Here is a 57,671-nt window from a genome sequence, read left to right on the forward strand (position 1 = left end):
AAACATTTGCTTATTACGCATATCAATCCTAAATGATTTATACCTTCCCATATTAACTGAAAAAACAAGGAAATAAAAGCGATTCACTAGAATTATTCAAACTTCTGTACCTGCAAGAATGCCTCTCGAGCAAAAGAAGCCAAACAATATAATAATGTTTGTTTTGTTTTACTTAACAATTAGTTGAAGTTTTGATTACAAACATTCCATCCGCTTGTTAATAGAAGTAAAACTTTGCTATAATTCAACAGATAATTAAAATGATAGAATCTAATGAGGTGGACTTTTTGGCTCACAAGAAAAAAATAAATAAGCAACCGAAAAAGAGCGGCAAAAGTAAAGCAAAAGCTACTCTGGGAGGCTCTTTTGCGCTTAATGTTTCATTGCGGGTAGTCAAGTCGTTGCTACTTGGCTTAGTCGTTGTGCTCTTTTTAGGCGGCATGCTGGTCGTCGGAATCGGTGCTGGGTATTTTGCGCATCTTGTCGAAGGAACACCGACACCGACAAAATCAGAAATGAAACAAAAGGTTGGAGACATCGCTGAATCTTCCAAGCTACTCTACGCTGATGACCGTGAGTTAGCAACGATTCAAGCCGATCCAATTCGTGAAAAAATAAATTCTGATGAGATTTCTGAATGGGTAAAAAAAGCACTCGTTGCCACAGAAGATGAGAACTTTTATGAGCATCCAGGTGTTGTTCCGAAAGCAGTTGTTCGTGCCTTATTAGGAGAAATGGTTGGATTTGGTGCCGGATCTGGCGGTTCTACGCTTACACAGCAACTAATCAAGCAGCAGGTTTTGACCAATGAGACTTCCTTCAAACGTAAAGCCAATGAAATCATCTTGGCATTGGATTTGGAGAAATATTTAAGCAAAGATGAGATTTTAACGGCTTATTTGAACGTCTCCCCTTTTGGCCGTAATAACAAAGGTCAAAATATTGCCGGGGTTGAAGAAGCGGCAATTGGTATCTTTGGTGTTCACGCAAAAGATCTAAATCTACCGCAATCCGCTTTTATTGCTGGTCTGCCGCAAAGTCCAATTGTTTACAGCCCTTATACGAATACTGGCGATCTAAAGCAAGATTATTCTCTAGGTATGGCTCGAAAAGATGATGTGCTTTTCAATATGTATCGTGAACAAATGATTTCTAAAAAGGAATACGAAGAAGCCAAAAAATATGATCTTTCTAAAGACTTCCAAGCACGGCAAGACGTAGAGGTCCAACAACACGGTTTCTTATATTATACCGTTTATAATGAAGCCATCAGCATCGTTGCAAAGCAACAGGCTAAAGAAGATGGTGTCAACGATGCGGATTACAGTAAAGAGGAAACGCGAAATCGCTATGTCGAACAAGCCAAAGTTAAAATGCAAAATCAAGGATTAGTCGTCAAATCAACAATTGATAAAAATATTTATGACGCAATGCAGCTGGGCGTAGCTGAATATGGACAATATTTGGACGACGGCTCTGGTGCGACTGTTGAGCCTGGTACAGTCATGATGGATAACAAAACTGGCCGAATCTACGGTTTCGTCGGCAGCCGTGATTATAATACGAACCAAAACAACCATGCCTTTGATACTGCTCGACAAGCAGGCTCATCAATCAAACCGATGCTAGTATACGGGCCAGCTATCGACCAAGGGCTATTAGGCAGCGCGTCACGAATTGCTGATTTTCCGATGAAATACCAACATGGTGAACATGCGGGCAAGGAATTAGGAAACGCTGAAAACAAAGGTTCTAAAACTTTCCAAACAACACGACAGGCTCTTGTTGAATCCACAAACATCACCGCATATCATGTTTATCAAGATATGTTAGCAAATAAAGGGTCCGATCAATTTGCTTATGATAACTACTTGAAGAAAATGAATTATCCGACTTCCAATGCTTGGGGAGTTGAATCAGCACCATTAGGAACAACAGACGTCTCGACTCTGACAGAGGTCAACGGCTTCCAAACATTGGCTAACGGCGGGGTTTATCAGCAAGGCTATCTGATTGATTCAATCACTGACAGTACTGGCAAAGAGATCTATAAGCACAAGGACGAACCGGTTCAAGTATACTCAAAAGCAACGGCTTCCATCATGAATGACTTGATGCGCAGCGTAATTAACGAACAGCATACTACCCCATTCAAATCCATTTTGAGTGGAGTGAATTATCAATTGAGTACTGCTGATTGGGTCGGGAAAACAGGAACCACTGATAATTATGCCGATAACTGGCTGATCGTCTCCACCCCAACAATCACATTAGGAACGTGGACTGGACGAGATGATAACAAACCAATGAATGACGGCGCGGGAAATCGGACTGCGACCTACATGGCTTACCTTGCTGGTCGTATTTATCAGGTCAATCCAAACATCTTTGGTGAAGATGAAGAATTCGAGTTGTCTGATGACGTCAAACAGATTAAAGTTTCTGATTTTACTGGACTAAAACCTGGTAAAGTAAATCACAATGGGACCAATTATCAAGTACCAAGTGGTGAAACAACCTCTCTTTGGGCGAAGGATGGACCAGGGGATAATACCTATGAATTTGGTATCGGTGGTAACGACGATGATTACAAGACCTATTGGAATACTCGCAATAAAGTCAACGCAAAAGCCAAAGAAGATAAAGACGATGATTAAACCAAAATGGACAACGAATACTTTTAAGAAAGGCGGCTCTTTTCAGAGCGGCCTTTCTTTGTATGAACAGCTTCTACGTTTTGGCTTCTTGTGACATCTCAGGCTTTTTGGTATTCTACCAAAAGAAAAGTAATTTCGAACGGAGGAATTGTAAATGACATTTGAAGAAATCTTACCTGAATTAAAAAAGGGGGCAAAAATTATTCGCGAAGGCTGGGGCGGCTTTGAATTATATGTGACGCTCGTAGAAGGTGAAGTATTTGATGGTTCACCAGTAACACCCTATTTTTTGATCAAAACTGCTGATGAAGGTTTTTCAAGTTTTGCACCAACGGTTTGTGACATCTTAGCAAACGATTGGAAAATCGTTAAATGATGACGTTTGATTTTTCTAAAAAAACTGTTTTTGTTACAGGAGCGGCTTCAGGTATTGGTGCCGCTCAAGCTGACGCATTCTTGGAAAAAGGCGCTCGCGTTTTCGCTTTTGACCAACAGAAGCAATATCTAGATGAACTGCAAAGTAAATTCCCTGATCATTTTGCTTTTTCCATCGGAGATGTTCGCGAGAAAAAAGCTTTGCAAGCAGCTCAACAAAAATGTTTTGAACGTTTCGGTACGGTGGATATCTTGCTAAATACTGCTGGAGTGCTAGATAATTATCTGCCGTTAGATAAAACAGATGAAGGTTTATGGGAACAAATTCTAGATACCAATGTAAATAGCATGTTCCTACTGACAAAATTATTATTGCCGGAACTATTGGCAAATCGAGGAACAGTCGTTAATATGGCATCAATCGCCGGAATTGTTGCTGGAGGAGGCGGAATTGCTTATACAACCAGCAAACATGCCATCATCGGCTTCACTAAGCAGCTTGCATTAGACTATGCGGCCAAAGGACTCCATGTCAACGCTATCGCCCCTGGAGCGATCAACACCCCTATGAATCAAGCGGATTTCGCTGGTGATGGGCAAATGGCTGAATGGGTCGCTGAAGAAACTCCTGTTAAACGCTGGGCGGATCCAAAAGAAGTAGCCTATGCCACATTGTTTTTGGCAAGTGAAGAAGCCCGCTATATGCAGGGAAATGTTTTACCAATCGATGGCGGCTGGCTTTTAAAATAGCTTGCAATTTTTATGAAATCATCTATGATAAATGATAGCGAGAATTTCGCACTGCGGCACTTCAATCCTTTGGTCGCAGTTATTAACGAGACACTGTCTTGTAAAGGAGATTAAAAATGAATTTAGAAAAAAGCTCAACCCAACACTGGACCACCACCGATACGGCAAAAATGGCTGTAGTGACCGGACTTTATGTCGCTATCACTATTGTTTTATCCGTCATTAGTTTTGGTGCGATCCAACTGCGTATTGCAGAAATGTTCAACTACATGCCCCTTTTCAATAAACGCTATACTATTGCGGTGACATTAGGTGTTGCGATCGCCAACCTGGCCTCACCACTTGGTATCGTGGACGTACTATTAGGCAGTATTTCCACCTTGATCGTTTTGCTGATCTGTCGAGCTGCAACGAAAAAAATCGCCTCTCTTAAGAAAAAAATGATTATCACAGCATTGATTTTTGCTTTTTCAATGTTCACGGTTGCTGGACAATTGACCTTTTTTTATCAAGCACCGTTTTTCTTTAATTGGCTGATTATTGGCATAGGTGAGCTGCTCTCTATGTCATTAGGCGGCATATTGATTTATTTGATAAATAAACGAATAGATTTGACAAAATAAAACGCGTGAGCAAAACTGCTCACGCGTTTTTTAGCAATAAATAGCAATTGATTGATAAGGCTTCAATACGATTTCCTTATCCAGCTTTTCATTGTCATAATTATTGATCAAGATTTCTCCATTTTGAAATGCTTCTGGTAGTTCGATCGTCGTTTCTTGAGAAAAGAAATTATTAAGCACGAGCAGACTCTGCCCTTTAAAACGACGAATATAGCCATAAATTTGTGGATGTTCCGATAAAAAGGCTTCGTAGCTACCCTCAGCGATTACTGGATACTCCTTCCTCAGCTTGATCAATTTTTGATAATAGTTGAATAATGACCCTTCTTGCAATTCTTTTGCTACGTTGATTTGATTTACTGAATTTCCCAAGGCTAACCATGGGTCAACAGTTGAAAAACCACCATACATGCTACCGTCCCACTGCATCGGCGTACGTGAGTTGTCTCTTGATTTCGCCTTGACGATCTCGAACGCTTCTTGTTCAGTCTTTTCAGCAAGCAATAGTTCTTGATACGCATTTAGACTTTCCACATCAACATATTTTTCCATGGAATCATAATCCGGATCCACCATTCCAATCTCTTCACCCATATAAATATAAGGGGTCCCACGGTTTAAGTGAATTGCGCTAGCTAACATCTTAGCTCCAGTTACTCGATAGTTATCCACATCAACAAAACGATTCAACGCACGTGGTTGATCATGATTATTCCAAAAAAGTGCATTCCATCCACTTTCCTCACTCATTTGCGTTCCCCAAGTATGAAACAATTCTTTTAATCTCGCAAAATCAAATGGCATCTGTGTCCATTTTTTTCCATCCTGATAATCAACTTTTAGATGGTGAAAATTGAAGGTCATATTCAGTTCTTCTCGTTCGGGCTTTGTATATAAAATGCAATTTTCTACTGTGGTAAAACTCATTTCTCCGACCGTAATCATTTCGTCTGCTTTTCCAAAGGTTGCTTGATTCATCATGTGGATAAAATCATGATTAATCGGGCGATCAGTATAAGCCGGCTTTCCATCATTTTCTGCACAATTTTTTAAAACTTCATCCTTGCCGATCAAGTTGATCACGTCGAAACGAAATCCTTTTACACCTTTATCCATCCAAAAGCGTATGACTTCAAATAGTTCTTCCCGTACCTCTGGGTTGCGCCAATTTAGGTCAGCTTGGGTTCGATCAAATAAATGCAGATAATATTTACCGGTATCTCCAAATGGCGCCCACGCGTTTCCACCGAATTTCGATACCCAATCTGTCGGCTCGTCACGTAAAATAAAGTAATCTTGAAATTTTTTGTCACCCGCCAAGGCCTTTTGAAACCATTCATGTTCTGTGGAAACATGGTTGAAAACCATGTCCAGCATTATTTCAATATCATGCTCTTTTGCAGTTGCTATCAGCGTTTCAAAATCTGCCATCGTTCCAAACATTGGGTTGACCGCAGTATAATTTGCCACATCATACCCGTTATCATTTTGCGGACTTGGATAAATTGGGCTTAACCAAATCATATCAACACCTAATCGTTTCAAGTAAGGTATTTTTTGCTTGATCCCTGCCAAATCCCCAATACCATCTTGATTCGTATCTAAAAACGATTTGGGGTAAATTTGATAGATTACTTTCTCTTTAAAACTCATGTTATCCTCCAGCTTCTACAACTCTGTTGCTAATATAATTTTTTCTGCACTTGTCACAGGCGCTTCTTCAATCAACGGATCTACTTGAAAATCCGTTGAATTAGTTACAATGATCGGCGTTTGAACCTCATAGCCTGCTGCTTTGATCGCCTCGACATCAAACTCCATTAGAAGTTGACCCTTTTTGACGCTGTCGCCTTGCTGCACATGACTGGTAAAATATTGTCCATCTAACTGAACTGTATCAATTCCGATATGAATCAATACTTCTGTCCCCTCTGTGCTTACTAGACCGATAGCATGTTTGGTTGGAAACAGCAAACTGATTTGTCCATCAAATGGAGCAACTAATTTCCCTTCGCTGGGATCAATCACTACACCTTGTCCCATCAGCCCCTCAGCAAATACAGGGTCTTTAGCACTGCTTAAAGGATGCAGCATACCAGCGATTGGTGCGAATAATTCCACAACAGAGCCTGCTTTTTTCGTTGTCTCACTTCCTAAGCTTGGTACATTTCCTTCTTCGACACGATCAATTTTATTAAACAAACCGATTCTACGGAAAGTCAGAGTCAAAATAAATGGAACAGCAATTGCAATCAGCATAGCAATTCCAAAGATCACGTAGTCTTGCGGGCGAATTGCTAAAATCCCTGGCAAACCGCCGACACCAATTGATAGTGCTCGAACCTTGAACAAGGTTACAAATAATCCGGCAATTCCGCTGCCGATCATGGCAGCGATAAATGGATACGTATATTTCAAGTTAATCCCAAACATCGCCGGCTCTGTAACTCCTAACCAAGCAGAAATAACAGATGGAATCGATACTTGCTCTTCTTTCTTATTCCCACGATGGGCAAATACAATTGCTAAAACAGCCGCTCCTTGGGCAATATTTGATAAACAGATCATCGGCCATAAATTTGTTGAGCCAAAATCAGCAATCAATTGCGAATCAATCGCTAAAGTTGTATGGTGCAAACCGGTTATGACCAGAGGCGAATACAGCGCTCCAAAAATACCGCCAAACAACCAGCTGAAGCTAGAGGTCAAACCTGCATTTACTACAGCTGAAATCGCTGTCCCGATTTTCCAGCCAATTGGTCCTAGAATGATATGTGCTGCTAGAATCGTCGGAATCAAAGAGAAGAATGGGACGAAAATCATAGAAACAGCTTCTGGAATATGTTTGCGGAAAAATCGTTCTAAATAAACGAGCAAGAAGCCTGCCAACATTGCCGGAATAACCTGCGCTTGATAACCAATTTTATCAACAGTGAAAAAACCGAAGTCCCATGTCCAATTTTTTGCGATTTCTGCAGCAGAAGTACCGTTCACTGCATAAGCATTCAACAACTGCGGTGAAACTAAGGTGATCCCTAGAACGATTCCCAAGATCTCTGTAGCACCCATCTTACGGGCAATACTCCACGTGATCCCAACTGGTAAGAAGTGGAAAATCGCCTCACCTGGGAGCCATAAAAATCCGTTAACGCCGTTCCAAAATGGCGACGCGTCAGCAATCGTCTGACCATTCAGCCAGCCCATTTGTACGCCTTCTAAAATATTTCGAAATCCTAAAATCAAACCGCCGACAATAATTGCTGGTAACAATGGTGTAAAAATTTCTGCTAAAACAGTAATGGCACGTTGAACTGGATTTTGATTTTGCTTTGCCGCTGACTTCGCTGCTTCCTTAGAAACACCTTCGATTCCTGAAACAGCAACGAATTCATTGTAAAAAACAGCTACATCATTTCCGATAATTATTTGAAACTGACCTGCATTTGTAAACATCCCTTTAACGCTAGGAATATTCTCGATTTGCTCCTCGTCTGCTTTTTTGGGGTCATTCAAAACAAAGCGCATCCGTGTGGCGCAGTGGGTAACCGCGGAAATGTTTTTCTTACCGCCGATGGCCGTTAACAGATCCTTAGTATCCTTTTCATATTTTCCCATCTTTTTTCCCTCCGAATAATTTTAACTTGTATGGATAAGTTCAGCTGATAGGTTTACTATAATTGCTCTAGGCATTTTTGTAAATCGCTTACATCAGTGGCAAAACATTTTTGATTAGGAAATTCTCATTTAAATGAAGCACAAATGATTTTATTAACGATTTATCAGTCTTATAGTTACCAACAAGTCGGTAAAAAACCCAACAAGTTTTATCCTACATAAGAATTTACTCATTTTAATATTTAGCTTTATTCAGGAAGCGTTTTACTTTCAGATTCTTTCTTTGTATAATGAAATTACTTATACGGACAAGTTGATATTTCTTATTTAACTAAGAAGAAGGTGACAATATGAAAAATTATGAAGTGATCTACCAAGCGATCGAACGTGGAATTTTAAAAGGAATCTATGAGGCTGGTTCCTACTTGCCTAGCGAAAACAAATTAAGACAAACATATCATGTCTCTCGTGATACGATTCGTAAGGCCCTGTCTCTTCTAATGGCCAATGGCTACATCCAAAAAATCCAAGGTAAAGGCTCGCTTGTATTGAAGCGTGAACAGCTGCGTTTTCCTGTATCTGGCTTGACCAGCTATAAGGAGCTGCAAAATTCCTATGGCTATGAAAGCAGCACCGAGGTTGTTAGTCTTAAAAAGATCGTCATTAATGAAAAAATGGCTCGCATTACCGGTTTTGAGGTAGGTGTCATTTGCTGGGAACTCATTCGTACTCGTGCCATCGATCAGAAAAAAGTGATTCTCGATAAGGACATACTGCTAACAACAATTATCCCTGAGTTGGATACTGAGATTGCAAAGGATTCAATTTATCGCTATTTTGAAAATGAATTGGGCTTGAACATCGCTTTTGCAGAAAAAGAAATCACGATTGATGCATTAACCGAGGCAGATCGCGAATTATTAGATTTAAATCAGCACGACATCAACATCGTTTCTGTGAAAAGCCGAGTCTTCACTAGTGATGCTCGACAGTTTCAATATACTGAGAGTCGTCATCAAGTAGACAAGTTTCGCTTTTTTGATTTTGCACGACGCCATCCTTCCACTATGTAAGTAGAGGAAGCTTAAAGAATTTTATGAAAAAAGAGGCTGTACCAACTTGGGTACAGCCTCTTTGAGCTTATTGTTTTGTCGAACCTTTTTCATAAATACCATGTGGTAATTCGATTGTTTTTTGTTCGATATCTTCTTTGTTCATCATTTTTGTCAATAGACGCATTGCTACAGCACCAATATCATATAATGGTTGCGTTACACTGCTTAGACGTGGACGAGCCACATCTGTCAACAATGAATCATTGCTTGTGATGATTTCGAAATCCTCAGGCACCTTCACACCTTTATCGATTAACCCATCTAATAATCCAATAGCAAGTTCGTCATCAGTTACATATGCCGCTGTTGCACCGCTGTTAAGGATACGATCGGTCAAGGCTAAGCCTTCTTTAAAGTTATATTTAGCTTCAAAGATTAAGCCTTCGTTGTATTCTAAACCATTGTCAGCTAAAGCTTCTTTATAGCCGCCCATACGAGCTTGTCCGTTGATAGCATCGATCAACGCGCCGCTGATGAAAGCAATCTTCTTATTACCGTGTTTTGCCAATAAGTCGATTGATTCTTTCGTAGCTGCAGCATAATCAATATTTACACTGCCGACTTGTTCATCTGGATCAATAGACCCAGCTAAAACGATCGGTGTTTTCGAACGAGAGAATTCTGCACGAATTTCATCAGTAATGCGATGGCCCATGAAGATTACACCGTCAACTTGTTTTGCCAATAAGTTATTTAACACGTTTACTTCTTTTTGTGCTTCGCCATCTGAGTTAGCTAAAATAATATTATACTTGTACATCGTCGCAATGTCATCGATTCCACGTGCTAATGAAGCGAAAAACATGTTGCTGACATCAGGGATGATTACACCAACCGTTGTTGTTTTCTTACTTGCCAATCCTCGTGCGACAGCATTTGGACGATAATCCAGACGCTCGATAACTTCTAATACCTTTTTACGTGTTGTCGGCTTTACATTTGGGTTGCCGTTGACTACACGAGAAACGGTTGCCATTGAAACATTCGCTTCGCGGGCAACATCATAAATCGTAATTGTTTGCTTTTCCATGGATATGCTCCTTTTATATTGTTTTCAGAAAATATCATTTACATTTCTAAAAGATAATAGCACGTTGTTTCATTGATTGCAACCGTTTTACACATTTTTCCTTAAAAATCTGTAAGCGTTTTATTAGAATCATTTTTCAATAAAATTTATTAGTGTTACAATCAGTATAACGCCAAAAGAAAGAAGGATGCTTTAATGAACCAAGAAAAAGTTTTGGAACTACGAAAATGGATGCAAAAAAACGAGGTAGATTTGGCTTATGTTTCTGATGCGAGTCATATTGGCTACTTCTCCGGCTTTGACAGCAATCCGATGGAACGTGTATTGGCATTGTTCATTCCACTTGAAAAAGAGCCGTTTTTATTTGCACCTGGCCTCGAAGTTGAAGACGCAAAAGCCAGCAGCTTTGAATATGATGTTGTAGGCTATTTAGACAGTCAAGATCCATTTGCCATCATCGTGGATGAAATCAAAAAACGTTATGGTTTTCCTAAAAAAATTGCGTTAGAAAAAAATCAGCTAGTACTAGATCGTTATCTACGTTTGAGTGAAGCTTTTCCTTCCGCTGATTTTTCAGCTGACCTGACTCCGCTAGTCCAAGAATTGCAATTATATAAGACTGAAGATGAGTGTCAACGCTTGCTCGAAGCAGGTTCTACTGCTGATTTAGCTTTTGAAATCGGCTTTAGACACGTGAAACCAGGTATTTCTGAAGAAGAAATCGTCGCGGAGATCGAATACGAATTAAAGAAAAAAGGCATTAAACAAATGTCCTTCCCTACCGAAGTGCTCGCTGGACCAAACGCTGCCAGCCCACACGGTACACCGGGTAAAAATACTTGTAAAGAAAATGAACTCGTTTTGTTCGACCTTGGTACAATCGTTAATGGCTACTGTAGTGATGCAACTCGAACCGTTGCTTGCGGCAAGCCAACTGATCACCAAAAAGACATCTACAACATTGTACTAGAAGCCCATATGGCTGCTTTAAACGCTGTAAAACCAGGTGTCACTTGTGGTCAGCTAGACAAGCTTGCTCGTGACGTCATTGAAAGCCACGGCTACGGTGAGTATTTCAATCATCGTTTGGGTCATGGAATTGGAACTACGATCCATGAATTCCCGCAAATCGTTGGAGGAAATGACCTGGAGGTTAAAGAAGGCATGTGCTTCTCAATCGAACCAGGTATCTATCTGCCCAATGATGTTGGTGTTCGAATCGAAGATTGCCTATTCGTAACAAAAGACGGCTGCATTCCATTTACTAAGACATCAAAAGAATTAACGATCTTATAATAGAAAAAAACAGAAACACCGTTCAAAACGAACGGTGTTTCTTTTAATTGTCTCCTCTTTCTCTTTGATCACTAAAAAAATACCAACTTGTACTAAAGTATGCTAATAGAAGCAACACCAAAAATAAATAGAATACATTGTCCTTAAGAGAATGCAAATACCATAGTAAAAAAGCAAAAACAGTTGGCAGTAAGACAAAACGATTCCAGGGCTGTTTCCAATTACGACGAATTGTTACCCATACTACCCGTAATGGAAGAAATACAATCCCAAACAATAGCAAACCTAGACCCCATTGAAATTTTCTCATAAAACGTTCCTCCTCACCTTTTTTTGAAGAAGACTCCTCTACTAATTGAACAGCTAAAACTCTCTCTAAACTTTTTTTAGAAATGGCATCAGGCTCACTTTTACCCAACTCCCATTTTGAAATGGTTTGTCTAGTCACATAAATTTGATCTGCCAATTGCTGTTGAGTCATCTTCATCGCTTCTCTTTTTGAACGAATCGTTTTTCCTATTTCCAATTTCGTTACACCTCAATTATTAATTATTGTGACATCAGATTACAGCAATATTCTGCGTTGCACACGCAACACAAAAAAAATAGCCCTTAACGCTAAGGGCTACATTATTCCAACTTACTCTGGATTATTTTTTTCGACTTCTTCTTTTAATTCTTCTTTGATTTCAGAAAAATCAGTTTTTTTCTCATTTAACTCTTTTGTTTTATCCGCTAAAGCTTCTGCTCCTTCAGAGGTGGTTTCCTTCGCAGCTTCTTTTGTCTCTTTGACATCAATTACGATATCTTCTGTAGTATCTTCAGCTACATCTTTTGCTTCGCTTGCCGCTTTACGAAAACGATCAGATAAATCGGAGCTTTGACGTTTCAAATCTGCCAAAGTATCAGAGGTGATATCATCCATGTCATCCATAGCATCTCCGGCTTTACCCTTCACGTTTGAAGCCAAATCATTTGCTTGATCGCCCAAGTCAGAAGCCCGATCCTTCACAATCGACCCCATCTCACTTGTCTTCATAACAAAGTCATCCGTGTAGTCTGAAGCTAAATCTAACCACTCATCAGTTTTTTTCGCTAAGTCTTCCCGCATCTCTTTTCCTGACTTCGGTGCTAATAATAAAGCTACTACCGCAGCAGCTGTCCCTCCAATTAAGGCACCCGCTAAAAATTTTCCGCTTTTTGCCATTCTTATCCCTCCGTTTTCGTTGTTGTCTTACGATCCCTAAAGAATCTCATCGTGGTCGCGCCGACCTTTCCTGCAACACTTGCTTTTGCTGCATTCTTTCCTACGCCGCCAACTTTTCCTGCTAAATTACGACTAGTCGTATTTAAATCTGAAACACTCTGACTCAGATCAGCCACTGCCGTAAATAATGGATCAATCGTTTCCACTTTTCCGTTAATATCATTCAGCAAGTGATTACCTTTTACTAACAATCCTTCTACTTGCTGCATGAGTAAATCTACATCTTTGGTAAGAACATCGATCGTTGTATTGGCTTCAGTTACCGTCGTCTCAACTTTTTCAACTGTTTTTGACACTTGACTCAAGACACGCACTAAAAATATAACCAAAACAACAAATGCAAGTGCCGCAATAATTGCTGCAATGCCGCCTAAACTCATTCAATCGCTCCTCTCATTTTTCACTCATTATGCTAACTTAAATTATACCATTCCCAAGGAAATTAATGAAAGAGAAAGAATTATACTAATTACTAATAAAAAAAGATATCTCAATTAAATTATTGAGATACCTTCGTGAAGTTTTGAAGAATGCCATTGTAAATGATTTCTAAGTCACTAATCAAGTCTGCTTCGTTAAAACTATTTCCAGTGAAGCATTCTGCATGACCGCGAAAATAATTAGTCATAACACGTTCTACTTGATTAATTTCCTTACTCGTCAGCTCACACTCAGAAAAGATTCGATCAAATGCAGCTCTTAGAAAGACAGCAATATATTTTTCATAAGAATCTATGTACTCTTTTTGATAAAATACAGTGTAAAATGCATTTTTATTTTTCGCAAAAACAGCCCAAGTTTTTCCTAATTCGATAAAGGCACAAAGATTTGCTCGGCCCAATAATGAGTCTATTAATTGTTCGCGAAAATCCTCCATCGCACGTCTTACCACAGCATGCCGCAGATCTGTCACACTGCCTGTGTGTGTATACAAAGAAGGAGATTTGACATCAAGACGATCAGCGATTTTATTTAGTCTCAATCCATTGAGTCCAGATTCATAGACTAACTCCATCGCACATTTGATAACGATTTCTTTATTTAATCGAGAAGTTTTCATTAAGTCTCCTTTTCAATATTGTTATTTCCAAAAAATATTATATAACGAAATAACTAATTAATTCTATTCGTTATAGTGATAATTCGCATTAAAAAATCAAATGATTCATCTTTTTAAAATAACTAACAATATAAAAAGCGTAGAATCAAATCTACGCTTTAAAAATTATTTTTTTATTTTATTTTGTCCGCTTAATTCTTTACCTAAAGAGATGATATAATCGTGTAATTTATCTTTAATCTCTGGGTGTTTCAATCCATATTCGATACTCGTTGTCATAAACCCGAACTTATCACCAACATCGTAACGTTTTCCGCTAAATTCCTGTGCAAAAACGCGTTGTGTCTTATTCAAGGTATCAATAGCATCTGTTAATTGAATTTCGTTACCGGCACCTGGTTTTTGGTTAGCTAATACATCAAAAATCTCAGGTGTTAGCAAGTATCGTCCAATAATCGCTAAATTGCTCGGTGCTTCTTCTGGTTTTGGTTTTTCAACGAAATTCTTCACGTTGAACAAACCTTTAGAAACTTCTTCTCCCGGATTTATAATTCCATATTTTGACGTCTCATCTTCAGGAACACGCATTACTGCGATCGTTGATGCATGAGTTTGTTCGTAATCATTCATTAATTGCTTAGTTAACGGAACACGATCTTCCATTAAATCATCGCCTAACATTACAACAAATGGTTCATTGCCAACAAAAGCACGAGCCTGTAAGACAGCATGTCCTAGGCCTTTGGGATGTGACTGCCGAATAAAATGCAGATTCACATCTGTTGTTTCTTCTACTAATTTTAATAGATCTGTTTTGCCTTTTTCCTTCAGATTCATTTCTAATTCAATATTTGCATCAAAATGATCTTCAATCGGGCGTTTCGCTTTTCCAGTTACAATCAAAATATCTTCAATCCCGGATTTTAAAGCTTCCTCAACGATAAATTGAATCGTTGGTTTGTCAACGATTGGCAACATTTCTTTGGCCATCGCTTTTGTAGCTGGTAAAAATCTTGTTCCTAAACCAGCGGCTGGAATAACTGCTTTTTTTACTCGCATCTATCTTGTCCCACTCTTTCTATTTATTTTATAGTAAATTCATTTTCAAACGTACCTTCACGCGTCATCAACTCACGACAAGCCTGACGTACGTCTTTCCCATTATATAAAACCTCATAGATCGTTTCAGTGATCGGCATACTGACATTCAAGCCATCAGCCAATTCTTTCGCGGCTTTCGTCGTTGAAACGCCTTCGACGATCATCCCCATATTCTCTAGAACTTCATCCAGTTTGTGACCTTTTCCTAAAAGATTTCCTGCACGCCAATTTCGAGAATGAACGGAAGTACATGTAACGATCAAGTCTCCCACACCGCTCAATCCTATGAAGGTCAATGGATTCGCTCCCATCGCAACACCAAGACGGCTGATTTCTGCTAATCCACGTGTCATGATCGCGGCCTTAGCATCATCTCCGTAAGAGAGACCATGTAACGCACCTGCTCCTAGAGCGATAATATTCTTTAATGCAGCCCCAGTTTCAACACCGATTACATCAGGATTCGTATAAATTCGTAAGTAATCATTCATGAATAGCTTTTGAACATATGTTGCCAATTCTTCATCCTTGCAAGCAGCAGTAATTGTTGTTATGTCATGAACAGCTACCTCTTCAGCATGACTTGGTCCAGATAAAACCACTACACCTTGACGTCGTTCTTCCGGAATTTCTTCAGCCAAGACCTCTGAAATACGTTTATGAGTATCTTGCTCTAAGCCTTTGCTGGCATGGATAATAACTGGTTTATTTTCAACTACTTGAGCAAATTCCTGTGCGACTGAACGGATCGCCTTCGTTGGAACAACAAATAAGACAGCATCCGCATCTTTTACCGCATTCTTTAGATTTTTTTCTCCTTTAATGCTTTCGGGAATTTTCAAATCTGGTAAGTAATGGCGATTTGTATGGTACGTATTGATTTCATCAATTTGTGCCTCGTGATTCCCCCATAGTCTTACTTCATGTCCATTTTCGGCTAAGACTTGTGCTAACGCCGTTCCCCAAGAACCCGGTCCTAAAACTGCAACTTTTTGTTTCACAGAGATTTCCTCCTAGTTTATATTAAACTTTTTTAGTGGATTAAAAAATAAATAAGCTTGATTATCCATAAATTCGTTTATTAAAAAAATTCTTCTTTATCATCATAGCATAGATAGCTGCTGCCTCGTTCTTAAATTAAAGCTTGATTAGCACCCTTGTCACGTTCGTAAGGCTTGATATCGATACGCTTTTTTCGACGATAGTAAAGTAAAATCAATCCGCCAACAAACAAAATCAACGACAACATTTGAGACACACGAATGCCACCAAATAGATACAAACTGTCTGTCCGCATTCCTTCAATAAAGAATCGGCCAAAGCTGTACCAGATCACATAACCTAAAAACAATTCACCACGCTTAACAGAAATTTTTTTTCGAATAATCAGAATCAGAATAAAACCCGCTAAGCTCCACATTGATTCGTAGAGAAACGTCGGTTGGCGAAATGCACCATCAATATACATATTATCGATAATAAATTGTGGTAAGTGTAAATTCTCTAAAAATTGGCGAGTCGTTTCCCCGCCATAAGCTTCATGATTTGTAAAATTCCCCCATCGACCCATCGCCTGTGCCAGCATAACACTCGGTGCCACCACATCTAAGAAGAGCCATGGATCGATAAAATTGTGTCTAGTATAGATAACCAAAACAATCGCCGCAGCTATCAATCCGCCATATATGGCTAATCCTCCGCTACGCGTGTTAAAGATTTGGATTGGATCTGCGAGATAGGGTTCTAAATCAAACAAGATGAAATACAAGCGAGCACCAATAATCGCGATTGGCAGAGCCCAAAGAATGAAATTTGTCATGTCATCTTCTTTTAAACCAACTCTTAGTGCCTCCCGATTCGCAAGCCACAAAGCAATGGCAATCCCAGAAACAATAATGATCGCGTACCAATAAATTTGAAGACCAAACAATTCAAAAGCTACGCGATTTATTTGTCCGATCATTCTATTGTCCAGAATTTTCTTCGATTAATTGGGTCAAACGATTCTCAAAGGTCTTCGTAGCATCGTAACCCATCGTGCGAGCACGGAAATTCATTGCTGCTACTTCAATGATAATAGCAACATTTCGCCCGGTCTTCACTGGAATCTTCACTTGCGGAATTTTCACTTCCGCGATTTCCACTTCAGTGTTTCCACTGCCTAAGCGATCATATTTTTTATCCTTCGACCAATTTTCTAAATAGACCACTAGTTGCAAAGGCATTGATCCCCTAACAGCACTCGCTCCAAATAGATTCATCACATCAATGATACCGATTCCGCGAATTTCGATTAAATGCTGTAAAATTTTAGGCGGTTCACCGACTAAAGTCAATTCATCTTGCTGGTAGACATCGACCCGATCGTCTGCAATCAAGCGATGTCCACGTTTAACTAATTCCAATGCCGTTTCGCTTTTGCCAATCCCACTATCGCCTTGGATCAATACACCTAATCCATAAACATCGACTAATACACCATGGACACTCGTACGAGGCGCTAAACCGCCATTTAGAAAGCTGGATATCTCACCCAGCAAACGAGATGTCGAGATAGGTGAACTCAACACAGGAATATTACGTTCACTAGCAGCTTTTATCATTTCTTTTGGCGGAGTTAATCCGCGAGAAACAATAAAGGCTGGTGTATCATCGCTGCACATCCGACGTAATACCATTAATCGTTCCTCTGGCATCATACGCTCTGCAAAGGTGATTTCTTTATTTCCAAAAAGCTGTAAACGATCATGTGAATAATAGTTAAAATAGCCGGTCAACTCTAACCCTGGGCGAGAAATATCGCCGGTAGTGATGACCCGCTCTAGGCTCTCTTCATCGCCAGTTACTACTTCCAATGAAAGTTTATCAACTAGTTCTTTTACTTTTACTGTTTCAGCCATATAATCCCTCTTTTCTACACTTCCGCTCTATTTTATCATTTTATCCATGGAGTGACTAGGTTCAGACAGCTTCTCCCCTAAGAAACAGAAAAGGCTTCATAAATTATTAATGAACTCGCATAAAAGAACCAACTAGTTTTATGAAGATCATCTGCATTTAGACTTACAATTGCTGCTCACTATGTTGGAAGTCATAGACACCTCAAAAAAGCCTCTTTCAAAAAAAAGCTTTTGTAAACATAATATTCTTCAAGCTTGCTAAAGCAGGAAGAAAATCGCACAGCTAATCAGTTTTAGAGAATTAGCTTTACTCTCACAATGTATACAATCTAGCTAACCAACCGGTTTCTATAAATAACTATCCATATTTGATTTTTGTCATCAGGTTGTTGCGAAAAGTTGGCACACAAAAGCGGATAGGTAAAAATTACCTATCCGCGTATTTGTCGATATTATGATCTGAAACGATCGCATTGACAATCGCCATGACAATAGCCACCAAAACTGAGATGGCAAAGCTAGAGAAGCCAAAACGATAATTTCCTAATAAGTTGGAAGTCAATTGCAGCATACCAGCGCTAATCACAAAGCTAAACAGTCCTAAAGTCATAATATTTAACGGCAGTGAAAGCAGAATCAAAATTGGTTTCACTAATGTATTCAATATTGATAAGACAAAGCTTGCGGCAATAGCCATCGTAAGACTTTCCACATAAACCTGATTGGGAAAGAGCACTGATAGTGAAATAAAAATCAGTGCATTAGCTATTAAGCGCTGTAGGTAAGTCATTAAAAGTCGCTCCAGTCATCATCGTCGATTTTATCCGCTTTCTTACGTTGGCGGGACGCTTTTTTCTCATAGTTGTTGTAGTCGTTGTTGCCATAATATGGGTTATTATGTCCATAAGAATCCCGGCCTCGCGGGCTCGCAGGAATCACTAATGCTAACAAGACATATAATACAACTGGCGCGCCGATTAAGCCGAAACTTAAGAAAACATAAATCACACGCACAATTGTTGGATCGATCCCGAAGTATTCGGCGATCCCAGCTAAGGTACCTGTCAGTACCACATTATTTCGTGACTTTTGTAATCTCTTTTGCATATGAATCTTCCTTCCTTATTATTTCCTAATTGTCGAAATCTTTCAAGAAAATGCTACCCGTGGTAGTTGATACATCGATTTTCGCCATTTCATCAGCTACTCGTCGAAATTGTAGTAAACGATTCGTTTTTTCCTTTTTCTCTCTGATCACTTCGTAGTTTGACAAACGATCATTGATGCTTCCTAGGCTTGTTTTAGCTAAACCTTCCAAACCAATCGTTTTCCCTACAGAAACTTTAACGTTTCCGTTAACTGAGCTTGCTTTGATTTTTTGTAAAGTATCATGGCCAGCAGTCAATTTCACGTCTCCATTAACCAATGAGATACCATAGTTTTGAATCGCTGCTTTAGTAGTAATATTCCCATTAACCGTTTCAATAATTGAATCTAAGATCGCGCCTTCGCGAATTTCGATATTGCCATTAACGCCTTGGATCTCAAGCATTGTTGCATCAATATGTTTGAAAGTGATATTGCCGTTTGTTGATTTAGCATAAACATCTTTAGCATCCATCTCTTCAACATTCAAATCACCATTTAGCAGTTTCACTGCTACATGATCGTAAGTACGTTTTGGCAAGTAGAAAACAAGTTCTGCTTGAACCCGCTTGTTCGGAATTTGGAATGAGATATGTTCATCATTCACTTCGATCTGACTGCGTTCCATCAATGATTGTAAAGGAGTTGCTTCATTCATTTTACCATAAAGTTTGATTTTCGCATCCACTTTAATAGCTGCGTCATCCCAAGCCTTTAAAGTCACTTTACCATTAGCTAATTTGATATCAAGCAAGGTAGGTTCAACATCTGTATATAAAAACTGATGTTCAAATTTAGAGGTTACCAGACCAGGAACTTTTACGTTGAAGTCTTTCCAGTCAACATTTTCCTCTACTGTATCAGAAACAGATTTCCAAGTCTTCTTCATCAAACGACCTAGTTGAACACCGGCTTCTCCCAATTTTTCACCAACCTGCGAGAAAGTTTCACTGGCTTGATCTTTCAAATCATCTGGAATCTCAATATGAGCGTAGACCCGTTTTTTACGCTTGTCCTTTTGATCATTTTGTACATTGCTCAATTCTTCTTCTTGCTCTTCAACTTGCTCTTCTAACTCTGAGATTTGCTCTTTCAATTCATCGATTGCTGCTTCGACAGCTTCGCGAATTTCATCGTCAGCTTCTGATAAAGTCTCTAATTCCTCTTTTGTATCTAACTCCATCAAAACTTCTTCTTTTTCATGAAGTGCTGCTTTTAACTCATTTTTCTTTTGGTTAATCTCATCAATGTGAGCGGAAATTTGATTCACTTCTGTTGCTAAGTCATCAAAATAAGCTTCAAGGTCTTCCAAGTCCTGTTCTTCAGAACCTTTCGCTTTTTTTCCAGTTTCCCATTCATCAACTAAATTGGTTGCTTGGTCGCGGTGATAAGAATCCACTTTATCTGCAGCCTGTTTGATCTGCGCTTCATCCTTTGCCTTGGCCATGCTTTCGAGTAAATCTAACCCTTCTTCAGTCGATAAAATACCTTTTTTTACTAATTCCAAAATTCTTTGTCTTTCATTCATAGAAATTGCCTCCTTCAAAAAGCAAATACATTACTTTTGTTTACATTCATATTATGCAATGTTTTTATCCGTTTGTCATAGGACTAAAGACCCATCTTTTCATCCGACTTCCTGAAGAGAAGAGTTTCTTCCTATTTAAATGTAGAAAAAACCAGCTAGAAAATTCCAGCTGGCCGCTTGTCTTAAAAAGTTTCATTACGATTACTGTTAAGCTCAGTGATTTTCCCTGTTGCTAAGTAAACGATCCATTCACATATATTGGTTACATAATCTCCGACACGCTCCAAATAACCAGCAACATGCAAGTAATCTGTTCCGCTGATAATTGTATCGGACTCTTTCTCCATTGTGTTAGTCGTCATATCATAGATTTTTTGGAAATAATCGTTTACCCGCTCATCCATTTTCGCAATCATTCGAGCATCTTTTTCGTCTGTTTTAACATAAGCAATCAAAACATTGTCCACCATCTTTTTCACGTAGTTGGACATCTCATTGATCTCTTTTTCAACCTCCAAAATTCGGGGCAGTCCTTTTAGACGAATTGTTGACTTTGCCACTGAAACAGCATGGTCTCCCATTCGTTCCAAGTCCGAGCTGGCTTTCATGATTGTAATGATCGTACGCAAATCAGTAGTAACCGGCTGCTGCAAAGCAATCATTTCAAAGCTCTTTTTCTCTAATCGGACTTCCATGTCATTGATCTCGACATCATGATCAATCACCTCTTGCGCTAATTTTTTGTCATGGTCAATATATGAACGAACCGATTTGTGCACGGCACTTGAGACCATCATCCCCATTTCATAAAACTGATTGTGAAGATTCAACAGATCTTCTTCAAATTGTGTACGTAACATCGTTGCCCTCCTTTTTCATGTTAAAGAATTATTTTCCTAAAGAAACTTAATTCTATTTCTATACTGTTCCAAGACTCTTTTTTTCTTGTTCACTAACCAAATTTTCCTGAGATGTAATCTTCGGTCTCTTGTTTTGCTGGGTCGAGGAAAATTTTCTTCGTTTTATCGAACTCAATCAGCTCACCTTGCAGGAAGAAGGCTGTGCGATCGGAAATTCGTGATGCTTGTGACATGTTATGGGTCACAATGATAATCGTATAATTCTCCTTCAACTCCAACAGCATATTTTCGATTTTACCTGTTGATACAGGGTCTAAAGCACTCGTTGGTTCATCCATAAGAATAACTTCTGGATTCACTGCTAAAACGCGTGCAATACAAACTCGCTGTTGTTGCCCACCCGACAGTGACAGAGCACTTTCATGCAATTTATCTTTCACGTCATTCCAGACCGAAGCAGCTTTCAAACTCTCTTCGACGACTTGATCAAGTTTGTTTTTATCCTTTTCACCCTTCAATTTTAACCCATAAATGACATTTTCGTAAATCGAAAAAGGAAAAGGATTGGGTTGTTGAAAGACCATTCCGATTTCTTTTCGCAGTTCTACCGTGTCAGTTTTAGGGCTATAAATATCTTTTCCCTTATACATGACACTGCCGGTAATCGTAACGCCAGGAATCAAATCGTTCATTCGATTCAATGAACGTAAATAGGTCGATTTTCCGCAACCGGATGGTCCGATCATTGCAGTGATTTCTCCCTTTTCGATTTCCATGTCGATGCCTTTTAAGGCTTCTTTTTTGCCATAATATAAATGAAGGTCCTTGGAAGTAATAATCTTCGACATTCAATTTTCTCCTTTTTCATAGATATGTTGAGTACTGAAAATTGGCATCCTTCTTTTAACCAAAGTGTCCCGATACGTAATCTTCAGTGGCTTGGATCTTCGGCCGTGTGAAGATTTTTGCGGTATCATCATACTCGATCACATGTCCTAAATAGAAAAATGCAGTATAATCGCTGATACGTGCAGCTTGCTGCATGTTATGAGTGACAATGATAATCGTATAATTTTCTTTCAACTGAACCAAGGTTTCCTCCACCGTACCTGTTGAGATGGGGTCCAACGCACTAGCTGGTTCATCCAATAGTAAAATATCTGGTTTCATTGCAATCGCACGTGCAATACATAAACGCTGCTGCTGTCCGCCAGAAAGAGCCAAGGCACTTTTATCTAGATTATCTTTGACTTGATCCCAAAGCGCTGCCTGTTTCAAGCTAGTCTCTACGATTTCTTCTAACTGATGCTTGTCTCGCATTCCGTGCTGCTTCAATGCAAAGGTAATATTATCACGAATAGATTTGCTGAAAGGATTCGGTCGTTGAAATACCATACCAATCCGTTTGCGCATTTCGTAAACGTCGATGTTCGATGCATTGACATCGACATCCTTATAAATAATCTTACCCGTTACACTAGCACTGGCGATGCCATCGTTCATTCGATTTAGCGAACGTAGATAGGTCGACTTTCCGCAGCCTGAAGGCCCGATCAAAGCTGTGATTTTATTTTTTTCAAATTCAAGATCGACACCCTTGATGGCTTCATTGTCACCATAGTAGACATGCAGATCCTCCGTATGTAACGCAACTTCACCAGGCATACTGATGATATTGCGTTCCTCCCAATTATATTCTTTCATCGAATTTCTCCTATAGTTCATACTATTTGTTGAAAATTTTCTTCTGTGAATTTCTCAAAATCTCACACCGTGTATTTCTTCAAGTATGTTTTCTGCGTTACAGCAATTTTTAAATTTACTACCTCATTAAAGAATGAGCTAAACGTTCTAGGCCGAAGTCATTTTTCTGTGCAATCGTTTCCCAATTGCCCGCGCTCCGAAGTTGAACAACAAAACGGCTAAAATCAACACTGCAGAAGCTCCCGCAGATACTGAGGTTCCATCTGGCATCGTTCCTTCTGTATTGATTTTCCAAATGTGTACAGCTAGAGTCTCGGCTTGTCGGAAAATACTTAACGGACTTGAAACGCTCAATGGATTAAGGTTGGTAAAATCTAACGCTGGCGCGCTTTGACCTGCCGTATAAATCAACGCAGCCGCTTCACCAAAAATACGTCCTGAACTTAAAATTACACCGGTTAAAATTCCAGGCAAAGCATCGGGGACAACGATTTTTGTCACTGTTTCCCATCGTGACAGCCCTAATGCTAATCCTGCTTCACGCTGGGTGTAATGAATCGCTCTTAAGGATTCTTCGATATTTCTTGTCAATAGCGGCAGATTGAAAAGAGTCAGGGCCAATGCCCCAGAAAGAATCGAAAAGCCATAACCAAATTGAATAACAAAAATCAAGAAACCAAACAACCCCACAACAACTGAAGGTAATGAGCTTAGGATTTCGATAGATGTTCGAATAACGTTCGTTACCCAATTTTTCTTTGCATATTCAGATAAATAGATTCCTGCTCCGAGAGAAATCGGCAGACTGATGATCATAGTAATCAACAGCAGGTAAATAGAATTGAATAGTTGAATTCCGATCCCGCCACCTTTTTGATAGGCCTTCGAAGGCGAGGTCAAAAATTCCCAAGACACATGCGGCAAACCACGGATTAAAATGTAAAGCAGAAGAAAAGCCAGGATTGCAACAATCAAAGCTGAGACAACGTAAAGGACACCTGTCGCAATTTTATCTGCGCGTTTTGCTTTATCCATTTGTTATCTCCCCTTTCTTTCCGATATAACGAATCAAAATATTGAAAACTAAAGACATGAACAACAGGATCAACGCCAATGACCACAATACATTATTCTCTACTGTGCCCATGATGGTATTTCCGATACCCATAGTCAAAATCGAAGTCAAAGTTGAAGCTGGCGTCGTTAAACTTGTCGGCATTAACGCCGCATTCCCAATCACCATTTGGATCGCTAAAGCTTCACCAAACGCACGCGCCATGCCAAAAACAACTGCTGTTAAAATTCCCGGCACCGCTGCTCGTAAAACAACTTTATAAATCGTTTGCCACCGCGTGCCTCCTAATGCTAATGAAGCTTCACGGTAATGTCGCGGTACTGATTTCAATGTATCTACCGTCATTGTAGTCACGGTCGGTAAAATCATTACAAATAAAACGAAAGTTCCTGATAAAATACCAAAGCCAGTTCCACCAAAAATCGACCGGATAAACGGTACGATCACCGTTAAACCAATAAATCCATAAACTACAGAAGGTATTCCCACCAATAACTCAATGACAGGCTGTAAAAATTTTTGTCCTTTATTTGGTGAAATTTCTGTCATAAAGACAGCAGCACCGATCGCAAACGGGGTCGCTACGATTGCCGATAAAAAAGTCACCATGAATGAGCCTAAAATCATAGGCAACGCTCCAACTAATGGCTTTCCATCCGGTCCCGTTGCACTAGGATTCCAGACAGTCCCAAACAAGAAGTCGAATACATTAATCTTATCTACAAAAAAGGTTGATAGCCCTTTACTCGCTACAAAATAGAAAATCGCTCCTACAACAAGCACAATCAACGCGATACAAACAAAGCTAACAAATCGTCCCCGTTGTTCGATTTTCGCACGCTTTGATTTCGTCGTTAGCGCTTTTTTTACATCTTCATTTTCCAAAGCCTACTCCTCCTGATCCTTCAAACTAATCCACTCGGTTTTTTGCAAACCAACAAAGTCATTCTACTCGTTGAAAATCAATTTCCTTTTAATCTCCTGTAACGCTTCCATGACAATTGTAAAGAAAGTGTAAACCAGATCAGAGCTTGACCGCAACAGAACTGCCTGAGAGAGTTTTTTATACCTTAAATCATTTATTTAGGTCTTAAGTTGCATTGTGAAGTACTACCAATACATTCATACTATTTATATAAAGATGACCACTCTGCTTTTTCAGCTTCGATTGTGAATAGGAAAAACCAATAAAAAGAATGCAGTATCGAACGCTGTTAACGGAATCCTATAAGGCTGGAAAATCAGATTTATTTTTGTAAGAAAATTAACTTCATTAAACAAAAAAAGGAGTAGGAATGTGAAAAAAGAATTGGATGAAAAAATCTTCGTGGAAGTAAACGGCGTGCAGCAGGGAATGTTTTTACAAAGTATGGATACAGAAAATCCGGTATTACTATTTCTGCACGGCGGCCCAGGATCACCAGAATTTGCCTTCACGCAAGAAAATCCAACAGGGCTAGAGGAACTATTCACGGTTTGTTGGTGGGAACAGCGAGGCAGTGGAATCTCATATCAAAGGCATATTCCAAAAGAAAAAATGACCATTGACCAAATGATTTCTGATACCCTCGTGGTAACAAGTTATTTACAAAAACGCTTCGCAAAAAATAAAATTTATGTAATTGGACATTCATGGGGTACGCTACTTGGAATGTTAACGGTCCAAAGAAATCCAGAGCTCTTTCACGCTTATATCGGTGTAGGTCAGCTGAGCAACCAATTAGAATCAGAGCGTTTAGCATATAGCTACATGTTGAATGAATTTCGGAAAAATGAAAATAGGAAGATGATTAAAAAACTGGAGAAATTCCCCATTGATCAAGGTGCTGAGGTAACTAATGCGTATCTCTCTGTACGAAGTGCCGGAATGATGAAACTTGGTATCGGTGTTATGCATCATTGTCAGTCAATGCTGGATATCGGCGGGATGTTGCTGCGTTTTAAAGGTTACACATTGAAAGAAAAGATTAAATTTATGCAAGGTAATTCCTTCGCTTTGAACTGTCTTTGGAATACCATTATGGCGATTGATCTCACAAAGGAAATTCCTGAACTTGCTGTCCCCGTCTATATATTGCATGGCAAATATGATTATCAAGTATCCTACACACTTGCAAAAGAATTTTCTCAGACCATCAAAGCCCCGTTAGTTGGCTTTTATACCTTCGAGGATTCGGCTCATAGTCCCTGTTTTGAAGAAGCAGAAAAAATGTGTCGAATCTTGCAAGAAGATGTCTTGCAAAAGCAAATACGGTTAGCGGATGATATTAGTCCTCAACTAATTTAAAAAAAGGCTCTGACAAACTGATGTCAGGGCCCTTTTTGTGATTGATCAGCTGGATAGAAGCAGCTTCATCAGAAAGCTGAAGCCCTCTGTCCTTACCGCTGTTTGAAAGTTTAATCCTGCCAATCCCACCAGTTCTGCTTATTTGCTGGCAGGTCGCCATCGTGATTAGCGTAATGTACGGCCAAACGATAGACATACAATGCACATCGATCAACTTTTTCTCCTTGCATTACACAATCCTTCAAATAGATTTCCTCCGGATCTTGCTTTTTTAGCGAAGCAATAGTTGGATACCCTGCCTTAATTAAATGCTGCTCCATATTCTTCCCAATACCCGGTATCACCTTTAAATTGTTTTCCATCGTCGATCAGCCTTCCTTGTATTCAGTAAAAGTCAAGACATATCCATCTGGATCTGTGATGGCAAACTCTTTCGCCCCATAAAACGTCGCATGAGGTTCCGTATAAATCGAATAGTTTTTTTTCGTATTTGCATAAAAAGTCTCAAAGTCCTCAACTGTGATATATAGTGTAATCGATGGTTGAATTTTTTCTGTCGCTAAGATCGGATACTCTTCACTCAAATTGTTTTTCTCTTGCAGCATCAAAGTGATTGCTTCTTTAGCAAGTATTGCAAATTGTAACGTCTGATCCTTCGCTGGAACCGAAGCCACTACCTCTAGTCCCAAAATCTCTTGATAAAACTTTACTGAAGCATCTACACTAGCCACCATCAAATTTGTTGTTATGTTTTTGTACATTTTTACCGCCTCCTTATTTATATCCTTATTCTAGCAAGTTCAAGGCTAAACTTATTGTAAAAATACGTCATTTTCTATACCGAGCAACTAACTCTAAAGGAGTAATTCCTAAATGCTGTTTGAAATCCTTATTAAAGTGCGGTTGATCATAGTAGTTCGTAACAGCAAGAATATCCGCCGGTTCTGCCTGCTCTGAAGTTAAAATTTGCAAACATTTTTGAAATCGTAAAATACTCAAAACCATCTTGGGCGTCAACCCAAAATGTTTTTTGAACAGCCGCTGGCATTGACGCGGACTAAAATAAAGTTGTTCGTATAATTCTTTGCTCGTCGGTGGAATTGACTCAAACAATGGCGGAAAAAGCTGAGTAAAATCATTGGGCTGTTGTTCTGAAAATTTTTCTAATAAGTATGTTTGAAAAGCTTCTTGCGCGGTTTCAAACGACATAGAAAAAAACTCTTCCAAATTAAAATCAGCAAAAACTTCTTGCAGTAAAATGAAATTCCCCATTGCCTCTTCAGCTGGCAATCCAGTTAATTGATGGAACGCTCCCGGCATCATTCGTGCACCAAAAAAGCGCGCCGGTACTTCAATCTCATAATCAAAATCTGTCTGCTGATTTCCTGTGAAAAAAAGCTGCCTTTGATCAAAATCCACGATCAGATCGATACAGCCATCCGCAATAATTATATTTTTCACACGAGCCTGCTCGTTTGTTTTTGGGAACATCTCCCAAAAACACAATACAAAATCACTACACTCAGGAATGATTTTCTCACGGTAAGTGACTAATCTAGTAAAAGTATCATTCAAAATAAAGGGCAATTGAATCGGATAATACATCGCTTTCTTCCTCCTTGTCGATAGTTAGCCATCATCTATGACGCGCTTTTTATCTCATCTACTAATTAAATTAGCAAAAAGGGCACAGATTAATTCCGTGCCCTTAAAAAATTTTATTTAATTTCGTTTCCCTGCCAATCACGTTCAACCTTCATATCAGATATCGGGATATAGCCCAGTTGGGGAACGACTTTCCCTTGGACCTCTTTTGAAAGCATGTAATCAAGAAAGTCTTTGACTAGTTCCGTTGGCTGTCCTTTAGTATACATATGCTCGTATGCCCAAATTTTCCAACGATTGATTGTTACATTCTCATCTGTGGGCTCGACATTGTCGATGTTCAGTGTTTGAACATCTTTTGTTACATAAGAAAAAGCCGTATAACTGATTGCTCCAGGCGTATCCGCAACAATTTGACGAACCATTCCACTAGAATCCTGCTCTTGTGCCCGAACCGCCGTCTTGCCGTCTAAGACCCACTGCTCAAATGTCGAGCGTGTACCACTGCCGGTCGCCCGATTCAAGATTACAATATCTTGATCTTTTCCACCGACTTCTTTCCAGTTTTTGATTTCGCCTAAAAATATTTTTTGCAAATTCTCAAGCGAAATATTTGTAACTCCAACGCCTTTATTCACGATCGGAGTGATTCCAACAACAGCAACTTTATGATCAACTAATTTTTTTGCATCAATCCCGTTTTTTTCCTCAGCAAATAAATCTGAATTGCCGATATCGACTGCCCCTGACTGTACCTGGCTCAGGCCTGTACCGCTGCCCCCGCCTTGGACATTGATAAATCTGCCTGGATTTTTGCTTTGATACTCTTCAGCGACTGTTTCGACTAACGGCTGCAAAGCAGAAGAACCAACAGCAGTGATCGATTCACCACGATCAATCCATTTCGAACAACCAGATAAAAGTAGAAGCGTACCCAATAGGGGAATTAACCATTTCTTCATGAAAAATCTCCTTACTCATTTTATAAGCAATCATTCTTCAAAAAAGAAAAATGACTCTTATTTTCATACTGGAAGCCATCCAACTAGCATTTTCTATACTTACTCTCTTTATATTCTTTCAATCAACATACTAATTAGCTAAGCTGGCATCCTCGTTCAATACTCATCTGTTTCACTCACTAAACAAGCTAGTTCATTTTATACTATCAAACCATGAAAGCGCAAATGATTTTTACAAGAGCGGGGAGATTAAACGAGCAATACCTTCTTTAAATTTGATTAGCATACCACGTTGTTCATACTTTTCCTGCGTTAAAAGCTCCGATTTCAATGAGTCTTTGTGAAATTCTTCTCGCAGCTCTTCTGCAAATTCAGCATCATAAACGATGGTATTTACTTCAAAGTCCAATTTAAAGGAGCGCACATCAATATTAGCTGAACCTACTGAAGCAATCCCTCCATCAATCACCATTGTTTTCGCATGAATAAACCCATTTTCATAGGTCTCGATAATTGCACCATATTCCAGTAATTCTGCCGCAAATGAATACGTCGCCCAGTAAACCAAGATATGATCAGGTTTATTTGGTATCTGCATTCGAACTTTTACTCCCGATAGCAATGCCAACTTCAACGCCTCATGAATCGGTGCATCCGGAATATAATACGGCGTCTGAATCAATATTTCTTTTTTAGCCAAATTTATCATTTTTAAATAAGTCAATTTAATCTGCTCGTGTTCACTATCCGGCCCACTGCTGACAATCTGTAAAGCTAATTTCCCTTCTGATTCGATCTCTGGAAAATAATCTGGCTGATAAACCAGCTCATGCTTTTGTTGCGAATTCCAATCCATCAAAAAACGATTCTGTAAGGTATAAACAGCTTGTCCATGAATCCGCAGATGATTGTCTCGCCAATAACCAAATTTATCCACTAAGCCAAGGTATTCGTCGCCGACATTGAACCCGCCAGTATAACCAATTTCACCATCAATCACAACGATTTTCCGATGATTACGATAGTTCATCCGTGGGTTTAAATAGGGTAAAAATAAGGGAAAGAAAAAATCGACCTCTCCACCCGCTTCAATCAAGGGCGCAAGAAAACGACGGTTCACTTGAGTGGAACCCCAGGCGTCTAAAAGTAGTCGCACCTTTACACCGCGTGAAACAGCCTCCACCAATGCCTCGCGAACCTCAAGCCCTAAGTCATCTGCTCGATAAATATAATATTCCATATGAATATGATATTTCGCTCGTTGAATGTCTTCAAGCAACGCATCAAACTTCTCGCGACCATCGGTATAAAGCGTGACTTCATTATTAGTAGTATACAAAGAACTCTCAAACATCGTCAGCATATAAATTAGCTGTCTTGGATCAACCTGATTCGTAGTCGGCTTTGGAAATAGTCCTCTCACCAACGCTCGTTGTTGCTGTTGAACTTCAACATTCATCCCGATTTTGGTTTGCATCTTCAAATCGAAAATACGTTCCTTAGATATCCCTTTGCCAAAAAAGACATATAAAACAAAGCCCAGCACGGGAATAAACGTTAGAACCAATAACCAAGCCCACGTATTGACTGTATCTTTACGTTCTCGAAAAACAATAATAAAAGATAAAATAGTGTTGATAATCAAAAAAAATAGACCTAAGTGCCCTGCCACAAAAGACATGCCTCCACACTCCTTCTCCTAAAGGATAGCTGAGAAAATGCTGAATGTAAACAATGTGCATTAACGATTTTGGGCATTTTCCAAAATCATCTCAATGTGAGGGATTTCATCTTCTAAATATATCTCAGAATTTTGTTCAAATCCAAATGAGCGATAAAAATCCACTAAATGTGCTTGTGCTGAAATGACAATCGTTCGATCTGGATAGCGTTTGTCAATTTCATTTAACGTCGCAGCAACAATTTTCCTTCCTAATTGCTGTCCGCGATACTTTTTCACCACTAGCACACGTCCAAAATGAATAATCTCTCCATCCTCCAAAATTCGTGCATAGGCTCGAAGTTCTCCTTCTTCTTCCAGACAAACATGCAGCGCTTGACGATCTTCCTCGTCAACTTCTTGATACGGACATTTCTGCTCCACTACAAAAACAGCGGTGCGAGCCTGCAAAATCGTTAATAACTCTTGCGACGTTAACTCATCAGTTGATTTAATCATAAGTACCTCCTATTTTTTCTAAAAATAGTTTATCGCACTTTTTGCTTAATGTCCGCTAGTAATCTTAATTCCAATGATACCGACTACTAAAAGAAGTACAAAAAAACAGGTCAGAGGGGATAAATGATCTTTAAAGAAAAATACACCGATCAAAATCGCACCCACTGCTCCAATCCCAGTCCAAATTGGATAAGCCAAGCTCATCGGTAACGAATGAAGCGATTTAGCCAAAAAATAAAAGCTTGCAATCATACCCACTATTGTTAATAACGAATAATTCAATTTGCTGAACCCTTCACTCATTTTCATCATTGTCGCCCAAAACATTTCGAAAAGGCCCGCAACAATCAACGATACCCATGCCATAATAAATAATCCTCCTAAAATAATCTGAAGTAATATTGCGCATACCAATGCTATAAAAAGGGAAACGACAAAAAGGGAGTCCAATTTCTTCAATGACCTAACGAAATTGGCTCCCTTGCTCGGTAGCGTTTTATTAACTTGATTCCTATCTTAAATTCTTTTATTGGAAAAGGCAAGCAAGAAGTTCTTTCTTAGTTGCAATAAAAAAACTTCTCTGAAAAAACAGAGAAGTTCACTTTTTTTAAATTTTCAAGAAGCGACGCATAGAAATCACTGAACCTAATGAACCAATCAGATACCCGCCAACTGCCATTGTAATATCCAATATCCAAACGATTTGGCTTGGACGTAACAGTGCTAGATTTGATTGGAGCAGATACGGTGCTGCTAAACCATAAACTTGCGAATAGCCATATGTTAAAACTAAGATTGGAACGATAGAACCTATCAAGCCAATCCAACCACCTTCAAGGAAAAATGGCCAACGGATATATCCATTCTTAGCACCTACAAGACGCATGATTTGAATTTCTGTTTTACGCGAAATAATCGTGATTCGAATAGTATTCGAGATCAAGAATATTGCTACAAAGACTAACAATGCTGCAGCTGCCAGACCCCAAGTACGAACTACCTTCGCCATTTGGATGATTCGATCAGCCGAGTTGCCGCCATAGTTTGCACGAAAAACATTCGGAAGCTGACTTGCTTCACGCGTTACAGGACGAATGTATTGCGCATCTGTCGCACTAACCACATATACATCGTAAAGCGGATTGCTGTCACCTTCGAATAAATCCCAAGCGTCACCCATTTGTTTTTGCAATTTTTTCAATTGATCTGTTTTACTAGAAAACTTCACTTTATCAACATGCTTTATATCCTGCAAATCAGATTTGAGCTCTTTTAATTCTTTGTCTTTTGTACCGATATCAACAAAAACCGTTACTTCAACATTGCCTTCAACGTCTTGTGCTAATTTTGTCGCGTTCATGATAACTGCCAGAAAGATTCCTGCCATTGTCAACGTAATTGTCACCGCACTGACAGATGCTAAAGTCATCCAGCCGTTACGTTTAACGCTCTTGATACTTTCCAACAAGTGTCGGAAGAAATTTCTAATCATCAAACTCGTATTCTCCTTCCGCTTCATCCCGAACGATCAAACCATTTTCAATTGCGATTAAGCGATGACGCATGGTATCAACAATCGTTTTATTATGTGTTGCCATCACAATCGTTGTTCCTTGGTTATTGATGCGTTCTAATAGCTTCATGATTTCCCATGAAGTATCTGGATCCAAATTCCCTGTTGGTTCATCAGCAATCAACACTTTGGGAGTGTTCACGATAGCACGCGCGATTGAAACCCGCTGTTGCTCCCCGCCAGACAGCTCACTTGGAAACACGCGGACTTTATGTTTCAGACCAACAAGGTCCAAAACTTCCATAACACGTTTTTTGATTTCTCGCGGCTTACGGCCAATTACTTGCATTGCATAAGCAACATTTTCATAAACTGTCTTACGAGGTAATAATTTGAAGTCCTGAAAAACAACGCCGACATCACGACGTAGGTAAGGAACTTCTTTATTTTTAATTTTTAATAAATCATGGCGAGCAACGTCTAATATTTTTCCAGAAGTTGCTTTTTCTTCACGATACATTAATTTGATGAAAGTAGATTTTCCGCTACCAGAGGGGCCAACGACATAGACGAACTCACCTTGATCGATACGGACCGAAATCCCACGTACAGCAGTTGTCTTATTAGGATACTTTTTTGTTACATCCTGCATTTCAATCATGCTTTATCTCTCCAAATCCTCTTAAATTCTTTGTTATTATAGCATGCCAACATTGCAACTGGCTTTCATTACTTTACAATTTGATTTCATTTTACCCTTAAACCTCTTGTGCTAAGCGCCATTTCAAATAAGCGTCAATGAAAGGATCTAAGTCGCCATCCATAACTGCCTGAACATTCCCCGTCTCATATTCTGTACGGTGATCCTTAACCATGGAGTAAGGGTGAAAAACATAAGAACGAATTTGTGAGCCCCAGCCAATTTCTTTTTGTTCCCCCCGCAGAGCAGCAGCTTCCTGCTCCTTCTTTTCTATCTCTAATTGATACAGTTTTGCTTTCAGCATTTGCATCGCAGTTTCCCGATTATGAAACTGTGACCGCTGTGCTTGACTAGCAACCACCGTGCCCGTTGGCAGATGAGTGATACGAACAGCTGAAGAAGTTTTATTGATATGCTGTCCACCTGCACCACTAGCTCGATAAACATCGACTTTCAAGTCATCAGTATTCACTTCAACTTCAATATTTTCATCTAACTCAGGCATAACTTCCACAGAACAAAAAGACGTATGACGTCGACTAGCTGAATCGAATGGCGAAATTCGCACTAACCGATGCACACCTTTCTCAGATTTTAAGTAGCCATATGCATTGGTTCCTTTGATCATTAAAGTAACACTCTTAATGCCCGCTTCATCACCTGATTGGTAGTCAATCGTCTCAACAGAAAAACCGTGTTGCTCTGACCAACGTGTGTACATTCTTAGTAGCATCGATCCCCAATCCTGTGACTCAGTTCCACCAGCTCCAGGATGCAACTCTAGAATTGCATTATTTTTATCGTAAGGATTGTCTAACAATAACGACAACTCAAAAGCAGCAATTTTTTCTTGCAACTTTACTAGTCGCTCTTCCAATTCCGTTTGCAACTCTGTATCGTATTCCTCTTGCTGCATTTCCCACATAACATTCAGTTCATCCGTTTCATTCGCGATTGCTTGAAACTGATCGTATGTTTCTTTCGCCGCATTGTTACGGTTGATTAAAGCCTGAGCTTTTTCCGAATCATCCCAGAAATCTGTTGCTGTCATTTGATTTTCTGCTTCAGCAATATCTTCTTCTAACTGCTCAAGGTCAAAGAGACCCCCTGAAGCTTAAGACCTGCTCTTGCATTGTGTCTAACGAATTGCGTATTTCTGCGTTTTCCAAATCTATTCCTTCTTTCTTACGGATAAAACTCATCCGTTTTAACCAGTAATTCTAAATCTAGCTTTCTCAATTAGTAGTATACAGTTTTTTTGCATGCATATCTTCCGATTAAACATTTACTCTAACAAATCAGCTTCGTTTATCCCTTAACAGAACTGTCAAAAGACGAGACATAGCAGCTATGTCCCGTCCTAGAGGTTCTTTTTTCGTAAAAAATTATTGTCCTTTGCCGTGGCAATTTTTGTATTTTTTACCGCTGCCGCATGGACATGGATCGTTTCGTCCGACTTTTTCTACATGAACCGGTTGTTGTTTTGTATGAGTCAAATTCTTTGGATCACCATCAGCTTCCACAGGATGTTCTTGTTGATTTTGTGCTACTTGCTCACGTTGAACATTTTGACGGATTTCTGCTTTCATAAAGAGACGAGTTACTTCAAACTCGATGGCCCCAACCATGTCCTCAAACATTTTATAGCCTTCTGTTTGATATTCAACTAGTGGATTATTTTGTCCATATGCACGAAGTCCAACAGATTGACGCAATTGATCCATCGCATCGATATGATCTGTCCATTTCGTATCAACGACACGCAAGATAACCACTTTTTCAAATTCCAATAGCTGTTCAGGACTTTGCAATTGTGACACTTTTGTATCAAAGACCGCTTTTGCGCGATCGTATAGATAGTCTTTCATTTCGTCTGGCGTCTTGCCTTCAAAATCTGTTTTTGAAACAGAATCCTCATGAACCAATGTCGCACCAGCAAAATCTGCTAGAGCTTCAAGATTCCAATTTTCCTTCTCCAATTGAGTGTGACTGTCTACAACACGTGAAATCGTCCGACGTACCATGTTCAACAAGTTTGGTGTTAGATCTTTTTCACCCATGATCACATCTTGACGCTGCTTGTAAATAACTTCACGCTGTTCCCGCATCACATCATCATATTGCAAAACGTTCTTACGAGTATCGTAGTTATTACCCTCTACTCGTTTTTGAGCAGATTCCACTTGGCGAGTCAGCATTTTACTTTGAATCACCGCATCTTCATCTTCAACCTTCATGCGATCTAAGAAGGCTTTGATTCGCTCAGAACCAAATCGTTTCATTAAATCATCTTCCAATGAAAGATAAAATTGTGAAACACCTGGATCCCCTTGACGACCTGAACGTCCACGCAGCTGATTATCAATACGGCGTGATTCATGACGCTCCGTACCAATTACCGCAAGGCCGCCTAACTCAACAACTCCCAGACCTAATTTGATGTCAGTTCCTCGACCCGCCATATTAGTAGCGATTGTTACCGAACCTTTTTGTCCGGCATTCATAATAATTTCCGCTTCTTTGAAGTGATTTTTCGCATTTAAAACTTCATGTGGAACTTTTTCGCGATCCAACATATTAGAAAGTAATTCAGATGTTTCAACAGCAACTGTACCGACTAGGATCGGTTGTCCTTTACGATGACGCTCCTTGATATCTTGTACCACCGCATGGAATTTGCTCTCCAATGTCGGGTATAACAAATCTGCATGGTCTTCCCGAACAATGGGACGATTCGTTGGTATTTGAATAACTTCAATATTATAAATTTCACGGAATTCTTCTTCTTCCGTTTTAGCAGTACCCGTCATTCCGGCTAATTTTTTATACATCCGGAAATAGTTCTGGAAAGTAATTGTTGCCATTGTTTTAGTTTCGTCTTCAATTTCAACAGATTCCTTTGCCTCGATCGCTTGATGCAATCCGTCAGAATATCGCCGACCATCCATGATACGACCAGTAAATTGGTCAACGATCAGGACCTTTCCTTCTTGCACTACATAATCAATGTCACGGATCATGATAAAGTTTGCACGCAACGCTTGATCCAAATGGTGCGTCAAAGCAGTATTGTCCAAATCATATAGGTTTTCTAAACCAAAGTTTTCCTCTGCTTTTTCGATCCCTTGTTCTGTTAATCCGATTGTTTTTGATTGGATATCGATTTTGAAATCTTCGTCCTCTTTCAAACGTTTTACAAAGTTATCTGTTCGTGTATAAAGCGCCGTTGATTTTTCGGCAGCACCAGAAATAATTAATGGTGTTCTCGCTTCATCAATCAAAATTGAGTCTACTTCATCGACGATAGCGTAGTTCAATGGACGTTGAACCATTTGACTTTGATAAACTACCATGTTGTCCCGCAAATAGTCGAAGCCGAGTTCATTATTCGTGCTATAAGTGATATCACAGTTGTAGGCTTCACGTTTTTCATCAGCCGTTTTCGAATTAATATTCAATCCGACACTCAAACCCAAGAAATTGTATAATTCACCCATCTCAGTCGAGTCACGTGTAGCTAAATACTCATTTACTGTGACTACGTGGACGCCTTCGCCTGTTAAAGCATTTAAATAAACCGGCATCGTCGCTGTTAACGTTTTTCCTTCCCCGGTTTTCATTTCAGGGATATTACCATCGTGTAATACGATCCCCCCCATTAATTGCACATGATAAGGATATAGTCCTAAGACACGTTTTGCCGCTTCACGTACTACTGCAAACGCTTCTGGCAATAAATCATCCAGCGTTTCGCCAGCTTGGTAGCGTCCTCTGAATTCCTCAGTCTTGCCGCGCAGTTGCCCATCTGATAATTTTTCCATGTCGCCAGAAAACTCTTCGACCTTGTCAGCAATACCGCTCAATCGTTTTAATTCTTTTTTATCGTTTTCAATCATTCGTTTCAGAAAGTTTGCCATTCGTTTATCTTACTCCTTTATTTCTTTTCATTTTCTATTTTTTGATAGAAACCCGCTAGTATATTTTATCATTAGTCCTTGAGAAAAGAAACTTCTCATAGCGAATAAAAAGCGACTTATACAATGATTAATCTTTTTTGATAGTTTTCTTTAATAGCAAGGCTTGTTGGAAGTAACTCTGGATAAAAAAATGGAATTATTCCAAAACTTTATTTTCAATCAAAATAAAAAACCTTCCAGCAAATACTGGAAGGCACTAAATTTCTGTTAGTCAGTTTCAATTAAACCATATTTGCCGTCTTTACGACGATAAACGATACTTGTACCGTTTGTTTCTGCATCTTCAAAGATAAAGAAGTTATGTCCAAGCATGTTCATTTGTAAAACAGCTTCTTCGCTGCCCATTGGTTTCAGTGATAAACGTTTAGTACGAACAATTTCTAATTCAGATTCTTCTGAATCTTCAGCGTTCACTAACACTTCCACTTCACGTTCAGGTACACCGGTTTCGCGTGCTTTACGATTAATTTTTGTTTTAAATTTGCGGATCTGACGTTCTAATTTATCCACAACCAAATCAATACTTGCATATAAATCAGGTGAAGTTTCTTCCGCCCGAAGAACTAAGTATGGTAATGGAATCGTTACTTCAACTTTTGCCGTTTTTTCTGTGTAAACTTTCAAATTGACATAAGCAGTTGCGTCCGGAACATCAGTGAAGTAGCGTTCTAACTTTCCTACTTTCTTTTCAACGTAATTGCGGATAGCTTCTGTAACCTCGATGTTTTCCCCACGAACATTATATTTGAACATACGTATTGCCCCTTTCGTCTTGCCAACTGAAGATAGGAGGAAGGACCACTCTTGCCTCTTCTTCTTATCTCTATTATATCGAAATCTAATCCTTTTGCAAAGTAAATCGCTATCAATTTCCAAAGCTAAAAGGATGCATTTTAGCGTGCAAAAGTCAAGCTTTTCACTGTTTCTGCTCCCTTTTCATAAAGCAATTCCGCACCATGGAACAGCGTACGTCCTGTTGTGTAAACATCGTCTATTAATAAAACTTTTTGATTTCTAATTTTTTCAATTGGTCCATTTATTTGAAAAGGCTGTTCCATTCGTAAGCGATCTTCACGGGATTTTTCTGATTGTGGAACTAACTCACTGCGTCTCAATAGAAGCTCATAAGAAAACTTCGTCAAATCTAAACAACCACACACTTGATTAAATCCTCTTTTTTCAAAACGCTCTTTTGAAAGAGGCAAAGGACAAAACAAATAGGATCGGTAGTTTTGAAGTGCCCGATTCAATTCCAAGACAAAGGCTCCTCGTAAACGATAGTCCCCTGTGAACTTATAGGGTTCGATCCACTGACGAAAGCCGTCATCATAACGGAACAGACTATAGTTCTTCATAACAAATCCAAGCTGCTGCTGCCATAAACGGCAATCCGAACATAATTCTGCTGAATTTGGTCGTCCACAGCCGGGACAAGCAGTTGCTTGATCAATTTTTGAGAATAATTTTTCGCAATGATAACATCTTTGACTACTGGAAAAAAACAATTCTCGTAAAGTTACATTATTAATCAGTTCCTTTTGGCAACAGCTACAACGCATCGATTAATCCCTCCAATAGCGCCTGTTGGTTATTCCCTTCAATTTCAACGATTGCTTTTTTAATTGAAGCAGTAACTTCACTTGCGATAAAAATGACTTCTGCATGAGCGTAATCTCCCTTGCGGTCTGCTCTTCCAGCAATTTGGACTAACGCTGCCTTATTAAACACACGATGAGAAGCCTGCAATACTACAACTGACACTTTCTCAAAAGTTACACCGCGTTCTAAAATAGTAGTCGTTAAAAGTAACTGATACTTGCCTGCCCGCATATTTTCAACCTTGATTAAGCGCTCTTGATCTTGTGCAAAAACAGTTGTCAACTGAACTGTCGGATATACATATTGAATGTGGTCCGCCATTTTTGCTAACAAAGGGATATTGGGACAGAAAAGCAGCACATTGTTTTTCTCTAACAGTTGAGTAATTTTAGTCAAAATATTTTTTGGTAGTCGCCCTTTAGATAAATACTTCTCTAAACGCCAAGAAAATAATAGTTGCGGGACTGGCAAACTACGACGATGATAACGTGCTGGCAAATAATAGAAACGATCGACATTCTTCTTCAAAAAATCATCTGGAGTTGCACTCAAGTAAATACGATTTCCATCTTTTCTTTGTGCGTCATCTACTGCCCGATGCAATAACGGATCTGCTGCATAAGGAAATGCATCAACTTCATCAACAATTATCAAATCAAAATAATCACGATAACGTAAAAGCTGGTGGATCGTGCACACAACAAAAGTATCTCCTGCATCCTTCCGATCCTGTCCATGAAACAGACTGATTCGTTCTTGCGGAAATGCTTTACAAAAACGCAAATAAAGTTCATTACAAACATCCACTCTAGGTGATGTTACAGCGATTCGTTTTGCTTGCTCTAATGAAGTCTTCAAAAGTGGAAATAGAATTTCTGTTTTCCCCGCTCCTGTCACCGCCCAAAGTAAGAAAGTTTTGGCAATACTCTGATCTTCTAACAATTGTTCAGCAATTTTATGTTGTGAAGGAGAAAGTTGTCCCGACCAAATTAGTTCAACTGATCTAACGGGCAATTTTTTTACTGGAAAATAGTAAAGAAAGCTGCGACTATCCACACGCCCCAAAGCTAGACAGTCTGTACAATAAAAAAACCGGCTGGCAATTTTTCCTGAGAAACTCCTCCGCAACGCTGACATAGCCAGCCCTCTTTAACTTCTATCATTGCAGGTTCTTTTTCAGTACACTTCAAATCTACTTGTGGATAGAACGTCTGCCACTCGCTCAATAATAGATGTTGACCAGTTATTTCCATGCGAATCCTCCCTTCTTGCAATAAACGTACGCAAGCAAACGCGTCAATCTTCCTATTATTCTGCTACCTTTAAGAATAAGATACATACAGATATAGAGGGATGTAAAAAGGAAGCGCGACGATTAAATCGTCGCACTTCCTTATCCTTATATCAACCAACTTGATTTTACCAATTTGTTAAAGACCACATACTCTTTATTAAGATTCACTTGTACTACTTCATAATTGGCATTCAACCAGCCATAGGCGCCCTTTTCTGGATGACGATAATCATTTGCCCACCAATCTAGATCCCTTCGCGCTGTTTGCGGCAGACCACTGCGGGGAAACAACAGCTCATCAAACTGAGTAAAAGTCAATGTCACCTGAGAGCCGTTATTACTTTTCAAATAATGAGTAATCCCATCATATTTTTTTGCACGTGTCATGCTCATCCCTCACCTTCAAACAAAATCATATTGATAAACAGCCTTTAGTTGAAACCTGCCCTGCTTTTCTCCTATACTATAATAGAGAAAACTAAAGTGAGGCAAAATCATGCTGCAAAATTATCGAACCATCAAAGAAGACAATCAACACGAAACAGAAATAAAAAAATCTCGCTTCATTTGTTTTTTGAAGCGCATTGAATCAGAAGAAGAAGCAAAAAACTTCATTCAACAAATCAAAAAGGAGCATTGGAAAGCGAATCATAATTGTAGTGCCTTTGTTTTAGGTGATCGTAATGAAATTCAGCGCTCATCAGATGACGGCGAACCCAGCGGAACCGCCGGTGTTCCTATACTAGAGGTACTGAAAAAAAATGACCTGATTAATGTTTGTGCTGTCGTAACGCGTTACTTTGGCGGAACCAAACTCGGCGCTGGCGGTTTGATCAGAGCTTATTCAGGTGCTGTTGCCAAAGCGCTAGTTGCTACTGGCATTGTAGAAGGTCGACTGCAACAAGAAATCTTAGTTCAGCTAGACTATCCGCAGTGGGGAAAGATGGAAAATTTCATCACAAATGAACACCTGTCAGTTAAAGATACTCAATTTACGGATCAAGTCGTTGTAACCTGTATGGTAGACGAAAATAAAGTGACTGACTTTGAAAGTCAGGTTACTGATCTGCTAAATGGCCAAGTCAGCTTTAAAACTGGTGAAGTTACTTACCATGAACAATTGATCCAAGAGGTGTAGCCCTCTTGGATTATTTTTCTAAATAAAATTCAAAACGGCTACCGACGTATTGTGTACGCACGTACTCAAATGGACGTCCATCTGCCAAATAAGAAATTTGACGCAGTCTTAAAATGGCATCACCGCGTTTCACAGCTAAATATTCAGCAATTTGTTCAGATGCCAAAATCGCTGATACCGTTTGATTTGCCCGACCGATTTCAAAGCCCTTTTCTTGCAAGCTATGATAAAAAGAATCTGTAATCTCTTCTTTACTAAACCCTTCTATCAGCTTGGCTGGAATACTTGCGACTTCGAAGCAAATCGGCACATCATCAGCGTAACGAATTCGCTCCATGCGCAAAACTTGTTCCCCTTTTTCTAATCCCAATTTTTCTGCTTCACTGGAACTTGCTCGTGAATGAAAAAACGAAATAGTCTTGCTAGAAGGTACTTTCCCCAATGATTCCATGATATCAGTAAAACTGGTCGTCCCACTCATTTTTTCTTGTACTTTCTTACTTGCTACATACGTTCCTGAACCGATCTTTCGTTCTAAAATTCCTTCATCGGATAATGTTTGAATCGCTTGGCGGAGAGTCATTCGACTTACTCCAAATCTCAACGATAATTCTCGTTCAGAAGGCAAGCGAGCACCAACCTTCCATACACCGTTTTCAATTTCATGCTTTAATTGATCATGTATTTGAATATAAACTGGCACTTGATTCGCCACGTTCCGTCACCCCGTTCAATTTTTCTACTTTCATTATAACTGGTATATACCTAATGCACAACAATAATCCTCTATCTCCTTTGCTCATACATCTTTTTTTCAAAATAAAAGAGCAGACCATTTTTAATTGGTCTACTCTTATAACTAATTCTTTACTTCTTCTTTTAATTGCTTGTTGGCAGTCGCCATCATCAAGCGAATTCGATTTAATTGATTAACGATTGACACTCCTGGATCGTAATCAATCGCAGCAATATTTGACTTCGGATATTGATGACGCAATTCCTTGATGACACCTTTACCAACTACATGGTTTGGCAAACAACCGAATGGTTGCATACAGACAATATTATTAACACCTGTTTTCAATAGATCGATCATCTCACCCGTCAGGAACCAGCCTTCTCCAGTATGATTCCCAATTGAAAGAATCTTGCTGGCATCTTCAGCCAATTGATAAATAGAATGGATGCCGGTGAAGCGTTCAGAAGCACGCAGGGCTTTATCCATCGGTTTCTCTACGACTTCAATCAGTTTGATCGCCATTTCCGCAATCGTTTTGTTTTTCTTCGGCATTCCCATGTTATCGTATTTCCAAATTTGGTTATACAAGGAATAGTTCATAAACCCGATCAAATCCGGAACAACAGCTTCAGCACCTTCTTCTTCCAATAAACGTACAATGTCGTTGTTAGCAGTTGGAGAATATTTCACTAAGATTTCACCCACAACACCGACTTTTGGTTTAACTTCATCTGAAATAGGCACCGTATCAAAATCCTTGATGATTTTCTTCATGTTACGATTGAAAATTGTCAACGAGCCATTTCGAACATTGCTTTCAACCTTTTTCAGCCATTCTTCATGCAAAGCATCAATCTGCCCTTTTTCCAACTCATAAGGACGTGTTCGATAAACGACTCGTTCAAATAAATCACCATAAAGAATCGCAACAACAATTCGTTTTAACATCGGCAATGTGTATTTAAAACCTGGATTGCTTTCTACTCCTTTGTTGCCTAGAGAAACAGAAACAACCGGAACTTGTGGGAAACCAGCGTCATTTAAAGCCTTCCGCAACAACGGAATATAGTTTGTTGCGCGGCATCCGCCTCCTGTTTGACTCATCATTACACTCGTATTATCTAGATCGTACTCGCCGCTTTGTAAAGCTTCTACAAGTTGGCCAATCGAAATAATCGCCGGATAACAAGAATCATTGTTAACAAATTTTAAACCGACATTGACCGCTTCTCTATCCATCGCTGGTAAACAAACGACATTATAACCTGATGCTTCCAAAGCAACATCAAATAAACCAGATTGGTGAATCGGACTCAGCATAGGTAGCAATAAAGTATGAGTTTTACGCATTTCTTTAGTAAATACGATTTTTTCTGGTTCTTCGAAACGTCGAACTGGTTCGAAATTTGTTTTGTCTCGTTCGTTAACTGCGGCTTTTAATGAACGAAGGCGAATTCTTATCGCACCAAGATTAGATCCTTCATCGATTTTCAGAACAGTATAGATTTTGCCATATTGTTCCATGATTTCTTCTACTTGGTCCGTCGTGACCGCATCAAGTCCACAACCAAATGAATTCAATTGAACAAGCTCAAGATTCTTCGATTTTGCAACGACACGGGCTGCTGCATATAAACGAGAATGATAGACCCATTGATTAACCACGCGGAGATTTCCAACATCACTTAAATGTGAAATGCTGTCCTCTGTTAAAACATGAAATCCTTCTTGAGTGATTACTTCGGCGATTCCGTGATTGATTTCAGGATCCAAATGATAGGGGCGGCCAGAAAGAACCACACCGCGCTCGCCTTTTTGATTCAACATCAATAGAGTCTCTTCACCCTTTTGTCGGATATCCTCTTTAAATATTTTTAATTCCTCATACGCATGATGCAGTGCTTGATTGATTTCTTCTTGTGTAATCCCCAAGTCTTGGAAACAGCGACCTAAGACTGCCGCTACTGATTGTTCATTTGCTAAATTCAAATACGGATTACGATAATCAACCTTGCCTTCACGAATATCATCCACGTTGTTGCGAATTACATCTGGATAGCTTTGAACGATTGGGCAGTTAAAATGATTATCTGCTTCTTTAGATTCTTCCTGTTCAAATACTACACCAGGATAGAAAATCATTGGCACACCGTCATCAATCAAGGCTTGAATATGACCGTGAGCGATTTTTGCAGGATAGCAAGCTGTGTCACTAGGGATTGTTTCCATCCCCTGCTCATACAGCTCCTTGTTTGAACGCGGCGATAATTTTACGCGAAAACCCAGATCACTAAAAAGTGTATGCCACAGTGGATAATTCTCATACATGTTAAGAACACGAGGAATTCCAATTTCACCGCGAACCGCATCCTTCTTGCGTAACGGACGATATTTGAATAAACGTCGATATTTATAATCCACCAAATTAACTTTTTTATCTTCTCGCTTAATTTTGATTCGCGCACCGCGTTCGCAACGATTGCCAGTAATAAACTGACGACCGTCTGAGAATAAAGTGACTGTCATCATGCAGTTATTTTCACATAGTCCGCAATGAGTGAACTCCTTTTCTGCAGTGAAGCTATCGATTTCGTCTAAAGATAAGGTTTCAGTTTTTTCACCCAGCTCGTAATCTTCCATAGCAATCAATGCCGCCCCAAATGCCCCCATTAAACCAGCTATCGATGGGCGAACAACTTCTCGACCAGTTACCATTTCAAAAGCACGCAGTACAGCCTCATTGTAGAAGGTTCCACCTTGACAGACGATCTTTTCACCCAGCTCCTCTGGTCGACGTACCTTGATTACTTTATAGATAGCATTCTTAATAACAGAATAAGACAATCCCGCTGAGATATCACCAACAGTGGCGCCTTCTTTTTGCACTTGCTTTACTTTAGAATTCATGAAGACTGTACAACGAGAACCTAAATCAACTGGAGCCTTCGATTTCAGGGCTGCTTGAGCAAAATCCTCCACTCGATAATTCAACGATTTAGCAAACGTTTCAATAAAAGATCCGCACCCCGAAGAACACGCTTCATTCAGTTGGATCGAAGACAATGCACCTTCTTTGATAGTCATAGCCTTCATATCTTGACCACCAATGTCTAGGATAAAATCAACGCCTGGCTGAAAGTGATTCGCCGCTTTATAGTGCGCCATTGTCTCAACTTCACCGATGTCCACCTTCAAGGCATTTTTAATCAATTGTTCCCCATACCCAGTTACTGCGGATTTTCCGATAAATACATTTTCAGGTAATTTCTTATACAGATCTTTTAATACTGTCATAGTTGTTTCTAAAGGTTGCCCTTGGTTGTTTCCATAAAATGAATACATCAAGTTTCCACTATCATCGATCAAAGCAACTTTAGTCGTCGTCGAACCAGCATCGATTCCTAAGAATGCTACTCCTTCATGATCTGCCAAACTCTTTTCCTTAGCTTGCGCTTGACCATGCCGCATACGAAAATCTGCCAAATCTGCTTCATCTTCAAATAATCGTTCCAAGGTATCTGAAGGAGACAAATGCCCTTCTTCAGCAGTCGTCAAACGATGCAATAACGCTTCTAACGAAGTCACTTCTGCTTCCTCTGAGTAAAAAGCGGCACCCATCGCAACAAAAAGCTGTGGGTTTTCTGGAAAAATTACATTCTCTGGTGCGATATCCAATGTCTCGATAAAACGTTGACGAAGCTCGGACATGAAAAATAATGGTCCGCCAAGAAATGCGATATTCCCTTTAATTTTTCGACCAGCTGCCAAACCAGCAATTGTTTGATTAACAACTGCTTGAAAAATACTTGCAGCAATATCTTCTTTTGCCGCTCCCTCATTGATCAATGGCTGTACATCTGTTTTTGCAAACACTCCACAACGGGAAGCGATTGGATAAATCGTCTTATATTTCTTTGCTAGTTCGTTCACACCGTTGGCATCGGTCTTCAATAAAACTGCCATCTGGTCGATAAAAGCCCCTGTACCACCCGCACAGCTCCCGTTCATGCGTTGTTCCAATGCGCCTTCAAAAAAAGTGATTTTCGCGTCTTCTCCACCCAACTCAATGGCTACATCTGTTTCAGGAATAATTTCCTCAACTGTGCGTGTACACGCGATTACCTCTTGAACAAAAGGTATTTCTAAAACATCCGCTAAACCCATCCCGCCAGATCCTGTGATGCTCATGGTCATTTTTTGATTGCCGATCACTACTTCAGCTTCTCGCAGCACACGTTCTGTGGCAGCTTTCACATCTGAAAAGTGTCGTTCATACTTTGCAAACAGACTCTCATTTTGTTCATTTAAAATGACCAACTTGACGGTTGTAGAGCCAACATCAATCCCCGCTCGTAATGTCATAATTATTCCTACCTTCCATTTTTAACAACACATGTTGATTAACTTACAAAGTGTTTGTTATACTACTCACGTATATTCTAAAAACATTTCGAACGTTATGCAATACTCAAAACCATTTCATTCGTGTGATAAGCAACAATTCAAAGAAATCTGTTGCAAAACTGAAAGGATTTTACTATGGTAAAAAAAATCGACCTACGTGTTAAGCGCACCAATAAAATGATTATGGAAGCTTTTATTCATTTAGTAGAAATAAAAGGATACGACAATATCACCATACAAGAAATCGCTGATGAAGCAATGATCAATCGTGCTACCTTTTATGCTCATTTCAAAGATAAGCAAGACCTCTACGACCAAATTTTTAAACAAGCTATCGATGCATTCACTGCTGTCCTTGATCCTGACCAAATTGTTCAGGGCAACCGTTTGAAGGTTCGTAAAATTGAAATGGTACTAAAAAATATTTATGAGCAAATTCAAGCCAATAGAAAATTCTTTTTAACTATCATGGATGCCTCAGGAAATGAAATCTTACGGAAAAAAGTTGCCGAAATTTTAAATGAAAAATATTCCCATGTTTTTAAACGTTTGAAAATTACTGAGAACGATATTGAAGTTCCTTTAGACTTTATCATTGAATACATGACTTCGATTTTTGTTGGCACCTTGCATTGGTGGATCACTAGTGAGACAACCATGAGCGCTGATAGTTTATCTAAGCTAGTTATCAAATTGGTTGGCAATGGACACTTAACTATTTTAGGTATTGAAATCGATCACTAAAGAAAAAGCGCTCAGAAAATCTGAGCGCTTTTTCTTTGTTTCTTAATGATTTTTAGATTTCCATTTGATCGTATGACGAGTCGGACGAACAGAACGCACACGAGGTGCCTTCCCTTTTTCTTTAGTTATCTCTAAAGAATTGTCTTTGATCGTGCTGTAAATTTTTGCCACAGTATCGGTTAACATTTCTTTGACTTCCTCAACTTTATTCATCGTTTTTTCCCCCTTTTAATATTAAAAAAGTTCTTCCATTTAAATGTATCTCATATTTTGAAAGGCATCAAGCAAGAAAACTTCTCTTATCCTAAATCCTAGTTTATCAACACTCTACGCAAAGTAGAGTCGGGTTTTCGCTGAATTTTCTATCAATTTTATTAATAATTCGCTATGCTTATCTTATCAATATGAAAGAGGCTATTAAATGGAAAACTTTTTAGGGAAACAATTAAAAAACTATCGTCAACGAAACGAGCTAACGCAAAAACAATTAGCCAATATTTTATATGTCTCTGATCGAACTGTTTCTAAATGGGAGCGCGGAGCTGGGTATCCCGACATCAGCACGCTAAAACATATTGCTCAATTGCTAGATCTTTCGTTAGACAATCTTTTGAATGAACAAGATCCAGAGTTATATTTCGAATACCGCTCGAACATTCTTCTGTTTAATCTACCCTTGCTGCATATCATTGTCCCCAATCTTTCGGAGATGTTATGGCATAATCGCAGATTTGCTATTAGTTCATTGAGGCATAAAAGACAACTGATTCCAACTGCACAAGGGATATTTAGTGTTGGGGTTTTTTCATCAGGAATTTTTTCACTTGGTGTTTTCACGAAAGGATTTTTTTCGATCGGCTTGCTATCCTTAGGTATATTTTCAGCAGGGCTTTTATCGTTCGGGCTTTTTACCGCCGGAAATATAGCTTTGGGAGCCATTGCATTTGGCAATCTCGCTATCGGTTTGTTCGCTTTAGGAAATTTAGTTATTGGTGGTTTTAGCTTAGGAAACTTCGCCTTAGGATATCTTGCTATCGGCAGTAGAGCATTCGGAGCTTACACCAGTATCCTGCCCGCGCACAGTAATCTACCAGAAATTACTCAGGCATTAACTAATTTGCAGAATGACGTTCCGCAAATTATCCAAAAGGTGCTTATTGAGCCGCTTTTATCAATAATCAATCCTTCAGTATTTCCTTATGTGGCAATAAACTTCATTCTTTTCATCGTCTTTTTACTTTGCATCGCATGCTTTTGGGGACTTTTGAGGATACGAAATCGCGGCACGAATTGTTAAATATATTTGTTATATGAAAACACAAAAAAAGTGAGGTGCTCCTGCAACTCACTTAAAATCTACTGGGGTAGCTGGATTCGAACCAACGCATGAGGGAGTCAAAGTCCCTTGCCTTACCGCTTGGCTATACCCCAATGGTGGAGGAGAGTGGATTCGAACCACTGAACCCTAAGGAACGGATTTACAGTCCGTCGCGTTTAGCCACTTCGCTACTCCTCCAATTAGGTTTTTTTATTATTTAAAAACCCGACTCAGTTATAATACCTAATCTTTAAAAAAAATGCAAGTACTTTTTCAAAAATTATTCATGTAAATTCCAGTTACGAATCAAGGCTTCTATTCCATCATCTAAAGTCCTGTAATTCCCTAATAAATGCCCGTCATTATAGGCTTGAAAATTTTTATTTTCAGGAATGATTTCACCAATAATTTTTTTACCGATTACTAATTGAGTAACAATTTGTTTTTTACCACCAACCGTACGCTCTTCTTCTTTAATCTGAACCTGTATATCTTTGTTCTTTTTAGACATAGTTTCCCCTCCGTCCAGCATATTTTATCATACTCCAAAAGAAAAGGACAACTGATCACTCAGTCATCCCTAAATCTAGGGCTGTGTGATTGCCGCACGGACAACTTCATACCCATTATCTGTTAACAATTGTTTGATTTTTTCTGTTTCTTTGCTGGCGATTTGAATTTCTACTCTCGTTGCTTTTGCTTGATGATCTACAATAACAGTCAGAATACTGAAATCATTATCCGCCAAAATTTTGGAAACGGCCGCCAACACACCTTTTTTATCCTCTAAAATCTTCAATTGGATACGTGTTCCACCTTCATGATAGCCTGTTAACTTTAAGAAGGCATCGAAGATATCATTATTAGTGATAATACCCACCAATTTTTCTTTATCTAATACAGGAAGTACATTAATTTTATTTTGACGCATTAAGTAAATTCCGTCCTCTAACTCCGCATCAGGAGCAATCGTTTTGACGTCCTTAATCATCACGTCTGATACAACCGTTTTATTCAGCAAATAATTAACCTCATAGACACTCAAGCTGGTTGCTTTTGAAGGCAGAGACTCCTGAATCGTTCCTTCAGTGATCAAGCCTACTAACTTCTCATTATCAATAACTGGTAAACGATGGATATCATATTTCTTCATCAAATCAACAGCGTCAAATATTTTAGTATTTGGTGTGACTGTCACTAAATTTTCTGTCATAAAATCTTTTACACTCATGTTTTATCCTCCTAGATAAGCTTTTTTCACTTCTTCACTCTCTAGCAACTCTTGACCTGTCCCTGATAAGACTACCTTACCAGTTTCCAATACATAGCCGCGGTCAGCGATCGATAAAGCCATCTTAGCATTTTGTTCGATCAATAAAACGGTCGTTCCTTGTTTTTGAATCTCTTGAATGATATTAAAAATTTCTTGAATAAAAATCGGTGCTAATCCCATTGAGGGCTCATCTAACAATAATAAACGCGGTTTTGACATTAATGCACGTCCCATTGCTAACATCTGTTGCTCACCACCGGAGAGCGTTGATGCATCCTGGCTTAAACGCTCTTTCAAGATCGGGAACTTTTCATAAACATGTTCATAGTCTTTTTGTATATCATTGTCTTTTCTTAAATAGGCACCCATTTCTAGGTTTTCTAAAACAGTTAACCCAGGGAAAACGTGCCGACCTTCAGGTACTTGGGAAATTCCTTGAGCAACAATTCTTCTTGGTGCTTTCTTTTGAATAGGTGCACCCTCAAAAGTAATCGTCCCTTTAGATGGCTGATTTAAACCAGAGATCGTCCGCAAAATTGTCGTTTTTCCGGCACCATTTGCTCCAATCAGTGAAACAATCTCGCCTTGATTTACTTCAAAACTAACATCTCGTACTGCTTGAATCATGCCGTAATGAACCGAAAGATTTTCAATTTTCAGCATTATAGCTCACCTCCGAGATAGGCTTTAATAACTTCTGGATTATTCTTGATTTCTTCTGGAACGCCTTCCGCTAAAATACGCCCATATTCCAAAACATAAATTCGCTCACACACATCCATTACTAGACTCATATCATGCTCAATCAATAGAATTGTGATCTGGAATTCCTCTTGGATTTTTCGAATCAACAAGGTCAAAGCTGCTGTCTCTTGCGGGTTCATTCCTGCCGCAGGCTCATCCAAGAAAAGAATCTTTGGTTTCGTAGCCAACGCGCGAACAATCTCTAAGCGCCGTTGTTCACCATAAGGCAAATTGCGTGCTAAATTTTCTGCCTTATCTTGCAGATCAAAAATCGTTAATAATTTCAACGCTTCTTCTTTCAGACTGTCTTCTTTATTGTAGAAAGAAGGTAGACGCAGAACACTAGAGAAAAAGCCTTCTTTATTTTTACTGTTCATAGCAATCAATACATTATCCAAAACAGTCAGGTCTTTAAATAGACGGATATTTTGAAATGTTCGGCTCAACCCAAGATCAGCTATTTTGTATGGTTTCTGACCATTCAAACGGTGACTCTCACCATCTACTTCCAATAAAACATCACCTTCACTTGGCTCATAGACACCTGTAATCAGATTGAACAACGTCGTTTTTCCGGCACCATTCGGACCGATCAAGCCGACTAATTGATTTTCTTCTAATGCGATATTGACATTGGAGACCGCCGCCAAACCGCCAAAGTTTTTGGTTAACTCTTTAATTTCCAACAGAGGCATTCTGGTCATCTCCCTTTTTGAACTTATCTAAAATTTTCTTCACGGATACTTCTTTTGTACCTAATAATCCGCCAGGCTTAAAGATCATTAGAATAATCAATGCGAATGCGTAAATAATCATCCGTAATGTACCAAAGTCTTGCAGATACATATTGATGATACCCAAAAGAATCGCTGCAATAAATGTCCCAGTCACACTACCAATGCCGCCCAGTACAACTAAAATCAGAATATCAACTGATTTGGTAAAAGCAAAGTCTTTCGGTGCAATCGACTGCAGATACCCAGCATACAATGAACCAGCAATACTAGCTGTCATAGCCCCAAATGTAAAGGCCATTACCTTGTACTTAGTTGTATTAACTCCCATTGCTTCGGCTGCGATTTCGTCTTCACGGATCGCCATAGTTGCACGTCCTGCACCTGAACGAATATAGTTTACGATAAATAATGTCGTAATCGCCATAAAACCATAAACCATTTGCCAATCAACAAAAGGCTCAATACCGAATAAACCAGAAGGCCCATTTGTAATCTCTTTAAAGTTGATCAGTAAAATACGAATAATTTCTGCTACACCTAATGTTGCGATTGCAAGATAATCCCCGCTTAAACGCAAAGTCGGAATTCCAACTGCTACAGCTACGACTCCAGCCAAAATGACTCCTACTGCCATACCTAAGAAAAAACCGCCAAAGGTTGGCATATTCATTGAAATCAACGCCGCTGCATAGGCACCTATCGCCATAAAACCAGCGTGTCCCAAAGAAAACTGACCAGAGAAGCCGATAATTAAATTTAATCCAACTGCTAAAATTACATTGATACCGATCTGCACCAAAATATTATCTAGGAACAAGTTGACCATTCCAGCAGAATAAGCTACGTATAAAACTACATAACCAATCACGATTAAAGCTAGCCAAATCAAATTGTATTTCAAATTCTTTTTCATTTGATCCACCTACACTTTCTCTTTCACATGTTTGCCTAAGATACCGGCCGGACGAACTAATAAAATCAAAATCAATACAGCATACACTACTGCATCTTTAAAATCAGAGAAACCTAACGCCGTAGTTAACGTTTCAATCAAACCAATTACAAAGCCGCCAATCGCAGCACCTGGAATAATTCCGATCCCGCCTAATACCGCTGCAATAAATGACTTCAAACCAGGAATATAGCCCATCATCGGGTCAATCGAGTTGTAATACAAACCGATCATCATTCCTCCAGCTGCAGCCAACGCTGATCCTAAAGCGAACGTGAAGGAAATCGTACGGTTTACATCAATTCCCATCAACTGAGCAGCATCCGTATCAACACTTACCGCACGCATCGCTTTTCCCATTTTCGTTTTCTGAACGATTAAGTTCAAAGCAATCATTAAGAACACTGATAGGCCCAAAATCAGCAACTGAATATTTGAAACGCTCAAGAATCCAATTTTGTAAACTTGTAGCTTGATCGCTTGCGGAAATGGTCGTGTCGTTGAACTGAAGAAATAAATCATTGTATTTTGTAATAGATATGAAACACCAATCGCTGTGATCAATGCCGCGATTCGTGTTGAGTTTCTCAATGGTCGATACGCTAAAAATTCAATCACAACACCTAAAATGGCACTGCCCAACATCGACAAGACTAAGGCTGGAAAGAACCCCATGTTGAACTGATTGATTAAAAAGTACCCTATGAAGGAACCAATCATATAAATTTCACCATGAGCAAAGTTAATTAATTTAATAATTCCGTAAACCATAGTATACCCCAATGCCATCAATGCATAGACGCTACCTAGGAAAAGCCCATTAACGATTTGCTGAATAAATACTTCCATCTTTATCACATCACTTTTCAAAAAAATAGAGTAGCCGCTTAGTAGCGGCTTTAATTCTTAAAAGGGAGCGTACCAAAGTCCATTGGCACACTCCCTTGCCTGCTGTTCCCAAGTAATTAAGGATTAACGGTTTCAGCAGAAGTTTCTTTCCCATCTGTAAGGCCAAGAACAACCGCTGATTTTACAGGATTATGTTCCTTGTCCATTGAAATCTTACCAGTAACACCTTCAAAATCTTTCAAATTCGCAAGACCCTTATCAATTGCTTCTGGTGTTGCTTTTCCTTCATCCTCAATTGCTTGTTTGATCATATAAACAGAATCATATGCCAAAGCGTTGAATGAAGATGGCTGCTTACTGTATTTCTTCTCAAAAGCTTTTACAAACGGTTCAACTTTATCCGTTGCTGGAGCTTTTGTTGAGAAGTGCCCTGTGTAATAAACATTTTTAACGTTGCTCGCGCCTGCTGTTTCAACTAATTTTTCATCACCGAAGCCATCAGCACCAATGATTGGTTGTTCGATTCCCATTTCACGTGCTTGCTTGATAATCAAACCAGCTTCTGTGTAATAACCTGGAATATAGATAACGTTAAAGTCTTTGTCTTTGATTTTCGTTAACATCGCTTGGAAATCCTTGTCTCCTGCAGTAAAGTTCTCCTCTGCTACGATTTTTCCTTTATAAGTCTCTTTAAATGCCTTTTTCAACCCATTCGCGTAATCACTAGAATTATCACCTAAGATTACCGCCTTATCAGCTTTTAAGTTTTCGTCCGCATATTTTGCCAATACAATTCCTTGGAAACTATCTTGGAAACAAGAACGATAAATATAGTCTTGCACTTTCTTCTTTTGAACAGTAATTGCATCATCTGTTCCTGATGGTGTCACAGCTGGTACTTTAGCTTTTGACAAATTCGGTAAAGTCGCCTTTGTTGCACCTGATGTCGCTGGTCCAACGATTGCAACAACTTCATCTTTTGTTGTTAAGTTCGCAGCTACAGATGCGGCCTCATTATTATCTGATTTGTTGTCTTTCGAAATATATTCAATTTTCTTTCCATCAATTCCGCCATCTTTATTGATTTCTTCAACAGCTAATTTGACGCCTTCATTTTCCGCTTCACCATATGCAGCTACAGCACCAGATAATTCAAAGTTTCCACCGATTTTGATTGTCTTCGCATCTTCCCCGCCGCTGCTATCGTTAGCTTTAGGCGAACCACATGCGCCAAATAGAAACAACCCTGCTGCTAAAGCAGCTACTGTTCTTTTCTTCATCCTGTTTCCCCCTAATAAAATAATGATAAATCGTTAAGATAATAAAGAATATATAGGAAAAAACTCTCACTGTCAATTAAATTTTCTGAATATTTTAATAATTCAGCAATACTCAAACAATTTATAGCGCTTACAATGCTGAGAACGCTTCGTCAAATAACTAAAAAAAAAGCAAGCCAACTTATGAAAAGCTGGATTACTTTATTTAAAATAACTTATTTAACTTATTCTTCAAACAATTTGAGAAAAACTATTGTCACCGAACATTGAAAAAAATTTATATGCATTTGCCTATTTTTGAAAGGCTTTTCTTATACACTTGTCAAAAGGCCGGCTAAACTTGCCTTGTGCTTACAATAACCAATTCAACTTTTTTTTAGTGATTTAGCAAACTTGGTAATAAGGACGTGTTCAGTCTTTCTTTATTTCATCTATCAACAAAGTATCATAAAATGATAGAATCTATGAATGTTCCTGTGGATTCTGATAATTTGGTTCTTCTTTATCCGTTAAATTTTTTCGTAAGGAAAATTTTGCTGGTACATAATCCAAACCAGGTTTGGCAAAGGGATGACACCGCAATATTCGTGATATTCCCATCAAAAAACCTTTAACGCCCCCATGAACTTGTACCGCCTTGATCATATAGCTTGAACATGAAGGATAGTAACGGCAAGATGGTTGCTTTAACGGTGAAATGAATCGCTGATACCCACGCACTAAAAGGATTAATCCTTTTCCTATGAAACTCACTCTCTCACCTCAAACTAAATCATATACTTTCTATTTCACTACAAATTGACTTTTACGTTGAAACTATGTACAGAATTTTTGGATACACGTATGATTATACTAAATCATTTTGTTAATTACTGATAGCTTCTTCTATTTTAGTTCTTCCTTAAATAAACTGTTAAGAAGCAGAATCGATAAAAAGAAACTGCACCAAAATAGGAACAGCCTCTTCATCAGTCTTCGTTATAAATTTGTTCAAGATACTAATGAACAAATTCTAAAATATGACGCCAAACATCTGGCAATAGCACTTTAAACGGATTACCGCCACCCATTGCTCCATAGCCAATCATACTGCCAATGATGAATAATAAAACACCCGTGAGTAAAATCGCTACGATTCGAATCAAGCTGCGTAAGATATGTTCACCTGAACTCATGTATCCACTCCTTAAGCTAAAACAGTCGCTACGTCAATTGCTTTCTTACTTTCGTTGTCTACACGTTCCACATCTGCACCTAATTGTTGAAGTTTTTTATGGAATTGATAGTATCCACGATCTAAATATTTTAGATTACGTACACGAGTAATGCCATTTGCTCGCAAACCCGCTAAAACTAAAGCCGCAGCCGCACGTAAATCTGTGGCGTAAACTTCTGCCCCCTGCAACTCTGAAGCGCCTTTGATTAATGCCACATTATTATCAATTTTGACTTGCGCATTCATTCTACGCATTTCTTCTAAATGTTGGAAACGGTTTTCAAAAACTGTTTCTGTCGTAGTACTGATTCCATCTGCGACTAATTGAATAGCTGTCATTTGAGCCTGCATATCTGTTGGAAAACCTGGATGCGGCATTGTTTTGATATCAGTCGCTTTTAACGTCTTAGGACCAATCACACGCAAACCATCGTTTTCTTCCGTAATCTTAACACCCATTTCAATCAATTTTGAAATCAAGGGACGATTGTGTTCAGGGATCGCGCCATCGATCAAAACATTTCCTTCAGTCATCGCAGCAGCAACCATAAATGTTCCAGCTTCGATCCGGTCTTGGACTATTGGATGCGATACTGCATGAAGATGCTCTACACCTTCAATACGCATCGTCTCTGTACCTGCACCATGAATGCTAGCGCCCATTTTGTTCAAGAAGTTTGCCAAATCAACGATTTCAGGTTCACGAGCTACGTTTTCAATCACGGTTGTGCCTTTGGCCTTTACAGCAGCCATCATAATATTTTGAGTTGCACCAACACTTGGGAAATCTAAATAAATTGTATCTCCCACTAGTTCATCAGCAATCGCTTCGATATAACCATTTTTTTGAATGATTTTCGCACCTAACGCTTGGAATCCTTTCAAATGCAGGTCGATTGGACGCTTGCCGATCGCACATCCACCTGGCATCGCCACCTTAGCATGACCATTACGTGCTAATAAAGGTCCCATTACGACAATTGATGCACGCATTTTACTAACATACTCATAAGGTGCTTCCACGTTTAATTGACGTGTTGCATTCACTGTGATTTCTTTACTTTCCTCGTTAAATTCAACATCTGTATTCAAATAACGAATCACTTGATTCATGGTAAAGACATCAGATAAAATCGGAACATTGCTCAAAGTTGATGTTCCTTCTTCAGCCAATAAAGTCGCAGCTAAAATCGGCAGTACAGCATTTTTTGCCCCTTCAATATGTACTGTTCCTTTTAATTGTTTACCACCACGAACGATGATCTCTTCCATTGTATTCCCTCCAAAAAAAGCTAATCGATTTCCTTGTATATGTACCTTAACTAAATGTCAAAAATATATTTTTACACAAAAGAATGATTTCTAAAAAGAATGTGCTGCAAGCAAAACCTAAAGCAATGGACAGCATCAAGATCACAAGCCGTACTTGTGTTTCCTTGAATGCTTTAAAAAGATTTTCTGTGCGCAATGATCTTAGAGCCCAAAAAGCTAAATAGATGAAGGAAAAATGCGAGACGATTCTAACGATTGCATCAATTCCATATACCTGCATAATTCATATCCTTTCAAAAAAAATCAACAGTTGGATTATATCACAGTTTCATGTAAAGAAGAACACTTTGCTCACCCAAAGGACTGTACAGAAACTTTTAAAAAACTTAAAATTTATTTTTTGTTTCTTAACTGTCAAAAGTAATTTTTTATTATTCCTAAAAAGTTCTTTAAAAATTTTCATCTGGATTTTTTTGTCAAAACACTAAAAATTTATTAGCGAAATTTGGTATTGATGCTTTCAACAAATTTTTACTCAAGGCTATACTCTAATTGCGAGTTACGAATAAAAAAAGATCATGTCAAAAAAATTTGACATGATCTTTTTCAAAATTTTAACGATGTTTTGAAACCTTAATCCGATTCATCGCACGATGCAAAGCAACTTCGGCACGACTTAGTTGATCCGTGTCTTGTTTTTCACGCGCTTCTTGAATCCGTGCTTCCGCACGCTGTTTGGCTCTTTCAGCACGGGATACGTCGATATCACGTTCGCGTTCGGCCGTGT

At 39.1% G+C, this 57,671-nt stretch carries 60 protein-coding genes and 2 tRNA genes (1 of these 62 running past the window's edge); 10 read left to right on the forward strand and 52 right to left on the reverse strand.

Going from position 1 to position 57,671, the window contains the following annotated elements; translation table 11 throughout:
* The first annotated feature begins 287 nt into the window (after positions 1-287).
* From IGI67_RS07985 to IGI67_RS08000, 4 genes are all read left to right on the forward strand, one after another.
* A complete protein-coding gene (locus IGI67_RS07985) occupies positions 288-2,657 on the forward strand; it encodes a transglycosylase domain-containing protein (RefSeq protein WP_207109332.1) in 2,370 nt (789 codons plus the stop codon).
* Between the two features lie 154 nt (positions 2,658-2,811).
* Entirely contained in the window at positions 2,812-3,033 is a 222-nt protein-coding gene (locus IGI67_RS07990) for a DUF2829 domain-containing protein (RefSeq protein WP_207109333.1), read from the forward strand.
* A complete protein-coding gene (locus IGI67_RS07995; protein ID WP_429957354.1) occupies positions 3,030-3,782 on the forward strand; it encodes a 3-oxoacyl-ACP reductase in 753 nt (250 codons plus the stop codon). The genes IGI67_RS07990 and IGI67_RS07995 overlap by 4 nt, the downstream gene beginning before the upstream one ends.
* 116 nt (positions 3,783-3,898) lie before the next feature.
* On the forward strand, positions 3,899-4,405 hold the full coding sequence (locus IGI67_RS08000) for a QueT transporter family protein (protein WP_207109335.1): 507 nt from the start codon (positions 3,899-3,901) through the stop codon (positions 4,403-4,405).
* A 30-nt stretch (positions 4,406-4,435) separates the two neighbouring features.
* Here IGI67_RS08000 and treC read toward each other — a convergent pair whose 3' ends face one another.
* Both treC and treP read right to left on the reverse strand, forming a co-directional pair.
* Positions 4,436-6,058: an alpha,alpha-phosphotrehalase gene (gene treC, locus IGI67_RS08005; protein ID WP_429957355.1), complete on the reverse strand. Its 1,623-nt coding sequence runs from the start codon at positions 6,056-6,058 to the stop codon at positions 4,436-4,438.
* 15 nt (positions 6,059-6,073) lie between these two features.
* Positions 6,074-8,020 (reverse strand): PTS system trehalose-specific EIIBC component, encoded by a 1,947-nt coding sequence (treP, locus tag IGI67_RS08010; RefSeq protein WP_429957356.1) that lies wholly within the window; start codon positions 8,018-8,020, stop codon positions 6,074-6,076.
* Between the two features lie 350 nt (positions 8,021-8,370).
* On the opposite strand from treP, the gene treR reads away from it, so the two are divergent.
* Positions 8,371-9,093: a trehalose operon repressor gene (gene treR / locus IGI67_RS08015; RefSeq protein ID WP_207109338.1), complete on the forward strand. Its 723-nt coding sequence runs from the start codon at positions 8,371-8,373 to the stop codon at positions 9,091-9,093.
* Positions 9,094-9,160: 67 nt separating this feature from the next.
* Here the strand turns inward: treR and ccpA are convergent, their stop codons facing one another.
* Positions 9,161-10,165: a catabolite control protein A gene (ccpA, locus tag IGI67_RS08020; protein WP_207109339.1), complete on the reverse strand. Its 1,005-nt coding sequence runs from the start codon at positions 10,163-10,165 to the stop codon at positions 9,161-9,163.
* A 195-nt stretch (positions 10,166-10,360) separates the two neighbouring features.
* On the opposite strand from ccpA, the gene IGI67_RS08025 reads away from it, so the two are divergent.
* Positions 10,361-11,461 carry a M24 family metallopeptidase gene (locus IGI67_RS08025; RefSeq protein ID WP_429957357.1) on the forward strand — a complete coding sequence of 367 codons (1,101 nt, stop codon included), beginning with the start codon at positions 10,361-10,363 and terminating at the stop codon, positions 11,459-11,461.
* A gap of 43 nt (positions 11,462-11,504) precedes the next feature.
* On the opposite strand, the gene IGI67_RS08030 is transcribed toward IGI67_RS08025, so the two are convergent.
* The 16 genes from IGI67_RS08030 to pstC form a co-directional block, all read right to left on the reverse strand.
* Positions 11,505-11,987 carry a helix-turn-helix transcriptional regulator gene (locus tag IGI67_RS08030; protein WP_429957358.1) on the reverse strand — a complete coding sequence of 161 codons (483 nt, stop codon included), beginning with the start codon at positions 11,985-11,987 and terminating at the stop codon, positions 11,505-11,507.
* 114 nt (positions 11,988-12,101) lie between these two features.
* Positions 12,102-12,668 (reverse strand): YtxH domain-containing protein, encoded by a 567-nt coding sequence (locus IGI67_RS08035; RefSeq protein WP_429957359.1) that lies wholly within the window; start codon positions 12,666-12,668, stop codon positions 12,102-12,104.
* A 2-nt stretch (positions 12,669-12,670) separates the two neighbouring features.
* Positions 12,671-13,108 (reverse strand): DUF948 domain-containing protein, encoded by a 438-nt coding sequence (locus tag IGI67_RS08040; protein WP_016181289.1) that lies wholly within the window; start codon positions 13,106-13,108, stop codon positions 12,671-12,673.
* Positions 13,109-13,227: 119 nt separating this feature from the next.
* Entirely contained in the window at positions 13,228-13,788 is a 561-nt protein-coding gene (locus tag IGI67_RS08045) for a TetR/AcrR family transcriptional regulator (RefSeq protein ID WP_429957360.1), read from the reverse strand.
* Between the two features lie 165 nt (positions 13,789-13,953).
* Positions 13,954-14,847 (reverse strand): UTP--glucose-1-phosphate uridylyltransferase GalU, encoded by an 894-nt coding sequence (gene galU / locus IGI67_RS08050; protein WP_207109344.1) that lies wholly within the window; start codon positions 14,845-14,847, stop codon positions 13,954-13,956.
* 23 nt (positions 14,848-14,870) lie between these two features.
* Positions 14,871-15,890 (reverse strand): NAD(P)H-dependent glycerol-3-phosphate dehydrogenase, encoded by a 1,020-nt coding sequence (locus IGI67_RS08055; RefSeq protein ID WP_429957361.1) that lies wholly within the window; start codon positions 15,888-15,890, stop codon positions 14,871-14,873.
* A gap of 131 nt (positions 15,891-16,021) precedes the next feature.
* A complete protein-coding gene (gene lgt / locus IGI67_RS08060) occupies positions 16,022-16,852 on the reverse strand; it encodes a prolipoprotein diacylglyceryl transferase (RefSeq protein ID WP_429957362.1) in 831 nt (276 codons plus the stop codon).
* A 1-nt stretch (position 16,853) separates the two neighbouring features.
* Positions 16,854-17,789, reverse strand: coding sequence for an HPr(Ser) kinase/phosphatase (gene hprK, locus IGI67_RS08065; protein WP_207109347.1), 936 nt, complete (start codon positions 17,787-17,789; stop codon positions 16,854-16,856).
* A gap of 427 nt (positions 17,790-18,216) precedes the next feature.
* Positions 18,217-18,579, reverse strand: a complete 363-nt coding sequence (locus tag IGI67_RS08070) for a phage holin family protein (RefSeq protein ID WP_207109348.1) — start codon at positions 18,577-18,579, stop codon at positions 18,217-18,219.
* Entirely contained in the window at positions 18,579-18,896 is a 318-nt protein-coding gene (locus IGI67_RS08075) for a PspC domain-containing protein (RefSeq protein ID WP_207109349.1), read from the reverse strand. Before IGI67_RS08075 ends, IGI67_RS08070 begins: the two co-directional genes overlap by 1 nt.
* Before the next feature lie 25 nt (positions 18,897-18,921).
* Complete coding sequence (liaX, locus tag IGI67_RS08080; protein WP_207109350.1) at positions 18,922-20,463, reverse strand: daptomycin-sensing surface protein LiaX; 1,542 nt, start codon at positions 20,461-20,463, stop codon at positions 18,922-18,924.
* A 182-nt stretch (positions 20,464-20,645) separates the two neighbouring features.
* On the reverse strand, positions 20,646-21,323 hold the full coding sequence (gene phoU / locus IGI67_RS08085; RefSeq protein WP_207109351.1) for a phosphate signaling complex protein PhoU: 678 nt from the start codon (positions 21,321-21,323) through the stop codon (positions 20,646-20,648).
* 92 nt (positions 21,324-21,415) lie between these two features.
* A complete protein-coding gene (gene pstB, locus IGI67_RS08090; protein WP_207109352.1) occupies positions 21,416-22,171 on the reverse strand; it encodes a phosphate ABC transporter ATP-binding protein PstB in 756 nt (251 codons plus the stop codon).
* 55 nt (positions 22,172-22,226) lie between these two features.
* Positions 22,227-23,027: a phosphate ABC transporter ATP-binding protein PstB gene (gene pstB / locus IGI67_RS08095; protein WP_429957363.1), complete on the reverse strand. Its 801-nt coding sequence runs from the start codon at positions 23,025-23,027 to the stop codon at positions 22,227-22,229.
* Between the two features lie 147 nt (positions 23,028-23,174).
* Positions 23,175-24,062 (reverse strand): phosphate ABC transporter permease PstA, encoded by an 888-nt coding sequence (pstA, locus tag IGI67_RS08100; protein WP_207109354.1) that lies wholly within the window; start codon positions 24,060-24,062, stop codon positions 23,175-23,177.
* On the reverse strand, positions 24,055-24,987 hold the full coding sequence (gene pstC, locus IGI67_RS08105; protein WP_207109355.1) for a phosphate ABC transporter permease subunit PstC: 933 nt from the start codon (positions 24,985-24,987) through the stop codon (positions 24,055-24,057). The genes pstA and pstC overlap by 8 nt, the downstream gene beginning before the upstream one ends.
* 412 nt (positions 24,988-25,399) lie before the next feature.
* Here pstC and IGI67_RS08110 point away from each other — a divergent pair, with 412 nt between their 5' ends.
* A complete protein-coding gene (locus IGI67_RS08110) occupies positions 25,400-26,389 on the forward strand; it encodes an alpha/beta fold hydrolase (RefSeq protein WP_429957364.1) in 990 nt (329 codons plus the stop codon).
* A 110-nt stretch (positions 26,390-26,499) separates the two neighbouring features.
* Here IGI67_RS08110 and IGI67_RS08115 read toward each other — a convergent pair whose 3' ends face one another.
* The 16 genes from IGI67_RS08115 to IGI67_RS08190 all read right to left on the reverse strand — a co-directional run bounded on the left by IGI67_RS08115 (position 26,500) and on the right by IGI67_RS08190 (position 40,611).
* Complete coding sequence (locus tag IGI67_RS08115) at positions 26,500-26,751, reverse strand: helix-hairpin-helix domain-containing protein (protein WP_429957365.1); 252 nt, start codon at positions 26,749-26,751, stop codon at positions 26,500-26,502.
* A gap of 6 nt (positions 26,752-26,757) precedes the next feature.
* The gene (locus IGI67_RS08120; protein WP_429957366.1) at positions 26,758-27,150 is read right to left on the reverse strand and encodes a VOC family protein; all 393 of its coding nucleotides are present in this window, start codon (positions 27,148-27,150) and stop codon (positions 26,758-26,760) included.
* A 67-nt stretch (positions 27,151-27,217) separates the two neighbouring features.
* Positions 27,218-27,994: a helix-turn-helix domain-containing protein gene (locus IGI67_RS08125; protein WP_429957367.1), complete on the reverse strand. Its 777-nt coding sequence runs from the start codon at positions 27,992-27,994 to the stop codon at positions 27,218-27,220.
* Positions 27,995-28,107: 113 nt separating this feature from the next.
* Entirely contained in the window at positions 28,108-28,956 is an 849-nt protein-coding gene (locus IGI67_RS08130) for a phosphate ABC transporter substrate-binding protein PstS (protein WP_207109359.1), read from the reverse strand.
* A 232-nt stretch (positions 28,957-29,188) separates the two neighbouring features.
* A complete protein-coding gene (cls, locus tag IGI67_RS08135; RefSeq protein ID WP_429957368.1) occupies positions 29,189-30,637 on the reverse strand; it encodes a cardiolipin synthase in 1,449 nt (482 codons plus the stop codon).
* Positions 30,638-30,697: 60 nt separating this feature from the next.
* Complete coding sequence (locus IGI67_RS08140; protein ID WP_429957369.1) at positions 30,698-31,135, reverse strand: GNAT family N-acetyltransferase; 438 nt, start codon at positions 31,133-31,135, stop codon at positions 30,698-30,700.
* A 45-nt stretch (positions 31,136-31,180) separates the two neighbouring features.
* Positions 31,181-31,501, reverse strand: coding sequence for a DMT family transporter (locus tag IGI67_RS08145; RefSeq protein WP_207109362.1), 321 nt, complete (start codon positions 31,499-31,501; stop codon positions 31,181-31,183).
* A gap of 241 nt (positions 31,502-31,742) precedes the next feature.
* On the reverse strand, positions 31,743-32,627 hold the full coding sequence (gene ftsX / locus IGI67_RS08150) for a permease-like cell division protein FtsX (RefSeq protein ID WP_207109448.1): 885 nt from the start codon (positions 32,625-32,627) through the stop codon (positions 31,743-31,745).
* On the reverse strand, positions 32,620-33,309 hold the full coding sequence (gene ftsE / locus IGI67_RS08155) for a cell division ATP-binding protein FtsE (RefSeq protein WP_207109363.1): 690 nt from the start codon (positions 33,307-33,309) through the stop codon (positions 32,620-32,622). Before ftsE ends, ftsX begins: the two co-directional genes overlap by 8 nt.
* 97 nt (positions 33,310-33,406) lie before the next feature.
* Positions 33,407-34,517 (reverse strand): peptide chain release factor 2 gene (gene prfB / locus IGI67_RS08160; RefSeq protein ID WP_207109364.1). Its coding sequence is split into 2 segments (ribosomal slippage): positions 33,407-34,444 and positions 34,446-34,517, totalling 1,110 coding nucleotides; the frame shifts between segments, so codons are not numbered across the junction.
* A gap of 216 nt (positions 34,518-34,733) precedes the next feature.
* Entirely contained in the window at positions 34,734-37,265 is a 2,532-nt protein-coding gene (gene secA, locus IGI67_RS08165; RefSeq protein ID WP_429957370.1) for a preprotein translocase subunit SecA, read from the reverse strand.
* A gap of 267 nt (positions 37,266-37,532) precedes the next feature.
* Positions 37,533-38,078: a ribosome hibernation-promoting factor, HPF/YfiA family gene (gene hpf, locus IGI67_RS08170; protein ID WP_067622946.1), complete on the reverse strand. Its 546-nt coding sequence runs from the start codon at positions 38,076-38,078 to the stop codon at positions 37,533-37,535.
* Positions 38,079-38,218: 140 nt separating this feature from the next.
* The gene (locus IGI67_RS08175; RefSeq protein ID WP_429957371.1) at positions 38,219-38,884 is read right to left on the reverse strand and encodes a ComF family protein; all 666 of its coding nucleotides are present in this window, start codon (positions 38,882-38,884) and stop codon (positions 38,219-38,221) included.
* A complete protein-coding gene (locus IGI67_RS08180) occupies positions 38,874-40,061 on the reverse strand; it encodes a DEAD/DEAH box helicase family protein (RefSeq protein ID WP_429957372.1) in 1,188 nt (395 codons plus the stop codon). The genes IGI67_RS08175 and IGI67_RS08180 overlap by 11 nt, the downstream gene beginning before the upstream one ends.
* Positions 39,992-40,177 carry a hypothetical protein gene (locus IGI67_RS08185; protein WP_429957373.1) on the reverse strand — a complete coding sequence of 62 codons (186 nt, stop codon included), beginning with the start codon at positions 40,175-40,177 and terminating at the stop codon, positions 39,992-39,994. Before IGI67_RS08185 ends, IGI67_RS08180 begins: the two co-directional genes overlap by 70 nt.
* A 146-nt stretch (positions 40,178-40,323) precedes the next feature.
* Positions 40,324-40,611, reverse strand: a complete 288-nt coding sequence (locus IGI67_RS08190) for a DUF7662 domain-containing protein (protein WP_207109368.1) — start codon at positions 40,609-40,611, stop codon at positions 40,324-40,326.
* A gap of 103 nt (positions 40,612-40,714) precedes the next feature.
* On the opposite strand from IGI67_RS08190, the gene IGI67_RS08195 reads away from it, so the two are divergent.
* Positions 40,715-41,356 (forward strand): YigZ family protein, encoded by a 642-nt coding sequence (locus tag IGI67_RS08195; protein ID WP_429957374.1) that lies wholly within the window; start codon positions 40,715-40,717, stop codon positions 41,354-41,356.
* Positions 41,357-41,366: 10 nt separating this feature from the next.
* Here IGI67_RS08195 and IGI67_RS08200 read toward each other — a convergent pair whose 3' ends face one another.
* Together IGI67_RS08200 and IGI67_RS08205 are read right to left on the reverse strand one after the other, a co-directional pair.
* Positions 41,367-42,071 (reverse strand): UTRA domain-containing protein, encoded by a 705-nt coding sequence (locus tag IGI67_RS08200; RefSeq protein ID WP_207109370.1) that lies wholly within the window; start codon positions 42,069-42,071, stop codon positions 41,367-41,369.
* A 144-nt stretch (positions 42,072-42,215) separates the two neighbouring features.
* Complete coding sequence (locus IGI67_RS08205) at positions 42,216-46,457, reverse strand: acyl-CoA dehydratase activase-related protein (protein WP_429957375.1); 4,242 nt, start codon at positions 46,455-46,457, stop codon at positions 42,216-42,218.
* A 177-nt stretch (positions 46,458-46,634) separates the two neighbouring features.
* Between IGI67_RS08205 and IGI67_RS08210 the strand changes: the two genes are divergently transcribed.
* The gene (locus IGI67_RS08210; RefSeq protein ID WP_207109372.1) at positions 46,635-47,243 is read left to right on the forward strand and encodes a TetR/AcrR family transcriptional regulator; all 609 of its coding nucleotides are present in this window, start codon (positions 46,635-46,637) and stop codon (positions 47,241-47,243) included.
* A 42-nt stretch (positions 47,244-47,285) separates the two neighbouring features.
* On the opposite strand, the gene IGI67_RS08215 is transcribed toward IGI67_RS08210, so the two are convergent.
* Positions 47,286-47,456 (reverse strand): hypothetical protein, encoded by a 171-nt coding sequence (locus IGI67_RS08215; protein ID WP_207109373.1) that lies wholly within the window; start codon positions 47,454-47,456, stop codon positions 47,286-47,288.
* A gap of 208 nt (positions 47,457-47,664) precedes the next feature.
* Between IGI67_RS08215 and IGI67_RS08220 the strand changes: the two genes are divergently transcribed.
* Entirely contained in the window at positions 47,665-48,540 is an 876-nt protein-coding gene (locus tag IGI67_RS08220; protein WP_429957376.1) for a helix-turn-helix domain-containing protein, read from the forward strand.
* A 62-nt stretch (positions 48,541-48,602) separates the two neighbouring features.
* On the opposite strand, the gene IGI67_RS08225 is transcribed toward IGI67_RS08220, so the two are convergent.
* From IGI67_RS08225 to IGI67_RS08290, 14 genes are all read right to left on the reverse strand, one after another.
* Positions 48,603-48,674 (reverse strand) — tRNA-Gln (locus IGI67_RS08225).
* 1 nt (position 48,675) lies between these two features.
* A tRNA-Tyr gene (locus IGI67_RS08230) sits at positions 48,676-48,759 on the reverse strand.
* A gap of 82 nt (positions 48,760-48,841) precedes the next feature.
* On the reverse strand, positions 48,842-49,072 hold the full coding sequence (locus IGI67_RS08235; protein WP_207109375.1) for a DUF2969 family protein: 231 nt from the start codon (positions 49,070-49,072) through the stop codon (positions 48,842-48,844).
* Between the two features lie 75 nt (positions 49,073-49,147).
* Entirely contained in the window at positions 49,148-49,792 is a 645-nt protein-coding gene (locus IGI67_RS08240; RefSeq protein ID WP_207109376.1) for a CBS and ACT domain-containing protein, read from the reverse strand.
* A 3-nt stretch (positions 49,793-49,795) separates the two neighbouring features.
* Complete coding sequence (locus IGI67_RS08245) at positions 49,796-50,497, reverse strand: ABC transporter ATP-binding protein (protein WP_429957377.1); 702 nt, start codon at positions 50,495-50,497, stop codon at positions 49,796-49,798.
* Entirely contained in the window at positions 50,497-51,273 is a 777-nt protein-coding gene (locus tag IGI67_RS08250; RefSeq protein WP_207109378.1) for an ABC transporter ATP-binding protein, read from the reverse strand. The genes IGI67_RS08245 and IGI67_RS08250 overlap by 1 nt, the downstream gene beginning before the upstream one ends.
* The gene (locus IGI67_RS08255) at positions 51,254-52,228 is read right to left on the reverse strand and encodes a branched-chain amino acid ABC transporter permease (protein ID WP_429957378.1); all 975 of its coding nucleotides are present in this window, start codon (positions 52,226-52,228) and stop codon (positions 51,254-51,256) included. The genes IGI67_RS08250 and IGI67_RS08255 overlap by 20 nt, the downstream gene beginning before the upstream one ends.
* Before the next feature lie 9 nt (positions 52,229-52,237).
* The gene (locus tag IGI67_RS08260) at positions 52,238-53,116 is read right to left on the reverse strand and encodes a branched-chain amino acid ABC transporter permease (RefSeq protein WP_207109380.1); all 879 of its coding nucleotides are present in this window, start codon (positions 53,114-53,116) and stop codon (positions 52,238-52,240) included.
* Between the two features lie 116 nt (positions 53,117-53,232).
* Positions 53,233-54,396, reverse strand: coding sequence for an ABC transporter substrate-binding protein (locus tag IGI67_RS08265; RefSeq protein ID WP_429957379.1), 1,164 nt, complete (start codon positions 54,394-54,396; stop codon positions 53,233-53,235).
* A 462-nt stretch (positions 54,397-54,858) separates the two neighbouring features.
* Positions 54,859-55,149: a membrane protein insertion efficiency factor YidD gene (gene yidD / locus IGI67_RS08270; protein ID WP_429957380.1), complete on the reverse strand. Its 291-nt coding sequence runs from the start codon at positions 55,147-55,149 to the stop codon at positions 54,859-54,861.
* 245 nt (positions 55,150-55,394) lie between these two features.
* Positions 55,395-55,571 (reverse strand): DNA-directed RNA polymerase subunit beta, encoded by a 177-nt coding sequence (locus tag IGI67_RS08275; protein WP_207109383.1) that lies wholly within the window; start codon positions 55,569-55,571, stop codon positions 55,395-55,397.
* A gap of 11 nt (positions 55,572-55,582) precedes the next feature.
* Positions 55,583-56,884 carry a UDP-N-acetylglucosamine 1-carboxyvinyltransferase gene (gene murA / locus IGI67_RS08280; RefSeq protein WP_429957381.1) on the reverse strand — a complete coding sequence of 434 codons (1,302 nt, stop codon included), beginning with the start codon at positions 56,882-56,884 and terminating at the stop codon, positions 55,583-55,585.
* Between the two features lie 46 nt (positions 56,885-56,930).
* Positions 56,931-57,164: a DUF1146 family protein gene (locus tag IGI67_RS08285; protein ID WP_207109385.1), complete on the reverse strand. Its 234-nt coding sequence runs from the start codon at positions 57,162-57,164 to the stop codon at positions 56,931-56,933.
* 334 nt (positions 57,165-57,498) lie between these two features.
* Positions 57,499-57,671, reverse strand: the final stretch of a protein-coding gene (locus IGI67_RS08290; protein ID WP_010746747.1) for a F0F1 ATP synthase subunit epsilon. Its footprint extends 262 nt past the window's final position; 173 of the gene's 435 nt are visible here — the last part of the coding sequence; its start codon lies beyond the right edge, outside the window; its stop codon occupies positions 57,499-57,501.

The organism is Enterococcus sp. AZ196, from assembly GCF_050498845.1.
GTDB classification, from domain to species: Bacteria; Bacillota; Bacilli; order Lactobacillales; family Enterococcaceae; genus Enterococcus_A; species Enterococcus_A murrayae.

What these genes read in the sequence shown, in the direction of transcription:
- IGI67_RS08045 (WP_429957360.1), bottom strand. Translation starts at nt 13,788, where the DNA reads ATGAAAACTTCTCGATTAAATAAAGAAATCGTTATCAAATGTGCGATG.
- hprK (WP_207109347.1), bottom strand. Translation starts at nt 17,789, where the DNA reads ATGGCTGAAACAGTAAAAGTAAAAGAACTAGTTGATAAACTTTCATTG.
- IGI67_RS08240 (WP_207109376.1), bottom strand. Translation starts at nt 49,792, where the DNA reads ATGAGTGTAAAAGATTTTATGACAGAAAATTTAGTGACAGTCACACCA.
- IGI67_RS08115 (WP_429957365.1), bottom strand. Translation starts at nt 26,751, where the DNA reads ATGGAAAACAATTTAAAGGTGATACCGGGTATTGGGAAGAATATGGAG.
- cls (WP_429957368.1), bottom strand. Translation starts at nt 30,637, where the DNA reads ATGTCTTTTGTGGCAGGGCACTTAGGTCTATTTTTTTTGATTATCAAC.
- IGI67_RS08120 (WP_429957366.1), bottom strand. Translation starts at nt 27,150, where the DNA reads ATGTACAAAAACATAACAACAAATTTGATGGTGGCTAGTGTAGATGCT.
- IGI67_RS08260 (WP_207109380.1), bottom strand. Translation starts at nt 53,116, where the DNA reads ATGGAAGTATTTATTCAGCAAATCGTTAATGGGCTTTTCCTAGGTAGC.
- pstB (WP_429957363.1), bottom strand. Translation starts at nt 23,027, where the DNA reads ATGAAAGAATATAATTGGGAGGAACGCAATATCATCAGTATGCCTGGT.
- IGI67_RS08070 (WP_207109348.1), bottom strand. Translation starts at nt 18,579, where the DNA reads ATGACTTACCTACAGCGCTTAATAGCTAATGCACTGATTTTTATTTCA.
- IGI67_RS08140 (WP_429957369.1), bottom strand. Translation starts at nt 31,135, where the DNA reads ATGATTAAATCAACTGATGAGTTAACGTCGCAAGAGTTATTAACGATT.
- IGI67_RS08245 (WP_429957377.1), bottom strand. Translation starts at nt 50,497, where the DNA reads ATGCTGAAAATTGAAAATCTTTCGGTTCATTACGGCATGATTCAAGCA.
- murA (WP_429957381.1), bottom strand. Translation starts at nt 56,884, where the DNA reads ATGGAAGAGATCATCGTTCGTGGTGGTAAACAATTAAAAGGAACAGTA.
- IGI67_RS08145 (WP_207109362.1), bottom strand. Translation starts at nt 31,501, where the DNA reads ATGGCATGGGTATCGTTGATTGTTGCGGGCCTTTTCGAAATGTTTTGG.
- treR (WP_207109338.1), top strand. Translation starts at nt 8,371, where the DNA reads ATGAAAAATTATGAAGTGATCTACCAAGCGATCGAACGTGGAATTTTA.
- IGI67_RS07995 (WP_429957354.1), top strand. Translation starts at nt 3,030, where the DNA reads ATGATGACGTTTGATTTTTCTAAAAAAACTGTTTTTGTTACAGGAGCG.
- hpf (WP_067622946.1), bottom strand. Translation starts at nt 38,078, where the DNA reads ATGTTCAAATATAATGTTCGTGGGGAAAACATCGAGGTTACAGAAGCT.
- IGI67_RS08130 (WP_207109359.1), bottom strand. Translation starts at nt 28,956, where the DNA reads ATGAAGAAATGGTTAATTCCCCTATTGGGTACGCTTCTACTTTTATCT.
- IGI67_RS08180 (WP_429957372.1), bottom strand. Translation starts at nt 40,061, where the DNA reads ATGTCAGCGTTGCGGAGGAGTTTCTCAGGAAAAATTGCCAGCCGGTTT.
- IGI67_RS08220 (WP_429957376.1), top strand. Translation starts at nt 47,665, where the DNA reads ATGGAAAACTTTTTAGGGAAACAATTAAAAAACTATCGTCAACGAAAC.
- ftsX (WP_207109448.1), bottom strand. Translation starts at nt 32,627, where the DNA reads ATGATTAGAAATTTCTTCCGACACTTGTTGGAAAGTATCAAGAGCGTT.
- IGI67_RS08275 (WP_207109383.1), bottom strand. Translation starts at nt 55,571, where the DNA reads ATGAGTTCAGGTGAACATATCTTACGCAGCTTGATTCGAATCGTAGCG.
- IGI67_RS08235 (WP_207109375.1), bottom strand. Translation starts at nt 49,072, where the DNA reads ATGTCTAAAAAGAACAAAGATATACAGGTTCAGATTAAAGAAGAAGAG.
- treC (WP_429957355.1), bottom strand. Translation starts at nt 6,058, where the DNA reads ATGAGTTTTAAAGAGAAAGTAATCTATCAAATTTACCCCAAATCGTTT.
- IGI67_RS08000 (WP_207109335.1), top strand. Translation starts at nt 3,899, where the DNA reads ATGAATTTAGAAAAAAGCTCAACCCAACACTGGACCACCACCGATACG.
- ccpA (WP_207109339.1), bottom strand. Translation starts at nt 10,165, where the DNA reads ATGGAAAAGCAAACAATTACGATTTATGATGTTGCCCGCGAAGCGAAT.
- phoU (WP_207109351.1), bottom strand. Translation starts at nt 21,323, where the DNA reads ATGTTACGTACACAATTTGAAGAAGATCTGTTGAATCTTCACAATCAG.
- IGI67_RS08185 (WP_429957373.1), bottom strand. Translation starts at nt 40,177, where the DNA reads ATGGAAATAACTGGTCAACATCTATTATTGAGCGAGTGGCAGACGTTC.
- IGI67_RS08040 (WP_016181289.1), bottom strand. Translation starts at nt 13,108, where the DNA reads ATGAGTTTAGGCGGCATTGCAGCAATTATTGCGGCACTTGCATTTGTT.
- IGI67_RS07990 (WP_207109333.1), top strand. Translation starts at nt 2,812, where the DNA reads ATGACATTTGAAGAAATCTTACCTGAATTAAAAAAGGGGGCAAAAATT.
- IGI67_RS08215 (WP_207109373.1), bottom strand. Translation starts at nt 47,456, where the DNA reads ATGAATAAAGTTGAGGAAGTCAAAGAAATGTTAACCGATACTGTGGCA.
- IGI67_RS08125 (WP_429957367.1), bottom strand. Translation starts at nt 27,994, where the DNA reads ATGTATTATCCGATTCAATTGCCCTTTATTTTGAATGATACTTTTACT.
- IGI67_RS08075 (WP_207109349.1), bottom strand. Translation starts at nt 18,896, where the DNA reads ATGCAAAAGAGATTACAAAAGTCACGAAATAATGTGGTACTGACAGGT.
- pstA (WP_207109354.1), bottom strand. Translation starts at nt 24,062, where the DNA reads ATGGATAAAGCAAAACGCGCAGATAAAATTGCGACAGGTGTCCTTTAC.
- treP (WP_429957356.1), bottom strand. Translation starts at nt 8,020, where the DNA reads ATGGGAAAATATGAAAAGGATACTAAGGATCTGTTAACGGCCATCGGC.
- IGI67_RS08035 (WP_429957359.1), bottom strand. Translation starts at nt 12,668, where the DNA reads ATGGCAAAAAGCGGAAAATTTTTAGCGGGTGCCTTAATTGGAGGGACA.
- IGI67_RS08205 (WP_429957375.1), bottom strand. Translation starts at nt 46,457, where the DNA reads ATGACATTACGAGCGGGGATTGATGTTGGCTCTACAACCGTCAAGTTG.
- galU (WP_207109344.1), bottom strand. Translation starts at nt 14,847, where the DNA reads ATGCGAGTAAAAAAAGCAGTTATTCCAGCCGCTGGTTTAGGAACAAGA.
- IGI67_RS08250 (WP_207109378.1), bottom strand. Translation starts at nt 51,273, where the DNA reads ATGCCTCTGTTGGAAATTAAAGAGTTAACCAAAAACTTTGGCGGTTTG.
- IGI67_RS08175 (WP_429957371.1), bottom strand. Translation starts at nt 38,884, where the DNA reads ATGCGTTGTAGCTGTTGCCAAAAGGAACTGATTAATAATGTAACTTTA.
- IGI67_RS08025 (WP_429957357.1), top strand. Translation starts at nt 10,361, where the DNA reads ATGAACCAAGAAAAAGTTTTGGAACTACGAAAATGGATGCAAAAAAAC.
- lgt (WP_429957362.1), bottom strand. Translation starts at nt 16,852, where the DNA reads ATGATCGGACAAATAAATCGCGTAGCTTTTGAATTGTTTGGTCTTCAA.
- IGI67_RS08255 (WP_429957378.1), bottom strand. Translation starts at nt 52,228, where the DNA reads ATGAAAAAGAATTTGAAATACAATTTGATTTGGCTAGCTTTAATCGTG.
- IGI67_RS08190 (WP_207109368.1), bottom strand. Translation starts at nt 40,611, where the DNA reads ATGAGCATGACACGTGCAAAAAAATATGATGGGATTACTCATTATTTG.
- liaX (WP_207109350.1), bottom strand. Translation starts at nt 20,463, where the DNA reads ATGAATGAAAGACAAAGAATTTTGGAATTAGTAAAAAAAGGTATTTTA.
- pstB (WP_207109352.1), bottom strand. Translation starts at nt 22,171, where the DNA reads ATGTCGAAGATTATTACTTCCAAGGACCTTCATTTATATTATGGCAAA.
- IGI67_RS08265 (WP_429957379.1), bottom strand. Translation starts at nt 54,396, where the DNA reads ATGAAGAAAAGAACAGTAGCTGCTTTAGCAGCAGGGTTGTTTCTATTT.
- IGI67_RS08285 (WP_207109385.1), bottom strand. Translation starts at nt 57,164, where the DNA reads ATGCAGGTATATGGAATTGATGCAATCGTTAGAATCGTCTCGCATTTT.
- IGI67_RS08195 (WP_429957374.1), top strand. Translation starts at nt 40,715, where the DNA reads ATGCTGCAAAATTATCGAACCATCAAAGAAGACAATCAACACGAAACA.
- ftsE (WP_207109363.1), bottom strand. Translation starts at nt 33,309, where the DNA reads ATGATTGAAATGCAGGATGTAACAAAAAAGTATCCTAATAAGACAACT.
- secA (WP_429957370.1), bottom strand. Translation starts at nt 37,265, where the DNA reads ATGGCAAACTTTCTGAAACGAATGATTGAAAACGATAAAAAAGAATTA.
- IGI67_RS08210 (WP_207109372.1), top strand. Translation starts at nt 46,635, where the DNA reads ATGGTAAAAAAAATCGACCTACGTGTTAAGCGCACCAATAAAATGATT.